The sequence below is a fragment of the Afipia clevelandensis ATCC 49720 genome (genome assembly GCF_000336555.1).
Taxonomy (GTDB): domain Bacteria; phylum Pseudomonadota; class Alphaproteobacteria; order Rhizobiales; family Xanthobacteraceae; genus Afipia; species Afipia clevelandensis.
Map to the genome: position 1 here is coordinate 3669436 of NZ_KB375281.1, position 57671 is coordinate 3727106.

Here is a 57671-nt window from a genome sequence, read left to right on the forward strand (position 1 = left end):
TCCTTCGGGTCGTTCCACTTGGTCGCGCCGGTGGCGACGAACAGTTGCGGGACCTTCTTGGAGTTCATGTATTTGTGGATGGCCGAATTGGACGGCGTGCCGAGCGAGTTGAAGATCAGCAGCACTTCATCGCTCTCGACCAGCTTGCGGGCCTGCTCCACGGCTTTCGGCGGCGAGTAGCCGTCGTCGTAGGAGATGAAGTTGATCTTGCGGCCGTTGATACCGCCTTCCGCGTTGATCTTGTTGAAGTAGGCCTGCTCCGTCTTGCCGATGACGCCGTACGCGGAGGCCGGTCCGCTGTAGGGCATGATGTTGCCGATCTTGATTTCGGTATCGGTGACGCCGGGGCCGTATTTCTTCTGGGCGAACGCGCCTGTACTGGTCGCCAGGACCATCGCCATCGCAGCCGAAGCAATGGCAAGTCGTGAGTGGATCGCAGTCTTTGTCATTGGAGTCTTCTCCTTGGTCGTGTGTGTGTCCTCTTCTTCTTGTTTTTCTGTCGGGGCTCTTGGCGGCCCACGGACATTCAATACCCGTTGACGGAACGGTTCAATGAAAAGCCCTCCGCGACAGGGTCGCGGAGGGCTGATTTAATGAGCAGTCCGGTCGAGTCATAACCTTTCCAAACTGTAATCTTTCGCAGGGCGAAAGATCAGCTTCCGCCCATGCCGCCGGTGATGATCGGTCCCTGCAGTTCGTACTTCTCACCCTTGAACTGCATGATCTGGAGTTGATCAATCGGATAGAAGTCGGTCGGGCTGGTGTTGATCTTCACGCCCGGCAGCAGGGTGTCGGGTACGAAGTCCTTCAGGCTCGCCGCCTGCTTCATGATGTTCTCGCGGGTCAGGTTGTCGCCTGCCTGCTTGAGCACCTGCACCATGGTCTGCGCCTGGCCGTAGCCATAGACGACCGAGCCGTCGGTCTTGTTCATGTCGGGCGCATACTTGGCGAGGAAGGCGTAAAACTTCTTCATGCCTTCATCGTTGTCCCACTGCGGGTCCGCGCCGTCCTTGGCATAGGCCGCCGAGAGGATGCCCTGCGCGTTCTCGAAACCGGCCGGCTTGAGCACGCTGCCGACGGAGGCGCCGACATTGCTCTGGATGTAGGTCGGCTTCCAGCCAAGCTCGGCGACCTTCTTGATTGCCTGGGCGGCGAACTTCGGCGTGGTGAAGCTGACGAACACGTCGGCGCCCGACGCCTTCAGCTTGATGATGTGCGAGTCGATGGTTGGCTCCGACACCTCATAGCTGTCTTCGGCGACGATCTGCGAAGCCTTCGCGCCGAGGCCGTCCTTCAGGCCCTTGAGCATGTCCTTGCCGAAGTCGTCGTTCTGATACATCACCGCGATCTTCGCATCCGGCTTGTTGGTCAGAAGATACTTCGCGTAGACGCGGCTTTCGCTCTGGTAGGCCGGCTGCCAGCCCATGGTCCACGGAAATTCCTTCGGCTCGCCGAACTTGGTGGCGCCGGTGGCGACGAACAGCTGCGGCACCTTCTTGGCGTTCAGGTACTTCTGGATCGCGGAATTGGACGGGGTGCCGAGCGGGCCGAACACCAGCAGGACTTCGTCGCTCTCGACCAGCTTGCGGGCCTGTTCGACGGCCTTCGGCGGGGAATAGCCGTCGTCATAGGTGATGAAGTTTATCTTGCGGCCGTTGATGCCGCCCTGCTCGTTGATCATCTTGAAGTAGGCTTCTTCCATCTTCCCGATGACGCCATACGCCGAGGCAGGGCCGCTATACGGCATGATGTTGCCGATCTTGATTTCGGTGTCGCTTGCGCCGGTGTCGTACTTCTTCTGCGCGAGCGCGTGGCCGCTCGTCATTGCGAGCGCAGCCATCGCCGTCACCGCAGTTACGTTGAGCCTGAATTTGGAAAGCATTCTGGTTTCTCCCTGATACCGCTTCGTGGAACCGGTTTCCGGAGACAAATCATGCCAGGAGGCAAAATCGTGGCAAAACGAAAGGGTCTGATTCAGACTGAATCAGACCCTCCGCGTGATCCGGAAACGGTCGTTCCGGAAATACCCTTCTCAAACAAACCGGACGGATACAAGCCCCGATCTGGTTGAAGGTTACCCGACTTTAAGGCTTACCCTTTTTGAACAGGTGTTCGACCATGTAGGCCACCTGCCGGGCGCCGTGGGGCAGCAGGAAGATGACGGCGAACAGGAACACGCCGAACACCGCGCCTGACAGGCCCTTGGAGATGTGTTCGGCCACGTTCGGCACGAACACGATGAACGCCGATCCGACCAGGGAACCCGGCAGCCAGCCGACCCCGCCGACCACCATGCCCACGAAAATCGCGATCGCGAGCTGGATGGTGAAGCTGTCGGGCGCGACGAACTGCACCACGATGGCCCCGAGCGCACCGGCGATGCCGGTGAAAGCGGCGGACACGCCGAATGCCAATGTTTTGTACAATGGCAGGTCGACGCCCATCGCCGAGGCGGCGATGGGATTGTCGCGGATCGCCATCAGTGCGCGTCCGGACCGGCTTCGCAGCAGGTTGACGGCCAGGAGGTAGATGACCCCCGAGATGAACAGCGTGAAGTAGTACAGCCACATGTCCTGCGACATCGGCAGGCCGAACGGCGCGTCCGGCTTGGTGATGACGAGGCCCTGCACGCCGCCGGTCCAGTGCTCGAACACGTTGAGCTTCAGGATTTGCGGCATCGCCACCGCAAGCGCGAAGGTCGCGAGCGCGAGGTAGACCCCCGACAGCCGCAGCGCCGGGAATCCGAACAGAAACCCGAAGATGAAGCAGACGATGCCGGCGGCCGGAATGGTCAGGGCGTAGTTGACGCCCAGATGTTCCATCATGATGCCGGCGGTGTAGGCGCCGACGGCATAGAACGCGCTCTGGCCGAGCGAGAACTGGCCGCTGCCCCCGGTGAGCAGGTTGAGCGCCAGGATGGCGATGGCGTAGATCAGCACCATGGTCATCTGAAAGATGACGAAGTTCTTCACGAACAGCGGTGTGACAATGAGTGCCGCAAGGACAATCAGCGTCGCAATGGAGCTGACTGTCATCGACTTCTTCGCCGGGGCGGAGACGGCTGCGGTCTGTGTAACGGAGTCCTGAACGGTGCTCATGATTAAACTCGCTGCACGATTTTGCGGCCGAACAGACCGGACGGTTTGATGACAAGCACGATGATGATCAGTGCCAGCGCGATGGGCAGTTTCAGCTCGTTGCCGACGCCCGGAATGTAGGTGCCGACCAGGTTCTCGAACACGCCGACCAGGAAGCCGCCGACCACCGCGCCGAACGGCGAGGTGAGGCCGCCGAGCACCGCTGCCGCGAAGCCGTACAGCAGGATGCCGCCCATCATGTTGGGCTCGAGGAACACCACCGGAGCGATCAGAAGACCGGCGATGGCGCCGATGGACGAGGCCATGCCCCAGCCGAGCGCGATCATCCAGCTCGTGTTGATGCCGACGAGGCGCGCCGATTCAGGCAGCGACGCCGCCGCCCGCATCGCCAGACCCACCCGCGTAAAGCGGAAGAAGATGTAGAGCAGCAGCAGCAGCACCAGCGTGACGCCAATCATGCCCGCCTGGTGGGTGGAGATGAGCTGGCTGCCGAGGAAGCCCGACGAGCCGAACGGCGAGGGGAACTGCTTGATGGTGAAGTCCCAGGTCAGGCCCGCGACGCTGTTGAGAATGGCGAACAGCGCGATGAAGCCGGCGACATGCACCAGCACCGGTGCATTGGTCAGCGGCTTGAACAGCGCGCGTTCGAGGATGATGCCGCCTGCGAACGAAATCACGAGCGTCAGCAGGAAGGCCGGCCAGAACGGCAGGCCCCACTGCATGAGCTGCCAGGCGATGAAGGTGGAGAACATCGCCATTTCGCCCTGGGCGAAGTTCAGATGGTCGATGGCCTGATAGATCATGACCACGGCCAGCGCCATGCAGGCGTAGATCGCGCCTGTGGCAATGCCAGCCAGGACTTGGTTGGTAAACAGTTCCATGGCTGTGTCCTCAGTATCCGAGATAGGATTTGCGGATGTCTTCGTTGTTCGCGATATCTTTCGCGGGTCCCGACATCACGATGCGTCCGGTTTCGATCACATAGGCCTGCTGCGCGATTTCGAGCGCGAGCTGGGCGTTCTGCTCGACCACCAGGATCGTCACCTTCTCTTCACGGTTGATCTTGCCAAGAATGCCGAACAGGTCACGCACAATCAGCGGCGCGAGGCCGAACGACGGTTCGTCCAGCAGCATCAGGCGGGGACGCAGCATCAGCGCGCGGGCGACCGCGAGCATCTGCTGTTCGCCGCCGGAGAGCGTTCCGGCCTGCTGGGTGTGACGCTGCTTGAGCACCGGGAAGTGCGCATACATGCGTTCGATGTCGTCCGGGATGTTTTTCACATCCTTGCGCGAGATCGCGCCGAGCTGCAGGTTTTCCTCCACCGTCATGTTGGTGAAGGTGCCGCGGCCCTGCGGAACGTGCGCGATGCCGAGCCGGACCACGTTTTCGGTGGACACGCCGGTCAGCGGCTTGCCTTCAAACTCGATGTTGCCGGTGGAGCGGATCATGTTGCAGATCGCGCGCAGCGTCGTGGTCTTGCCGGCGCCGTTGGCGCCGAGCAGCGTGGTGACGCTGCCCTCGTCGAGCGAGAATTCAAGCCCATGAAGGGCCTGGATCTGGCCGTAATAGGCGCGCAGATCCTTGATTGCCAGCATGGTGCTCATTGGTCCTTGCTCCCCAGATAGGCCTTGATGACGTCCGGGTCGGACTGCACCTGAGATGGCGTGCCTTCGGCGAGCTTCTTGCCGAAGTTCAGCGCGACGACGTGATCGGCGATCTTCATCACCAATCCCATGTGATGTTCGACGAGCAGAACCGTGATGTTGCGCTGGTCGCGGATGCGGCAGATCAGGTCGCCGAGAACGTAGACTTCCTCGTGGTTGAGGCCGCCCGCGGGCTCGTCGAGCAGCAGGATCTTCGGCTCGGCGGCAAGCGCCCGGCCAAGCTCGACGCGCTTCTGCGTGCCGAACGGCAGGCCCGCCACTTCACGATCGGCGACGTCGTGCAGATCGAGATAATCGAGGATTTCGTGGACCGTCGCGTCGAGCTTGCGCTCCTGTTCGCGGACCCACGGCAGCTTCAGCGCGTCGCTGACGAAGTCGCTTTTCGTGCGGCAGTGTCCGCCGATGCGGATGTTGTCCCGCACGGTGAGGCGGGGGAACAGCGCGACGTTCTGGAACGTGCGGCCGATGCCGACATCTGCGATCTTCTGCGGCTGATACTGGAGGATACTGGTGCCCTCCATCAGAATCTCGCCCTGGCTCGGCTGATAGAGCCGGCTCAGGCAGTTAAACAGCGTCGTCTTGCCGGCGCCGTTCGGTCCGATCAGGCCGAGAACCTGGCCCTTCTTCATATCGAACGACACGCCATTCAACGCAACGATGCCACCGAACACGACAGAAACGTCGCGCACGGTGAGCAAGGGGGCTTGCCCCTGCGCCTGTGCCTGCATCATACGCTGATGTTCCGGCAAGGCCGGGCCGCGCCCATACCCTGCATGATACCGCGGCAGCCGCGGTTATCTGTTCCCCTCATTGATACGTGCACCTTGTCCTCCTGGTGATTGCATTTTTTTCTGGTGGTCGTGTCTGTTTGCAGTTTCTTTGTTTTGCAGGCCGCGCGCAATGTGCGAGCGCATCCGGACTGCAACTTGTCAGAACTCTTCCATCGTCGCCGATGGCCACCCACTCATAGTTCTTTTATAGAACTATGAACGGATTTCGCGCAAGTGCGTCCGCAGCAGGAAGAAGATGCCTCTGCATGCAGTTCGGTGCGCTACCTGATGCCCTCTGCGACGCGCTGTGCCTTCCCCCCGTTTGTTTTGACCTTTTTGATAGCCGGATCTTTGCCCGGCATGCCACGTCCGATCGTGCCAGTCATGGCGACTTCGATGTTTCTCACCATCGCGACAAGGCGTGGACCGATATCGTTCTTTAAAAGAACTTCGCTGAACTTGAAGGCCGGAGCGCCACAATTGAAGGCATAGGGTCCGGTTCCGTCATTCAGTTTCAATGCGACGCCGACGGCGTGAATGTCGTTATGCCACTCGCCGGCCGACATGGCGAAGCCGTGTTTGGCGACGCATTCACCCGCGCGTTCGATGCCGTCGCGGATTTTCGGCCAGTTCGATCCGGAATGATCCTTGATCTCATGCATCAGTTCCGCGCGCTCGTCTTCGGGCAATGCCCACAGATAGGCGCGGCCCATCGCCGTTGTCGCAATCGGCACCTTGGAGCCGACATCGAGCAGCACGCCCACGGTCAGTTCGCTGCGGCTCTGTCCGAAATAGATCATGCTGAGACGGTCGCGCGCGCCGATCGCCACCGCGCCGCCGGTTTCGCGCATCAACTGGTCGCGATACGGATCGGAGAGATGACGAATGCCCATGTTGGCAAGCGCGGAATAACCCAGCGCCATCGCAGCCGGTGCAAGCTGGTATTTTTCAAACCGCGGAACGGGCGTTAGATAGCCGAGCTTGGTCAGCGTGTAGGTGAGACGCGAGATTGTCGGCTTGGGTAAATTGGTGCGCGCCGCGATTTCCTGATTCCCCAGAAGACCGTCGCTTGGACGAAATGCGCGCAAGACATCGAGACCACGCGAAAGCGCGATAACAAAACTGCGATCAGTCGCAGGTTTTTTCGGTGGCCGCTTCATTCGTAAAAAACCGCATATGTGGTCTTCGTTGACAAAGGACGTGCTTCAAAATATCCCTCCGTGTCAAGATGTGGAATATAATTCCGCACTGCGAAAATGCTTAAAAAATCAGCGCTGCAAGGAGAGTTGTGTGAGCGAAGTGGTCAAGGTGGAACGTCATGACGCAATTGCAATTGTCACGATCGACAGCCCCCCGGTGAATGCACTCAGTGCGGCTGTGCGCAAGGGCCTTGCCGAAGGCGTGAAGAGCGCCCAGGCCGATGACTCTGTGAAGGCTATCGTCATTGCATGCGCCGGACGCACCTTCGTCGCAGGCGCCGACATTACAGAGTTCGGCAAGCCGCCGCAGTCGCCGAGCCTCCATGAAGTGATCGAGGTTATCGAAAATTCCACCAAGCCGGTGGTCGCCGCGATTCACGGCACCGCCCTTGGCGGCGGCCTCGAGCTTGCGCTCGGCTGTCACTATCGCGTTGCCGTCAAGGACGCCAAGCTCGGCCTGCCCGAAGTGAAACTCGGCCTCCTGCCGGGCGGCGGCGGCACGCAGCGCCTGCCGCGTGCGGTCGGTCCGGAACTCGCTGTGAAGATGATTGTCGGCGGCGAGCCGATCAGCGCGCAGGACGCGCTGAAGAACGGCCTCATCGAGGAGATCGTCGATGCGCCTCCGGCCGTCGGCGGCGAGTCTTTCGCGCGCAAGATCGTTGCGGAGAAGCGTCCGCTGCGCCGCCTGCGCGATGACGATTCCAAGCTGGCTGCCGCAAAAGCAGACAGGTCGATCTTCACCAACGCGGCGGCTGCGGCAAATAAACGCAGTCGCGGTCTCGAAGCGCCGGTGACGGCGGCGGAGGCGGTCAGCCATTCCCTCGATCAGCCGTTCGATCAGGCGCTGAAGACCGAGCGCGAACTTTTCCTCAAGCTGATGAATGGCGATCAGTCCAAGGCGCAGCGTTATGCGTTCTTTGCCGAACGCGCGGCCGCCAAGATCGACGGCGTGCCGGATGGCACCAAGGGCCGCGAGGTCAAGCAGGTTGCCGTGATCGGCGCCGGCACCATGGGCGGCGGCATCGCAATGTCGTTTGCCAATGCCGGCATTCCGGTCACGATCATTGAAATGGCCGACGAGCCGCTGAAGCGCGGCCTCGGCATCATGCAGAAGAATTACGAAGCCACCGCGGCGCGCGGCGGCATTCCGGCGGACGCGCCGGCGAAGCGCATGGGCCTGATCAAGGGGGCCGTCGGTCTTGAAAACGTCAAGGATGCTGACCTCATCATCGAGGCGGTGTTCGAGACCATGGAGATCAAGAAGGAGGTCTTCACCAAACTCGACCAGTTCGCCAAGCCCGGTGCGGTGCTGGCGTCGAACACCTCCTATCTGGACATCAACAAGATCGCAGATGTCACCAAGCGTCCGCAGGACGTGCTCGGCATGCACTTCTTCTCGCCGGCCAACGTCATGAAGCTGTGCGAAATCGTGCGCGGCGCGAAGACTGCGCCGGACGCGCTGGTCACGGCGGTGAACATCGCCAAGAAAATCGCGAAGGTGCCGGTGGTGGTCGGTGTCTGCGACGGCTTCGTCGGCAACCGCATGCTCGCGGCCCGCTCCAAGCAGTCGGAGAAGTTCCTGTTCGAGGGCGCGCTGCCGCAGCAGGTCGACGCCGTCGTCACCAAGTTCGGCATGCCGATGGGTCCGTTCGCCATGGGCGACCTCGCGGGTCTCGATATCGGCTGGCGCTCGCGCAAGGATCGCGGCATCAAGTCGGAAATCGCCGACGCGCTGTGCGAGGCGGGCCGTTTCGGCCAGAAGACCGGCAAGGGCTACTACAAGTACGAGCAGGGTTCGCGCTCGCCGCTGCCCGATCCGGAGGTCGAGAAGCTGATCGACGAGACGCTCGCCAAGCTCGGTCTCAAGCGCCGCGAGATCTCCGACGAGGAAATTCTGGAGCGCATGGTGTACCCAATGATCAACGAGGGTGCGCGCATCCTTGAAGAGAAGATCGCGGCGCGCCCGAGTGACATCGACGTGGTCTGGCTCTATGGCTACGGCTGGCCGATCTATCGCGGCGGCCCGATGTTCTATGCCGATCAGGTCGGCCTCAAGAAGATCGCGGATCGCTTGTCGTTCTACGCCAAGCAGACCAACGATCCGTCGCTGGAGCCTGCACCGCTGCTCAAGCGTCTGGCTGACGAAGGCAAGACATTCGCGTCCCTCGCCAAGGGCTGATCGAGGGCTCGCGGATGACCCATCCGGGCGAACAGTACTATCCGCAGGGTGTGCGCTGGGATTCACCGATCCCGCGCGGCACCTTGCCGGATCTGTTGTCGAAGGCGGCGGCGGACTTCGGTCCGCGTCCCGCGATTGAATTCCGCGACCGCCCGATCAGTTTTGTCCAGTTGAAGGACATGGCGGACGTCGCGGCATCGGCGTTTCTTCGTGCCGGTTACGGCAAGGGATCGTCGATTGCGCTGTTTCTCGGGAATACACCGGATCATCCGGTGAATTTCTTCGGCGCGCTGAAGGCCGGCGCGCGTGTGGTGCATCTTTCGCCGCTCGATGGCGAGATCGCACTCACCCACAAGCTGAAAGACTCCGGCGCGCGCATTCTGGTCACCAGCAGCCTCGCGACCCTGCTGCCGACCGCGCTGAAATTCCTTGAAAAGGGTCTGCTCGACAAACTCATTGTCTGCGAGGACCAGACCTGGGGCGATGTCGGCAATCCGCAAACCGCGATCCCGTCCAACCCGGCGATCGTGACCTTCAAGGACTTCGCCCGCGGCGCGCAGCCGCCCGCGGCCTGGCCGCAGATCGACGCCGACGATATTGCACTCCTGCAATATACGGGCGGCACCACCGGATTGCCCAAGGGCGCGATGCTCACCCACGGCAATCTCACCTCGGCGGTCTCGATCTATGACGTGTGGGGCGCGAACCAGAAAGCGGCGCGCAACACCATCGAGCGCGTCATTCTCGTTCTGCCGCTGTTTCACATTTACGCGCTCACCGTCGTCCTGCTGCGCACGCTGAAGAACGGCGACCTGATCTCGCTGCATCAGCGGTTCGACCTCGACGCGGTGATGCGCGATATCGAGGTCAAGCGCGCCACAGCGTTCCCCGGCGTGCCGACCATGTGGATCGCCATCGCCAGCCTGCCCGATCTCGACAAGCGCGACCTGTCGTCACTGGCCTTCGCCGGTTCGGGTGGCGCGCCGCTGCCGGTCGAGGTCGCCAAGGTGTTCGAGCGCAAGACCAAGCTCGCCTTGAAGAGCGGCTGGGGCATGACCGAGACCTGTTCGCCCGGCACCGGCCATCCGCCGGAGGGCCCGGAGAAGCCGGGCTCCATCGGCCTGATGCTGCCCGGCATCGAGATGGATGTGGTGTCGCTGGACGATCCGAAGCAGGTGATGCCGGTCGGCGAGACCGGCGAAATCCGCATCCGCGGCCCGAACGTCACCAAAGGCTACTGGAATCGCGAGGCGGAAACTGCGGAGGCCTTTGTCGGCGACCGCTTCCTCACCGGCGATATCGGTTACATGGACAGCGACGGCTATTTCTATCTGGTCGACCGCAAGAAGGACATGATCATCTCCGGCGGCTTCAACGTCTATCCGCAGATGATCGAGCAGGCGATCTACACCCATCCGTCGGTGCAGGAAGTCATCGTCATCGGCATTCCGGATGATTATCGCGGCGAAGCCTCCAAGGCTTTCATCACGCTGCGCGCCGGAGCGGAGCCTTTCACCATCGAGGATTTACGCGCTTTCCTGACCGGAAAGCTCGGCAAGCACGAATTGCCAGTGGCGGTCGAGTTCCTTAAAGAATTGCCACGCACCAGCGTGGGCAAGCTGTCCCGCCACGAACTCCGCAACCAGCAACGTCAGAATACGCCACAACCCAAACTTGCAACAGGAGGTCGCTCATGACCGAAGCCGTTATCGTCTCCACCGCCCGCACGCCGATCGGCAAGGCCTATCGCGGCGCGCTCAACAACACCGAAGGCGCGACGCTGCTCGGCCACGCTATCGAGCAGGCGGTCAAGCGCGCCGGTGTCGATCCTGCGGAGATCGAGGATGTGGTGATGGGCGCTGCCATGCAGCAGGGCGCCACTGCCGGCAACATCGCCCGCAAGGCCGCGCTGCGCGCAGGGCTTCCGGTCACGGTCGGCGGCACTACCATTGACCGCCAGTGCGCCTCGGGCCTGCAGGCCATCGCGCTCGCCGCGCGTTCGGTGATTCATGACGGCGTTCAGATCGCGGTCGGCGGCGGCGGCGAGTCCATCAGCCTCGTGCAGAACGAGCACATGAACCTGTTCCACGCGGTCGATCCCGCGTTGAAGGCGATCAAGGGCGACGTCTACATGGCGATGCTCGACACCGCCGAAGTGGTGGCCAAGCGTTACGGCATTTCGCGCGAGAAGCAGGACGAGTACTCGCTGGAAAGCCAGCGCCGCACCGCAGCCGCGCAGCAGGGCGGCCGCTTCAAGGACGAAATCGCTCCGATCTCGACCAAGATGGCGGTTGTCGACAAGAACACCAAGGAAGTCTCCTACAAGGACATCACCCTGTCGCAGGATGAAGGTCCGCGTCCGGAGACCACCGCGGAAGGCCTCGCAAGCCTGAAGCCGGTGCGCGAAGGCGGCTCCATCACCGCGGGCAACGCCAGCCAGTTGTCGGACGGCGCCAGCGCCACCGTCATCATGAGCGACAAGGAAGCCGCCAAGCGTGGCCTCAAGCCGCTCGGCATCTTCCGCGGCTTCGTCGCCGCCGGTTGTGAGCCGGATGAAATGGGCATCGGTCCGGTGTTTGCGATTCCGCGTCTGCTTCAGCGTCATGGTCTCAAGATCGACGACATTGATATGTGGGAGTTGAACGAAGCGTTCGCCGTGCAAGTGCTCTATTGCCGCGACAAGCTCGGCATCGATCCCGAAAAGCTCAACGTCAGCGGCGGTTCGGTTGCGGTTGGCCATCCTTACGGCATGACCGGCGCGCGTCTCGCGGGTCATGTCCTCATCGAAGGCCGTCGCCGCAAGGCCAAGTACGGCGTGGTCACCATGTGCATCGGTGGTGGTCAGGGCGCTGCCGGCCTGTTTGAAATCCTGCAGTAAGCATCACGCAGCCGGTTGTCCTCTTTTCACCTGAGAAGCGGGCAACCGGCACCGCGCGTCCGGCGCGAAAGGCAGTCAAAATCCAACTGCCGAATTGCCTCCCGGTTCTGTCGGTCTACAATCGGCGAATAGAACAAGAGGCTGAAATCCCGGACTGTTATTTCCAGTCAGACTCCCAGGAGGACCCCCGTGGATCTCAATTTCACCCAGGAAGAAAATGCTTTCCGCGAAGAAGTGCGCAAGTTCTTCCGCGAAAACATCCCGCCCGCGTTGCACAAGAAGCTGATCGACGGCGGTCATCCGAGCAAGGACGACATCATCACCTGGACCCGCATCCTCAACAAGAAGGGATGGGGCGTTCCGCACTGGCCGAAGGAATACGGCGGCACCGGCTGGTCGCCGGCCAAGCAGCACATCTTCCTTGAAGAGCTGCAGGCCACTCCTGCGCCGTCACCGCTGGCGTTCGGCGTCAACATGGTCGGCCCGGTGATCTACACCTTCGGCAACGACGAGCAGAAGAAGTATTACCTGCCGCGCATCGCCAATCTCGACGACTGGTGGTGCCAGGGCTTCTCCGAGCCCGGCTCCGGCTCCGACCTCGCCTCGCTCAAGACCACCGCAAAGCGCAAGGGCGACGTCTACGTCATCAACGGCCAGAAGACCTGGACCACGCTCGGTCAGCACGCTGACTGGATCTTCTGCCTCTGCCGCACCAATCCGGATGCGAAGAAGCAGGAAGGCATTTCGTTCATCCTGATCGACATGAAGTCGCGCGGCATCACCGTGCGTCCGATCCAGACCATCGACGGCGGTCACGAAGTCAACGAAGTGTTCTTCGACGACGTCGAGGTGCCGGTCGCTAATCTGGTCGGTCAGGAAAACAAGGGCTGGGACTATGCGAAGTTCCTGCTCGGCAACGAACGCACCAACATCGCCCGCGTCGGCATGTCCAAGGAGCGCATCCGCCGCGTGCGTGAACTGGCCCAGACGGTCGAAGCCAACGGCAAGCCGCTGATCGAGGACGACCGTTTCCGCGAGAAGCTCGCCGCCACCGAGATCGAACTCAAGGCGCTCGAACTGTCGGTGATGCGCGTCATCGCCAACGAGACCAAGAACGGCAAGGGCAAGCCGGACCCGGCCTCCTCGATCCTCAAGATCAAGGGCTCGGAGATTCAGCAGACCATTTCCGAACTGCTGGTCGAGGTCGCGGGTCCCTTCGCGGTGCCGTACCTGCCGGAAGAAGGCATCGGCAACGAGGAAGCAGGCTGGGAGTCGCACACCGCTCCACACTACTTCAACTACCGCAAGGTCTCGATCTACGGCGGTTCCAACGAGATCCAGCGCGGCATCATCGCGAAGGCGGTGCTGGGACTTTAGTGACGCCCACTTCTCCCCGCGTTTGCGGGGAGGGGGCTTGCAACGCTCTCACGTTCCGTCATTGCGAGCGAAGCGAAGCAATCCATCTTTAGTTTATCCAAGCTGGATTGCTTCGTCGCTTCGCTCCTCGCAATGACGATGTTTTGGTTTATTCGAGGAACACACTATGGATTTCGATCTCTCCGAGGAGCAGCGGCTCCTGAAAGACAGCGTCGACGGGCTGCTGGCTGACTCGTATGACTTCGAGCAGCGCAAGAAGTATGCCGCGGAAAAGGACGGCTGGAGCCGTCAGGTCTGGGGCAAGCTGGCGGAGCAAGGCCTGCTCGGCCTGCCGTTCTCCGAGAACGACGGCGGCTTTGGCGCGGGCGCGGTGGAAACCGCTATCGTGATGGAATCGCTCGGCCGCTCGCTGGTGCTCGAGCCTTATCTGACCACGGTGGTGATCGGCGGCGGCTTCCTGCGCCACGGCGCATCCGACGAGCAGAAGGCCGCGCATATTCCCTCGATCATCGACGGCAGCAAGACGCTGGCCTTCGCGCAGCTCGAGAAGAACTCGCGCTACAATCTCGCGGATGTCTCCACCACCGCCAAGAAGAAGGGCGACGGCTGGGTCATCGATGGCGAGAAGTTCGTGGTTCTTCACGGCGACAGCGCCAACACGCTGATCGTGACCGCGCGCACCTCCGGCGGTCAGCGCGACCGTGACGGCATCGGCGTGTTCCTTGTGCCGGCCAACGCCAAGGGCGTGACCGTCAAGGGCTACGCCACGCAGGACAGCATGCGCGCCGCCGACATCCGGTTCGAGGGCGTCGAAGTCGGCAAGGACGCTCTGCTCGGCGATCCGGCCAAGGGCCTCGCGCTGGTCGAGCGTGTGGTGGACGAGGCTCGCATCGCGATGTGCTCCGAAGCCATCGGCGCGATGGAAGAGTCGCTCAAGATGACCGTCGAATACCTCAAGACCCGCAAGCAGTTCGGCGTGGCCATCGGCACCTTCCAGTCGCTGCAGCACCGCGCCGCCGAGATGTTCGTGAACCTGGAGCAGGCGCGCAGCATGGCGCTGTTCGCGGCGATGGCGACCGAATTGCCGGACGACGAGCGCGCGTCTGCGGTTGCGGCGTCCAAGGTTCAGGTCGGCAAGTCGTCGAAGTTCGTCGGCCAGCAGGCGATCCAGCTTCATGGCGGCATCGGCATGACCATGGAAGCGGCCATCGGCCACTACTTCAAGCGGCTGTCAGTGATCGAGAACACCTTCGGCGACACCGACTACCACCTGCGCCGCGTCGCTTCGGCCGGCTCGCTGGTCTGATTGTCTCTTACACCTCTCCCCATTTGCGGGGAGAGGTCGGATCGCTCTTGCGATCCGGGTGAGGGGCCTACTCTCCGATTGCGCAAGTTTCCGCCCCTCACCCCGACCCTCTCTCCGCTTGCGGGGAGAGGGAGGCTTTGCGTGACATCTTCCAAAACAACAAAAATCAAGGAACGCCATGCCAACTTCTCCCTTCGATCTCACCGGAAAAGTCGCTGTCGTCACCGGTTCGAGCCGCGGCATCGGCCGCGCCTCCGCGGAAATGCTGGCACAGTTGGGCGCGAAGGTGGTGATCTCCAGCCGCAAGGCCGATGCCTGCGAGGCTGTCGCGGAGGGCATCCGCAAGGCGGGTGGCGATGCCCATGTCATTCCCTGCAACATTTCCCGGCGCGAGGAAGTGGACGCGCTGATCGCCGGCACCATCAAGCATTACGGCAAAATCGACAGTCTCATTTGTAACGCAGCGGTGAATCCCTATTACGGCCCGCTGCTCGACATCACGGACGAAGCGTTCGACAAGATCATGGGCGCCAACATCAAGAGCAACATCTGGCTCTGCAAGCAGGCGATGCCGCACATGGCCGAGCGCGGCGGCGGCTCGGTGGTCATCATTTCCTCGATCGGCGGCTTGCGCGGATCGACCGTGATCGGCGCCTACGGCATTTCCAAAGCCGCCGACTTCTCGCTGGCGCGCAGCCTTGCCGGCGAGTGGGGTCCGAAGAATGTGCGGGTCAACTGCATCGCGCCGGGTTTGGTAAAAACCGATTTCGCCCGCGCGCTGTGGGAGGACCAGGAGAACCTGAAGCGCCGCACCGCGACCACGCCGCTGCGCCGGATCGGCGAGCCGCACGAGATCGCGGGCGCGGTGGTCTATCTTGCCTCCGACGCCTCGACCTTCATGACCGGCCAGACCATCGTCATCGACGGCGGCGTGACCACCGCGGCTGTGTGAGCCATCCAAAAGCGCTTCGTCTTCACCTCTCCCCGCCCGCGGAGAGAGGTCGGATCGCTTTTGCGATCCGGGTGAGGGCCTTTTTCTCGGTCGCAGCACTTTTGCCCCTCACCCCAACCCTCTCCCCGCGAGCGGGGAGAGGGAGCGCGTCATGCGGGTTGCTTGTTCGCACTTCTTGACGCCCGCCCGCGTAATCGCTTTGTTTGCGTTTCCATCATGAAACGAAAAGCATTCGAGGAAACGGCATGGCGTCCCACATTCTTGCGATCGACCAGGGCACGACATCGTCGCGCGCCATTGTGTTTCGATCCGATATTTCCATTGCGGCGCAGGCCCAGCAGGAATTCCAGCAGCATTTTCCGGCCTCCGGATGGGTCGAGCATGAGCCGGAGGACATCTGGACCTCGACGCTTGCGACCTGCCGCGAGGTCATGAGCAAGGCCGGCGTTCAGGCCGCCGACATCGCCGCCATCGGCATCACCAACCAGCGCGAGACCACGGTGGTGTGGGACCGCGCCACCGGGCGCGCCGTGCATCGCGCCATTGTCTGGCAGGACCGGCGCACGGCGGAGATTTGCGCCAAGCTGAAAGCCGACGGTCATGAGCCGCTGGTCACATCGCGCACCGGTTTGATCATCGACCCGTATTTCTCCGGCACCAAGGTGGCGTGGATCTTGGATCAGGTCCCGGGCGCGCGCGAACGCGCCGAGCGCGGCGAATTGATGTTCGGCACGGTGGATTCGTATCTGCTCTGGCGGCTGACCGGCGGCAAGGTCCACGCCACCGACGCCACCAATGCCTCGCGCACGCTGCTGTTCAATATCCACACCGGCCAATGGGACGACGATCTCCTGAAGCTGCTGCGCGTTCCGCGCTCGATGCTGCCGGACGTGCGCGATTCCTCCGCCAGCTACGGCACCACTGTGCCCGAACTGCTCGGCGGTTCGATCGCGGTGCGCGGCATCGCCGGCGATCAGCAGGCCGCGACCATCGGGCAGGCCTGCTTCACGCCGGGCATGATGAAGTCCACCTACGGCACCGGCTGCTTCGCGCTGCTCAACACCGGCACCACGGCTGTCTCGTCCACCAACAAGCTGCTCACCACGGTGGCCTATCAGTTGAACGGCCAGCGCACCTATGCGCTGGAAGGCTCGATCTTTGTCGCGGGCTCGGCCGTGCAATGGCTGCGCGACGGGCTTGGCCTGATCAAGCATGCGAGCGAGACGGGACCGCTGGCGGATGAAAACGACACCATGCAGTCGGTCTATCTGGTGCCGGCGTTTGTCGGCCTCGGCGCGCCATACTGGAATCCGCGGGTGCGCGGCGCGCTGTTCGGGCTGACGCGCAATACCGGCCCGGCGGAACTGGCCCATGCCGTGCTGGAAAGCGTCTGCTACCAGACCTACGACCTGTGGGCCGCGATGCGCGCCGACTGGCCCGAGGCGAAGCAGGCCAACACGGTCTTGCGTGTCGATGGCGGCATGACCGCGTCGGACTGGACCATGCAGCGGCTCGCCGATCTGCTCGACGCGCCGGTGGATCGCCCGATGATTCAGGAAACAACGGCGTTAGGAGCAGCCTATCTCGCGGGCCTTGGCGCTGGCATCTATCCCGAGCCCGCGCGTTTTGCGGACTCCTGGCGGCTGGAGCGGCGCTTCAAGCCGAACATGTCGGACGCCACCCGCACGCGCAAACTGAAAGGCTGGTCGCAGGCGGTGAAGGGCGTACTCGCATCCGATCCCGGCGAAGACTGAGTTCGGTTTTTGAAAGCAGAACATGCTTGCCAGCCGGGTGCGTTGCCGGGTGTAATCGCCGTGTCGTTCCGGAGATCATCCAATGAATCTGATCGGCCAGTATGATTCCCCTTTTGTGCGCCGTGTCGCGCTGGCGCTGCGTTTCTATGGCATTCCGTTCGAGCAGACGCCGTGGTCCACCTTTGGCGACGCCGAGAAAATCGCGCTCTACAATCCGCTGATGCGGGTGCCGACGCTGGTGCTCGACGACGGCGAGGTGCTGATCGAAAGCACGGCGATCCTCGATTATCTCGATGAATTGGCCGGTCCGTCACGGGCGCTGATCCCCGATTGCGGCCATGTGCGGCGCGAGGTTCTGCATGTCTGCGCACTGGCCACCGGCCTTGCCGACAAGTCGGTGAGCCTGCTCTATGAGCGGGTGCTGCGCGGCGAGGAATCGAAACGCTGGGTGGAGCGATGCCGGGCGCAGATCGCCGGTGTTCTTGCGGTTCTTGAAAGCGAGCGCAGCCAGATCAAGACCCGCTACTGGTTCGGCGATCAGCTCACCCACGCCGATATCGCGGTGGCCTGTGTCGTGCGCTTCACCCGCGAAGCCCATGCCGGCCTGTTCGAGGCGGCGCGCTATCCGGCGCTGGATCGGCATGCCGAAACGTGCGAGGCGCTGCCCCCGTTTCAGGAGATCGTGCAGCCGCTCGCGCCGCCGAACTGAACGCGCGCGGGAGCGGGCGCAAATAAAATGGCCGGAGCGAACCCCGGCCATTCCGATTCATCCGTATTGAAGCCTTACTGGCAAAGCTGCATCTGGCCGGCCTTGTTCTTGAACATCGTGCCTGGCTGACAGACAAATCCGTTCCGCGCCGCGTAATTCGGCGAGTAGGCGATCGCCACGCCGTCATAGTTGTAACCTGCGGCATATTCCGGCCCGCCATAGGCGTAGGTGTCACGATAGGCGTAGCCGTCACGATACGGTCCGCCGAACGGCGCGGTGGCGATGGCGCCTGCGGTATTCACAGCGCCCGTCGCAATCGCGCCCGCGGTGCCGATTGCGCCGCCGACCACATCGGCCGGCCAGAAGCCGCTGCTGCGATTGTCCCATCCGCGATTGTTCCAGTCACCGCGTCCGTTCCAGTTGGCGCGGTCGCCCCAGCCTTGGGAGGCGCTGCGCAGATAGGCCGCATCGCGATGACGATACATGCGCGAACTGGTCTTCATCCGCTTCATGTTGTGCTTGTAGCTTTTGACATGCGTCGTGGAGCGCGGCTCCATCGAATCCTTTGCAAATACCGGCGAGGCGGCAAGAGCGGTGACAGCCGCAGCGGCGGCGAAAAGGCTCACCTTTTTCATGTTGGCTCCTTTATGTGAGTTGGCGCCGCACCAACGTCTCATCCGGAGAGCAGTTCCGTGTTCCATCATGATTGATGTCACACGCGCGTGAAACGAAATCGCTGTGAGATGATGTGAGCTGCCACATATGTGGCATCGTCTTGGCACAGTCAGCGACGCCTTCTTGCACTCAACTCGGCATTAACGCGCAACCGCGTCCGCAACCGGCTTTCCGTTCATGCGCAGATGCATCGCGCAGGCGCAGCCCGGCGGATGTTTCGCCAGCGGCAGGTCCACCACATCCGGCTCGTCAGCGTCGGGCCGTGCGTCGCGCGAAGGAATGTAGTTGAGGATCGGCGCCAGCCAGCGCTCGATTTCCTCCGGGGTCATGCCCTTGCGCTCGGCATAGTCCTCAACCTGATCGCGCTCGATCTTGCCGACGCCGAAGTAGTAGCTTTCCGGATGGCTGAAATAGAGGCCCGAGACCGACGAGCCCGGCCACATCGCGAAACTCTCGGTCAGCGTCACGCCCGCGGTGCGCTCGGCATCGAGCAGCTTGAACAGCGTCGCCTTCTCGGTGTGATCGGGCTGCGCCGGATAGCCCGGCGCGGGGCGAATACCCTGATACTCTTCGCGGATCATCTCGTCCGAGGACAGATCTTCATCCGGCGCATAGCCCCAGAATTCCTTGCGCACGCGCTCGTGCATCCGCTCGGCGAAGGCTTCCGCCAGACGGTCCGCCAGCGCCTTCACGAGGATGGATGAATAGTCGTCGTTCGAGTTCTTGAAGCGGTCTGCGATCACGTCCTCTCCGATGCCCGCCGTCACCACAAACATGCCGATATAGTCCGGCACGCCGCTGGACACCGGCGCGATGAAGTCGGACAGCGCGGCGTTGTGACGGCCTTCGCGCTTTTCGAGTTGCTGGCGCAGCGTGTGCAGCGTGGTTATCGGCCTGGTGCGCGCTTCATCGCTGTAGAGCACGATGTCGTCGCCCTCGGCATTCGCGGGCCAGAAGCCGATGGTGGCGTTGGCCTTGAACCAGTTTTCTTCAATGATCCGGTCCAGCATCTTGCGCGCGTCGTCATAAAGCGCGCGCGCCGCTTCGCCGACCTTGGGATCGTCGAGGATGGCCGGGAAGCGTCCCGCCAGTTCCCATGTCTGGAAGAACGGCGTCCAGTCGATGTAATCGGCCAGTTCCTTCAGCGAATAATCGCTGAAGCTCTTGAGACCAATGAACGCGGGCTTTTTCGGCTGGGTCTTGCTCCAGTCGATTGTGTGCGCGTTGGCGCGCGCCGCCGCTAGCGACAGCCGGTTCTTGTTCTGCTGCGCCCTGAAATGCGCGGCTGAAATCTTCGCATAATCGGCGCGAACCTCGCGGGCATACTCCGCCTTCCTCTCGGGCGAGAGCAGCGAGGAGGCGACGCCGACGGCACGGCTGGCGTCGTTGACATGCACCACCGGGCCGCGCCGATAGGCCGGGTCGATCTTCACGGCGGTATGCACGCGGCTGGTGGTCGCGCCGCCGATCAGCAGCGGCAAATCGAGGCCCTGCCGCTCAAGCTCGGAGGCGAGGAACACCATCTCGTCCAGCGACGGCGTGATCAGGCCGGAGAGGCCGATGATGTCGGCGTTCTCGGCCTTCGCAGTCTCGATGATCTTGGAGGCAGGCACCATGACGCCGAGGTCGACCACCTCGAAGTTGTTGCACTGGAGCACAATGCCGACAATGTTCTTGCCGATGTCGTGGACATCGCCCTTCACCGTGGCGAGCACGATCTTGCCGGCGGAGTTGCGCCCGTCACCGGCAATGCCAGCGGCCTGATTGCGCGCTTTTTCCTCTTCCATGAATGGCATCAGATAGGCGACTGCCTGTTTCATCACGCGCGCGGACTTCACCACCTGCGGCAGGAACATCTTGCCGGCGCCGAACAGGTCGCCGACGATGTTCATGCCGTCCATCAGCGGACCTTCGATCACGTTGAGCGGGCGCTCGACGGTCAGGCGCGCAGCTTCGGTGTCGGCGTCGATATATTCGGTGATGCCGTTGACCAGCGCATGACTCAGGCGCTTTTCGACCGGCCATTCACGCCAAGCGAGATCCTGAACCTTTTCCTGCTTTTCCTGGCCGCGGAATTTTTCCGCAAGTTCAAGCAGCCGCTCGGACGCGCCGGGATCGCGGTTCAGAATTGTGTCTTCGCAGACCTGACGCAGTTCGGCGTCGATGTCGTCATAGATCACCATCTGCCCGGCGTTGACGATGCCCATGTCCATGCCCGCCTTGATGGCGTGATACAGGAACACCGAGTGCATCGCCTCGCGCACCGGTTCGTTGCCGCGGAACGAGAACGACAGGTTGGAGACGCCGCCGGAAATATGCGCATGGGGCAGGTTCTGGCGGATCCAGCGCGTGGCTTCGATGAAATCGACGCCGTAATTGTTATGCTCTTCAAGGCCAGTGGCGATGGCGAAGATGTTCGGATCGAAGATGATGTCCTGAGGCGGGAAGTCGAGCTTTTCGATCAGCAGGTCATAGGCGCGTTTGCAGATTTCGATTTTGCGCTCGAACGTATCGGCCTGTCCGACTTCGTCGAACGCCATGACCACCACAGCCGCGCCGTGACGGCGCGCGATGGCGGCTTCGTGCAGGAATTTTTCCTCGCCTTCCTTCATGGAAATCGAGTTGACGATAGGCTTACCCTGAACGCATTTCAGGCCGGCCTCGATCACGTCGAATTTCGACGAGTCAATCATCACCGGCACGCGGGCGATGTCCGGCTCGGAGGCGACAAGATTGAGATAGTCGATCATCGCCTGCTTGGAATCGAGCAGGCCCTCATCCATGTTGATGTCGATCACCTGCGCGCCGTTCTCGACCTGATCGCGGGCGACCTGCAGCGCGGCGGTGTAGTCGCCGTTCTTGATCAGCTTGCGGAAACGCGCCGAGCCGGTGACGTTGGTGCGCTCGCCGACGTTCACAAACGGAATGTCGGACGTCAGATTGAACGGCTCGAGGCCGGAGAGCCGCAGCAGCGGCGGAATTTCGGGAACGATGCGCGGCTCATGCGGCGCGCAGGCGTCCGCAATTGCCTTGATGTGCGCGGGCGTGGTGCCGCAGCAGCCGCCGACCACGTTGACCAGACCGGCCTGCGCGAATTCACCGACAAGGCGCGCCATATACTCTGGCGTCTCGTCATATTGGCCGAACTCGTTCGGCAAGCCCGCGTTTGGATAGGCGCACACAAGCGTGTCCGCGACACGGCCGATATCGGCGATATGCGCGCGCAGATCTTCCGCGCCGAGCGCGCAGTTAAAGCCGATGGTAATCGGATTGGCGTGCTGGACCGAATACCAGAACGCTTCCGGCAACTGGCCGGACAGCAGGCGGCCTGATTTGTCTGTGATGGTGCCCGACACCATGACCGGTACATGGATGCCGCGTGCCTCCGTGATCTCGGCAATGGCGTAAAGCGCCGCCTTGGCGTTCAGCGTATCGAAGATGGTTTCGACCAGCAGCAGATCCGCGCCGCCATCCAGCAGCCCGTTGATCTGTTCGCTATAGGAAATCCGCAGATCGTCGAACGTCACCGCGCGATAGCCGGGATTGGCGACGTCCGGCGAAATCGAAGCTGTGCGGTTGGTCGGGCCGAGCGCGCCGGCGACAAAGCGCGGCTTGCCGTCGTCGGCTTCCGCGCGCTTCGCTGCGTTGCGCGCAAGACGCGCGCCCTCGCGGTTCATCTCATAGGCGAGGTCCGACATGTCGTAGTCGGCCTGCGCGATGGAGGTGGAGGAGAAGGTGTTGGTCGCGACAATGTCGGCGCCCGCCTTCAGGTAGGCGTAGTGAATATCCTCGATGGCCTGCGCCTGCGTCAGGATCAGAAGATCGTTGTTGCCCTTGACGTCGCGATGAAAGTCGTTGAAGCGCTCGCCGCGAAACGCGGCTTCATCGAACTGCAGGCCCTGGATCATGGTGCCCATCGCGCCGTCGAGCACGAGGATTTTCTCGCGGGCAAGCGCGCGGAACTTTTCAGCGATGGGGGATATGGGGCGGGATGACATGAGCGGACTCGATATTACTCCCTCTCCCCGTCGGGGAGAGGGTTGGGGTGAGGGGGTACGGATGCGAATGGCGAAAGTGTTTGAAGAATTTCGCCGAGCACGCCTTCGATGTTGGTCAGAACGTGATTGTTCCAGAAGCGGAGAACGAGATAGCCCATCGCTTGCAGGATTTGCGTGCGCTCTGCGTCCTGAGTCGTTTGCACCGCATGCTGCCCACCATCGAGTTCGATAACTAGCTTTGCTTCGGCGCAGTAGAAATCGGCGATGAACTTGTCGATCTGTACCTGCCGTTTGAATTTCCAACCGTTCAGCCGCCGATCGCGGAGGCGCAGCCACAGGACGCGTTCGGCATCGGTTTGTTGCCGCCGCAGTCTTCGGGCAAGTGACGTGTTGTCGGTCATCGTTGTCTCGCGATGCTTCCGAACCCCCTCACCCCAACCCTCTCCCCCAAGGGGAGAGGGGGAAGAAACTGCGCAGCCTGACAACAAATCACGCCGCCTTCTGCGCGCCGGCCGGGCGAATGCCGAGCAGGTGGCTGATCGCGAACACGAGATCGGCGCGGTTCATTGTGTAGAAGTGGAAATTCTCGACGCCCTGCTTGGCCAGCTTCTGCACCTGACCGGCTGCGACGGTGGCAGCCACGAGGCGCCGCGTATCGGCGTCGTCATCGAGGCCCTCAAACTTGGCTTCCAGCCAGTCCGGAATGGTCGCGCCCGCACGGGTCGCGAAATTCTTCGCCAGCTTGAAGTTCTGCACCGGCAGGATGCCCGGCACGATGGGAATGGTGATGCCGGCCGCGCGCACGCGGTCGAGATAATGGTAGTAGAGATCGTTGTCGAAGAAGAACTGGGTGATGGCGCGCGTCGCGCCGGCATCGACCTTGGCCTTCAGCGCGTCGATATCGGCATCGAGGCTGGCGCTCTCCGGATGTTTTTCCGGATAGGCCGACACGCTGACTTCCATGTCGGGATGATTGCGCTTGATCGCGGCGACGAGATCGGACGACTGCTGATAGCCGTCGGGGTGCGCGGTATACTGCGTGCCGATGCCGCTGGTCGGATCGCCGCGCAGCGCGACGATGTGACGGACGCCGACATCGTGATAGCGCGCCACCACGTCATCAATGTCGGCCTTCGACGCGGCGACACAGGTGAGGTGCGCGGCTGGCGTCAGCTTGGTCTCGGCGAGAATGCGCGCGATGGTCGCGTGCGTGCGCTCGCGGGTCGATCCGCCCGCGCCATAGGTCACCGAGACGAAGTTAGGTGTCAGCGGCGCCAGCCGGTTGATGACCTCCCACAAGCCACGCTCCATGTCCTCGGTCTTCGGCGGAAAGAACTCGAACGAAATCGCCGGACGCTTGTGTCCGTGTGGTTCGGCAGGGGCGGCTGTGTCGCTCGTCACGCTTCGTGGCTCCAAATTTTTGTGGCGATGCGCGGGGCAGACCGGTTTGCCGCTTCGCGCCATGGTGCGCCTTCATTCGGCCTTATGGGCCGGACTTCGTCACCGTTTCGCCGTTCCGGACAAAATAAGCGAAAACGGGGACATCCGACAGCCCAACCTGTGCAAAATGGGGATGGGAAATTGCCCAATACAGCCAATTGATTTGGCTGCAGGGGGATGGAAGCATGGCGTTTCTGGCCCTAGTTTGCTCAAAAATTGTTGAAAATGGCGGTATTTCTTCGATTTTAGAGTGATTTTCCGCATTTTACGGTGGGCATAAACTGCCAATCACATTTACTATCTTGACTGTTTGCCCACACCAATCTGGCCATGCCTGGCTGAGGTGACATGCGCGCCAGCGGTTTGACCGCTGCCGGAGAGCCACTAGCTTGGCTGTCATGACCCCGCTTTCCGTTCTCGACCTTTCGGTCGTCACCACCGGCACCCCGCCTTCGCAATCGCTGCGCAACAGCATCGACCTCGCGCAACATGCCGACCGGCTTGGCTACACGCGCTACTGGCTGGCCGAGCATCACAGCCTCGCCTCGGTCGCATCGCCTGCGCCGGAAATCATGATCGGGCAGATCGCAGCGGCAACGCAGCGGATCCGCGTCGGCTCCGGCGGCGTGATGCTGCCGAACCATGCGCCGATCATGGTGGCCGAGCGGTTCAAGATGCTGGAAGCGCTGTTTCCCGGCCGCATCGATCTTGGCATCGGCCGCGCCCCTGGCACCGACCAGACCACGATGCACGCGCTGCGCCAGCGATTCGATCAGCGCGGCGGCGACGATTTCATCGAGCGGCTGATCGAACTGACCCTGTGGGAGACGCGCAACTTTCCCGAAGGTCATCCTTACAACAACGTCTTTGCGATGCCGGACGATGCGCCGCTGCCGCCGATCTGGCTGCTCGGGTCGAGCGACTACAGCGCGCAGCTTGCCGCCCAGGTCGGCATGGGTTTCGCGTTCGCGCATCACTTCGCCTCGCATGACGCCGCCGATTCGATGATTCACTATCGTGCGCATTTCAAGCCGTCACGCTGGCGCGAGACGCCTTACGCCATTCTGGCGATTGCGGTGATCATGGCCGAGACCGATGAGGAAGCGAACAGGATTGCGATGTCCGCCGATCTAAATCGTCTTCTGCGCGATCGTGGACAATATCGCCCGTTGCCGAGCATCGAGGAGGCGCAGACCTATCCGTATTCCGATGCGGATCGCGCCAGCATTGCGCGCAACCGCTCCCGGCTGTTCGTCGGCTCACCGCAAACGGTAATGGACAAGATCGCGCCGCTGATCGAGACCTGCAAGGCGGATGAGGTGATGGTGATCACGGCGACCTACGATCATGAGGCCCGCAAGCGTTCTTACACCTTGCTGGCCGATGCGTTCGGCCTCGGCAAGCAGGCGGCGGCGTAAGAGTCTCTTTATAAAAGCGCTGAACTTGAAGTTTGTCATTGCCGGGACAAGCCCGGCCATGACGAAAGGCTTGGGATCGTTCTACTCCGCCGCCTTTTCCGTAAACGCCACGCGGAACGGATGCGCCGGATAGACGCCGACAATGCGCAATTCCTTCGAGAAGAACTTCAGTTCTTCCAGCGCAAAGGCGAGATTGCGGTCGTCGGGATGGCCGTCGACATCGGCATAGAACTGCGTGGCGAAGAAGTTGCCTTCCACCATGTAGCTTTCCAGCTTGGTCATATTGACGCCGTTGGTGGCGAAGCCGCCGAGCGCCTTGTAGAGCGCGGCAGGGAGGTTGCGGACGCGGAAGACGAATGTCGTCACGAGCGCGCCCGAACCCTGTTCGGCCCAGAGCTGTTCGCGCGCTAAAATCACGAAGCGCGTGGTATTGTGAGCTTCATCCTCGATGTCTTCGGCGAGAATGTCGAGGCCGTAAATGTCCGCCGCGAGGCGCGAGGCGATGGCGGCGCAATGCTTGTCGCCGCGTTCTGCAATCAGGCGCGCGGCGCCTGCGGTGTCGCCGGCGACGATCGCCTTGATGCCGAGCTTGCGGATGATGTTGCGGCACTGGCCGATGGCGTGGACATGACTCTCCACCGTCTTGATATCGCCGAGCCTGGCGCCGCGCGGTCCCATCAACTGATGGCGGATCGGCAGAAACCATTCCCCGACAATGAAGAGGCCCGACTGCGGCAACAGGTGGTGGATGTCGGCGACGCGCCCGGCCAGCGAGTTCTCGATCGGGATCATGCCGAGCGCCGCTTCGCCGGACGAGATCGCCGCCAGCGCGTCCTCGAAGGTGGCGCAGGGCAGCGGGATCGCGTCAGGGAACGCTTCCTGGATCGCGATGTGCGAGTTGGCGCCGGGTTCGCCCTGGAAGGCGATTTTCATCGGTTGGGTCATCGTAACATCCGCCGTGCGGTCTCAAGGTCATGAGGCGTATCGACGCCCAGCGGCACCGTGTCAACCACGGTCACGTCGATCCGCATGCCGGCTTCCAGCGCGCGCAACTGTTCGAGCTTTTCGCGGAGCTCCAGCGGCGAGGGCGGCAAGGCCACGAACCGCGCCAGCGCGCTGCGCCGATAGGCATAGAGGCCGATATGATGATAGCGCGGGCCGTCACCGTAAGGCGCGGTTGCGCGGGTGAAATACAGCGCCCGCAGCCGGGTGACGCCGAGCGGCGATCCGACCACTTTCACCACATTGGGATTGGTCTGTTCCTCGTCCTTCGTGATGACGGCGGCGAGGGTGGCGATGTCGACCTGCGGATCGTCGAAGGGCGATAGCACGGCCCGGACCGCATCCGGGTCGATGGTGGGCAGATCGCCCTGCACATTGATGATGGTGTCGATCTCGCCAGCGCCGTCGAGGGTCTGAAGCGCCTCGAAAATCCGGTCGGAGCCGGACGGATGGTCGGCGCGGGTCATGACCGCTTCGCCGCCATGGCTGGTCACGGCAGCCGCGATGTCCGCCGAGTCGGTGGCCACCACCACCCGTCCGATTCGGGCTGCTTCCGCCCGGCGAACGACCTGGACGATCATCGGCAGACCGCCGATGTCCAGCAGCGGCTTGCCCGGCAGGCGCGTTGCGGCCATGCGGGCGGGAATCAGCACCAGAGCGCGGGTTTTTGTCATCGGAAGCAGGCGGCTCGGACAGCCAGATTTGTGAGGAAATAACGGGCGTTTTCAAAGGGTCGCGCGTTTATACGGGTTGCCAGAAGGCAGGCAAACCGTTATCTCGATCCCGCTGCCAGTATTGCGCCGCACGACGGCTGCCGGTAGTAAATTTCATGGCCATTTCCCGGCCGCAGACATCGACCCAACGGCCCCGGAGCCTGATCCAAAATGGACTCCTTCGAACTCAACAAGATCATGGGCGCAGTGCTTGGCACCTGCCTCGTTCTGCTGGCGACCAACATGGCCGCAAACGCGATTTTCTCGCCGAAGAAGCTGGAAAAGCCCGGCTTCGAGATCGCAGTGAAGGAAGCCGAAGGCACCGGTGGAGCGGCCGCAGCTGCCGCGCCGGCCGAGCCGATCGAAAAGCTGCTCCAGACCGCCTCGGTCGAAAAGGGCGCTGCTGCTTCCAAGAAGTGCGCCGCCTGTCACACCTTCGAGAAGAACGGCCCGAACAAGGTGGGTCCAAACCTCTATGGCGTGATCGAGGACGAGATCGGCCACGGCCGTAACGGCTTCAACTTCTCCGCCGCAATGAAGGGCAAGGGCGGCAAGTGGACCTATGAGGCCATCAACAAGTTCATCACCAGCCCGAAGGGCTTCATTCCCGGCACCGCGATGGGCTTCGCCGGTATCAGCAAGGACAGCGAGCGCGCCGACCTGATTGCCTACCTGCGTACGCTGGCAGACACCCCGGTGCCACTGCCGACCGCGAGCAAGTGAGCTGGCGGCCAGCGATCCGGTTGTGATGACCGAAATTTAATCCCGAAAACGGCCAGGCTTGCCTGGCCGTTTTGCGTTGCAATTGCTGTTCTTTTCGCGCCGGACATTTCGCCGCAAAGAAGCTGCGGCAACAGGCTGGCGTCATATCCAAAAACCGACATAATCGGCCAAGACGTTGCAAGGGCAGTCCTTTTCGCCCAGCCATAGGAACATTCGATTTGAGCATTTCCCGGCGCGGCCTTCTTCAAAGCGGTGCGTTTGTCGCCACGGTTCCGATGCTGAAGGCGACAGGGCTGGATGTCATTGCGTCCGCAGGCGCGCAGACACAAGCACCGGAATGGAAGCACGCGCTGTCGCTGTTCGGCGATATCAAATATCCCGCCGGCTTCAAGCATTTCGACTACGTCAATCCGGATGCGCCGAAGGGCGGCACCGCGCGGCAGATTTCCATCGGCACCTTCGACAACTTCAATTTCGCGGTTGCAGGCGTGAAGGGCAGCATCGCCCCGGCTGTCATGCTGATCTACGAACCCCTGATGACACAGTCGCTCGATGAGGCCAGCACCAAATACGGCCTGCTGGCCGAAGCGGCGATGCATCCCGATGATTTTTCGTGGGTCACCTATCGCCTGCGCAAGGAAGCACGCTGGCACGACGGCAAGCCGGTGACGCCGGAAGACGTGCTGTTCTCGCTGGAGGTGCTGAAGAAATACAGCCCGATGTATTCGTCCTACTACAAGCATGTGGTGAAGGCGGAAAAGACAGGTTCGCACGAGATCAAGTTCACCTTCGACGCGCCGGGCAATCGCGAACTACCGAGCATCGTGGGCGAACTCATCGTCCTGCCGAAGCACTGGTGGGAGGGCACCGACAGCGAAGGCCGCAAGCGTGACATCGGCGCGACCACGCTGGAGAAGCCGCTGGGCTCGGGGCCGTATGCGGTGAAGGATTTCGTCGCCGGCCGCTCCGTGACCATGGAGCGGGTGAAGAATTACTGGGGCGCGAACACGCCGGTACGTATCGGCCAGCAGAATTTCGACGAGATGCGGTTCGAGTTTTTCCGCGACACCACGGTGTCGCTCGAAGCGTTCAAGGCCGATCAGGCGGACTGGACTGTCGAGTCGTCGGCCAAGAGCTGGGCCACTGCCTACGACTTTCCCGCGGTGAAGGAAAAGCGTGTGGTGCTGGAGGAATTCCCGATCAACGACTCCGGCCGCATGCAGGGCTTCGCCTTCAACATCCGTCGCGAGTTGTTCGCCGACAAGCGCGTGCGCCGCGCGTTCAACTACGCGTTCGACTTCGAGGAGATGAACAAGCAACTTTTTTACGGCAAGTACAAGCGCATCAACAGCTACTTCGAGGGCACCGAACTCGCCAGCTCCGGCGTGCCGGTGCAGAGGGAATTCGAGATCCTGAAAGAAGTCTACGGCGACATCCCGCCGGAGGTAATCGCCAAGCCCTATGAGAATCCGGTCGGTGGCGATCCGGAGAAGGTGCGCGACAACCTTCGCAATGCGACGCGGCTTCTGCGCGAAGCGGGCTATGAAGTGCGCGAGGGCAAGCTGGTCAGGAAGGACGGCTCGCCGGTCGTAGTCGAATTCCTGCTCGACAATCCCTCGTTCGAGCGCATCGTGCTGTTCTACAAGCCGTCGCTGGAGCGGCTCGGCATCACTGTGAACGTGCGCACTGTGGACGATGCGCAGTATCAGAACCGGGTGCGCAATTTCGATTACGACATCATCTCGGATGTCTGGGGCCAGTCGCTCTCGCCCGGCAACGAGCAGCGCGATTTCTGGGGCTCGCAGGCGGCGGACATTCCCGGCTCGCGCAACACTATCGGCATCAAGAATCCGGTGATCGACAAGCTGATCGACAAGATCATCTATGCGGCCGATCGCGAGACGCTGGTCGCCGCGACCAAGGCGCTCGATCGCGTGCTGCTCTGGCACTATTACGTCGTGCCGCAGTTCACCTATGGCTTCATGCGTTACGCCCGGTGGGATCGCTTCAGCCACGCGCCGCTTCCGAAATACGGCCGTTCCGGTCTGCCATCGCTCTGGTGGTACGACAAGGAGAAGGCTGACAAGATCGGCAGGCGTTCTTGACCGGGCTCTCGCGGCGGCGCGTTCTCGTGCTTGGCGGCAGCGCCATGGCTGCGGCGTGGACGTCGCGCGGCGTCATGGCTCAATCGTCCGTCGACGGAGCGCCCGAATCCCACGGCATGTCGGCGTTCGGCGATCTGAAATATCCAGCCGACTTCAAGAATTTCGATTACGTCAATGTCAGCGCGCCGAAAGGCGGGGTGTTCTCCACCGTGCCCTCGCTGCGGTCCTACAACACCTCGTTCCAGACCTTCAATTCGCTGAACAGCTTCATTCTGAAGGGGGACGGCGCGTTCGGCATGGATCAGACGTTCGCGTCGCTGATGGTGCGTGCGGGCGATGAGCCGGATGCGATGTATGGCCTGGTCGCACGTTCGGTCCGGATATCGCCGGACAAGCTGACCTATCGCTTCACGCTGCGGCCGGAAGCAAAGTTTCACGACGGTACGAAGATCACCGCGAAGGATGTGGCGTTTTCGCTGTCCGTGCTCAAGGAAAAGGGCCATCCGATTATCCAGCAGCAGTTGCGTGACATGCTGAAGGCGGAAGCCGGCGACGACGCGGCGGTGACAGTGACCTTCGCGCCCAAGCGGGGCCGCGACGTGCCGCTCTATGTCGCCGGGCTGCCGATCTTTTCCAAAGCCTATTACGACAAGAAGCCATTCGAGGAATCGACTCTCGACATCCCGCTCGGCTCCGGGCCTTACAAGGTCGGCCGCTTCGAGGCCGGACGCTATATCGAATACGAGCGCGTCAAGGACTGGTGGGCGAAAGACCTGCCGGTGTCGCGCGGTGCCTTCAACTTCGACATCGTGCGCTACGAATTCTATCGTGACCGCGATGTGGCGTTCGAGGGTTTCACCGGCCGCAACTATCTCTACCGCGAGGAATTCACCGCGCGCATCTGGAATACGCGCTATGATTTTCCCGCGATCAAGGATGGCCGCGTCAAACAGGAGAAGCTGCCGGACGAGACGCCATCCGGCGCACAAGGCTGGTTTCTCAATATGCGCCGTGCGCAGTTCAAGGATCCGCGCGTGCGCGAGGCCTTGATCAACGCCTTCGATTTCGAGTGGACCAACAAGACCATCATGTACGGCGCCTATGCGCGCACCGTTTCGCCGTTCCAGAATTCCGACCTGATGGCCGAAGGCCCGCCGCCACCGGAAGAATTGAAGCTGCTGGAGCCGTTCCGCGGGCAGGTGCCGGATGAAGTGTTCGGCGCGCCGTTTGTGCCGCCGGTCACCGACGGATCGGGGCAGGACCGCGCGCTGCTGCGCAAGGCCTCGCAGTTACTGCTGGATGCGGGTTATCCGATCAAGGACGGCAAGCGGCGGCTGCCGAACGGCGAGGTCTTCCGCATCGAGTTCCTGCTGGACGAGCCTGCCTTCCAGGCGCATCACGCGCCCTACATCAAGAATCTCGGCGTGCTCGGGATCGAGGCCAGCGTGCGGCTGGTCGATCCGGTGCAGTTCCGCGCCCGTGTCGACGATTTCGATTTCGACACCGCGATCCAGCGCTTCAGCATGTCATCGACGCCGGGGGACGCGATGCGGACGTTCTTCTCGTCGCAGGTCGCGGATGTGAAAGGTTCGCAAAATCTGTCCGGCATCAAGAGCCCTGCCATAGACGCGCTGATCGAGCGGATCATCGCCGCGGAAAACCGCGATGAATTGCGTATCGCCTGCCGGGCGTTCGATCGTGTGTTCCGCGCGGGGCGCTATTGGGTGCCGCAATGGTATTCCGCCAGCCATCGCATTGCCTACTGGGATGTGTTCGGGCATCCGGCGAACATTCCGCGTTACGCCAGCGGCGTGGGTACGCCGGATCTGTGGTGGAGCGACGAGGTGAAAGCTAGGAAGCCGGAGCAGGCCGGGCATGGTGCAACGAAACCCGGGCAGGCGAAATAATCCATGACCGCGTATATCGCACGCCGCATCCTGCTGATGATTCCCACATTGCTGGGCATCCTGTTCGTGTCTTTCGTCGTGGTGCAGTTCGCGCCGGGCGGGCCCGTGGAGCGGGTGATCGCGCAATTGTCCGGCTCCGACACCGGCGCAAGCTCGCGCATTTCCGGCTCATCTGGCGGCGATTTCGCCTCGCGGCCGCAGGCGGGGGCATCTGCCGACGCCGTGTCTTCGAAGTATCGCGGCGCGCAGGGCCTCGATCCCGATTTCGTCAAGAGCCTTGAAAAGCAGTTCGGGTTCGACAAGCCCGCGCCGGAACGCTTCGCGCTGATGGTCTGGAATTTCGCGCGGTTCGATTTCGGCAAGAGCTATTTTCGCGATGTCAGCGTGATTCAGCTCATCAAGGAAAAGCTGCCGGTGTCGATGTCGCTCGGCATCTGGATGACGCTCTTGACCTATCTGATCTCGATTCCGCTCGGCATCCGCAAGGCGGTGCGTGACGGATCGAAGTTCGACACCTGGACATCGGGCATCATCATCATCGGGTTCGCAATTCCCGGCTTTCTGTTTGCGATCCTCCTCATCATCCTGTTCGCGGGCGGATCGTTCTTCGACATTTTCCCGCTGCGAGGCCTGACCTCGGACGGCTGGTCGCAGATGCCGTGGTATCAGAAGATCACCGATTACTTCTGGCATATCACCCTGCCGCTGGTCTCGATGGCGCTCGGTGCCTTCGCCACCATGACGCTGCTGACCAAGAACTCGTTCCTCGATGAAATCCGCAAGCAATATGTCATGACCGCCCGCGCCAAGGGGTGCAGCGAACCGCAGGTGCTTTACGGGCATATCTTTCGCAACGCCATGCTGATCGTGATTGCCGGTTTTCCGAGCGCGTTCATTCACGCCTTCTTTTCCGGTTCGCTCCTGATCGAAACCATTTTCTCGCTCGACGGTCTCGGTCTTCTTGGCTTTGAAAGCGTGCTCAACCGCGATTATCCGGTGGTGTTCGGCACGCTGTTCATCTTCTCGCTGGTCGGTCTTGTGGTGAACCTGATCTCGGATCTCGCCTATATGTGGATTGATCCGCGCATCGACTTTGAGGCGCGCGAGGTATGACTGCCGTGCCCGCCTCATCCGTTGAAGAAACAGTCCAGTCCCCGATCGGAGAGGCCGTGCCGCCTTCGCGTCACCCGCTCGGTGTCTCGCCGCTCAATCAGCGCCGCTGGCGCAATTTCAAGTCCAACCGGCGGGGCTACTGGTCGTTCTGGATTTTCGGCCTGCTGTTTTTCATTTCGCTGTTCGCCGAATTGATCGCCAACGACCGCCCGTTCCTGATCAAGTTCGACGGCAAGCTGTATTTCCCGGCCTTCGTGACCTATCCGGAAACCGCGTTCGGCGGCGACTTCGAGACAGCGGCGGACTACCGCGATCCCTATCTGCAGAAGCTGATCAAGGAGAAGAACGGGACGGTGCTCTGGCCGCTGATCCGTTATTCCTACGGCACGCACAATCTCGATCTGCCGACACCGGCGCCGTCGCCGCCGACATGGATGCTGACGGAGGCGCAGTGCAAGGCCGTCGTGGAGAAGAAAGGTCTGCGCGGCTGCCGCGACCTTGAATACAACTGGCTCGGCACCGACGATCAGGGCCGCGACGTGGTCGCGCGCCTGATCTATGGCTTCCGCATTTCCGTGCTGTTCGGGCTAGCGCTGACGATCGTGTCGTCGGTGATCGGCATCGCGGCCGGCGGAATCCAGGGCTATTTCGGCGGCTGGGTCGATCTTTTGTTCCAGCGCTTCATCGAGGTGTGGACCGCGATTCCCTCGCTCTATCTGCTGCTGATCCTGTCGTCGGTGCTGGTGCCCGGATTCTTCGTGCTGCTCGGCATCCTGCTATTGTTCTCGTGGGTGTCGCTGGTCGGCCTTGTCCGCGCGGAATTCCTGCGCGGGCGTAATTTTGAATACATTCAAGCGGCGCGTGCGCTCGGCGTCTCGAATGCCACCATCATGTTCCGGCATCTGCTGCCGAATGCGATGGTGGCGACCATGACGTTCCTGCCGTTCATCGTCTCGTCTTCGGTGATGACGTTGACGGCGCTGGATTTCCTCGGCTTCGGCCTGCCGCCGGGCTCGCCTTCGCTGGGCGAGTTGCTGTCGCAGGGCAAGGCCAATGTGCAGGCGCCGTGGCTCGGTTTCACCGGCTTCTTCGCGGTGGCGATCATGCTGTCGCTCCTGATTTTTATCGGCGAGGGCGTGCGCGATGCCTTCGATCCGCGCAAGACGTTCAGGTAAGAACATGTTGGACTCGATCAACCAGCCTTTGCTCGATGTGCGGGACCTTTCGGTGGCCTTCCGTCAGGGCGGGTCGGAAAACATCGCGGTTGACAAGATCTCGTTTTCGATTGAGCGCGGGCAGTGCGTCGCGCTGGTCGGCGAATCCGGCTCAGGAAAATCGGTCAGCGCGCTATCGGTGCTGAAGCTGTTGCCCTATCCGACGGCGCACCATCCAACCGGGAGCATCCGCTTCAAGGGGCAGGACCTGCTCGGCATGAGCGAGAACGAGATTCGCGGCATTCGCGGCAACGATATCTCGATCATCTTTCAGGAGCCGATGACCTCGCTCAATCCGCTGCACACCATCGAAGCGCAGATTGCCGAAGTGATCCAGCTTCATACCGGCGTGCGCGGCGCCAAGGCGCGCGAGCGGACGCTGGAATTGCTGACGCAGGTCGGGATTCCCGAACCCGAGACCCGGCTCGCCAGCTATCCGCACCAGTTATCCGGCGGCCAGCGCCAGCGCGTGATGATCGCCATGGCGCTGGCGAACGAGCCGGACCTTTTGATCGCGGATGAGCCGACCACGGCGCTGGACGTGACCGTGCAGGCACAGATTCTCAAGCTGCTCGCGGAAATCCGCGCGCGGCTCGGCATGAGCATGTTGTTCATCACCCACGATCTCGGCATCGTGCGGCGCATCGCCGACACCGTCTGTGTGATGAACAACGGCAAGATCGTCGAGCAGGGGCCCGTAGAGCAGGTGTTCACCGCAGCCAGGCACCCCTATACCAAGGCGCTGCTCGCGGCGGAGCCGAAGCCGGACCCCGCGCCGCCGCGGCCCGATGCGCCGGTGGTGATGTCTTCGGACGATCTCAAGGTCTGGTTTCCGATCAGGCGCGGGCTGCTGCGCAAGACTGTCGGCCACATCAAGGCAGTCGATGGCGTCAGCATCTCTGTCCGTCAGGGCGAAACCCTCGGCGTCGTCGGCGAGTCGGGCTCGGGCAAGACAACATTGGGCCTCGCTTTGCTGCGCCTGATTTCGTCGAACGGGCCGATTGTGTTTCTCGGCAAGGATATTCAGGGCCTGAAGTTCAAGGAGATGCGTCCGGTCCGCCGCGACATGCAGATCGTGTTTCAGGACCCGTTCGGCGCCCTCAGTCCGCGCATGTCGGTGGGTGACATCATCACCGAAGGTCTCGGTGTGCATCAGCCCTCGCTGAATGCCGATGAGCGCGAGGCGCGGGTGGTCAAGGCCCTGACCGACGTCGGTCTCGATCCGGCGACGCGCTTTCGCTATCCGCATGAATTTTCCGGCGGTCAGCGCCAGCGCATCAGCATCGCCCGCGCGGTCGTGCTGGAGCCGAGCTTTGTCGTGCTCGATGAGCCGACCAGCGCGCTCGACATGCTGTTTCAGGCGCAGATGGTCGATCTGTTGCGGGACCTGCAGCGCAAACGCGATCTGACCTACATGTTCATTTCGCACGATCTGCGGGTGGTGGCCTCGCTCGCCAGCAACCTGATCGTGATGCGCAATGGCAAGGTGGTGGAGCAGGGCGCGGCGGCGGACCTGTTCAAGAATCCGAAGACCGATTACACGCGGGCCCTGTTCGCGGCGGCCTTCAACATCGAGGCCGCACCGACCATCGCACCGGAGATGTAGTTTTTCTACTCTTTCCTCGTCATTGCGAGGAGCGGAGCGACGAAGCGATCCATCTTGTCGTGAGTTGCAAAGAGTGGATTGCTTCGCTTCGCTCGCAATGACGTCGGAGCCATCTCTCAGGACGACATTGTCAGCCGCTTCACGCTCGTCAACTCGCTTCCCGCCGCCCTGATCCGTGCGATGGCCACCTGTATCGGCTCGATGGCGGTGGCCATATGATGCGCATTGGCGTGGACAATGGTGCTCGCGTCGCGCGCGATCGCCACATGTCCCTTCCAGAAAATCAGGTCGCCGCGCTTGAGATCATGCCATTGCGATGGCGGGAGCGCTGTCCCCAAGGCAGCTTCCTGCATGTCGCTGTCGCGGGGAGCCTTGATGCCGGTGGCCGCGAGCGACGTCTGAACGAGACCGGAGCAATCAATCCCGAGACTTGTGCGGCCTCCCCACAGATAGGGCGTGCCGATAAAGCGTTCCGCGACCGCAACAAAGTCCGGTTCGCGGGTGCCGAGCGGCGCGACATGCTGCGCGGGCAGATAGTGCCGCTGGCTGGTGATAGCGAACGCGCCGTCGATTTTCACGATCTCGATCTGCGCGCCAAGCGGCAAAATCTCTGTTGGAGGCAGCTTGATCGACGGTCCTGGAAACGCAAATGTGCGAAGCGCGGTGACCTTGTGCGTTGGAATTGTGCGTGGCTGTACCAGCGCGATGTCGGGAAGCCACCCGACATAGCCGTCGGACTTGAGCTGGCCCCAGGCCCATCCTTCCGCGTCCCGTTCATAGATCATGACCCGCTCGCCCTTCAGCGCTTCGGTGTCGAGCGCGGCCGCGTGTGACGGCGCGCGGCGGACCGGCGCGACGGGGTCGAAAATCTCGAACTCGATGCCGTCGGCAAACCGTGCGGCGGTCACCTTGCCTTCAAGATGTTTTGCGGCGAGATCGGGCCGCGCCGGCGTCAGCCGTGGATCCAGACTGGGATCGAAAGCCGTATCAGCCATAGCGCTCGCTCAGGAGTTTGTAGATTGCACGCGCGGCCTGACATTCACCGCCTTCGGGCCGCGCGGGCTTCGCGCTCGGCGTCCAGCCATAGATATCGACATGAAGCCAGCTTTTGGCACTCTCGACAAAGCGCTTGAGGAACAGCGCGCAGGTGATCGAGCCTGCGAATGTGCCGCCGGGCGCGTTGTTGAGATTCGCGGTCTTGGAATCCAGCCAGGAATCATAGGGCATCCACAGCGGCATTCGCCACAATGGATCGTTCTCGTCGCGTGCGTGGCGCGCGACGTCGGCGGCGAGTGTCTCGTCGTTGGTGTAATAGGGCGGCAGATCCGGTCCCAGCGCCACGCGCGCAGCACCGGTCAGTGTGCCGAGATCAATCAGCAGATCGGGCTTCTCCTCATCTGCCAGGGCCAGTGCGTCGGCCAGCACGAGACGGCCTTCAGCGTCAGTGTTGCCGATCTCGACATTGACGCCCTTGCGCGAGGGAAAAATGTCGAGCGGCCGGAAGGCGTTGCCCGCGACCGAATTTTCCACGGCCGGGATCAGCACGCGCAACCGCACCTTGAGCTTCGCATCCATAATCATCTGCGCCAGCGCGAGCACATTCGCTGCGCCGCCCATGTCCTTCTTCATGATCAGCATGCCGCTCGATGGCTTCAGATCGAGGCCGCCGGTATCGAAGCAGACGCCCTTGCCGACCAGCGTGATTTTCGGATGCGATGCATCGCCCCAGATGATATCGATCAAGCGCGGCGCGCGGGTAGATGCCATGCCGACGGCGTGGATCAGCGGAAAGTTCTGCTTCAGCAGGTCGTCGCCGACGATGGCGCTATATTTGGCGCCGAACTTTTCTGCGAGCGTCTGCGCGGCCTGCGCCAATTCATCCGGGCCCATGTCGTTCGCGGGCGTATTGATTAAATCGCGCGCCATTGCTGCCGCTTCCGCCATGCGGGTGATCTCGGCCATGTCCAGGCCTTCAGGCGGAACGAGTTTCGCGCCGGGCGCGTCGTTCTTGCGATAGCGATTGAACCGATAACTTCCGAGCGCGAAGGCCAGTGTGGCGAGCCGCGTGTCATGCGGCGCATTGGCAAAGCTGTAGGTGCCCGCCGGCAGCAGACCGGGCAATTGGCCGGGCCTGAACAGATCGCGCCATTCACTGGCCTGATCCTCGATCCCGAACAGGACATGTGCAAGCGATCCGTCATCCGCAGGCAGCGCCAGATACTGGCCGGGCTTGGCTGCGAAAGCATTGGCCGTCGCGAACCGCTGGGCACCTGCCGGAAGGGTGGCGCGGATCGAATCCCAGGTGGACTTGGCGGCAAAGGTAATCGGAACGGGGCGGGTATCGGGGGAACTCGTGAAAGCAGTGTGCATGATCGTCCTGGGGAGCGGGAAGGCGGTGAGCGGCACTATAGCAGCGCCGCGATGCCGTGCAGCGGGGCCGAAGCCATGTTTTGACGTGAGATTTCGGTGAGTTCTCGGACCGGATGGGGCAGGGAAAGGCTACAGGTTAACCATGCATTAGGGTTAACGCTCTATTGCTGCGATATCCGGCTTCGCCTCCCCTCGATAGCGAGTCCATGCGTCATGCGTAATCCGTCTCCGTTTGCCCGGTTTCTCGGCTCCGCTGCCGTCGCGGCGCTGCTCGTCACGGGGCTGGCAGGTTGCCAGACCGCACGTTCGCCGGAGGTCACCGGATCGCTCAATGCGCGGGCAGAAGCCGTTCCCGGTCAAGCGTCGGCTGACGCGATCCACGTTCTTGGCGAGCGCTACCGCGCCAATCCGCGCGACGCCGATGCAGCGCTTCAATACGGGCAGGCCCTGCGTCAGAACGGCCAACGTCAGCAGGCCGTCGCCGTTATGGAACAGGCCACCATCGCCAATCCCGGAAACAAGGCGTTGCTCGCCGCCTATGGACGTGCGCTGGCCGACAATGGAAACTTCAAGCAGGCCTTCGATACGCTTGGCAGTGCGCACTCGCCTGCCAATCCTGACTGGCGCATCCTTTCGGTGCAGGGCACCACGCTCGATCAGATGGGCAAGCACGAGGAAGCCCGCCGCTACTATGCGAGCGCACTGAAGATCGCTCCCGAGGAGCCGTCGGTGCTGTCCAATCTCGGGCTGTCCTACGTTCTGTCCAAGGATCTGCCGAAGGCCGAGTCGGTCCTGCGCCGGGCCTATAACCGCGGCTCGACAGACAGCCGAGTGCGTCAGAACCTCGCGCTGGTGGTCGGCCTGCAGGGCCGCTTCGCCGAAGCCGAGTCCATCGTGAAGGCTGATTTGCCCGCCGCCGAGGCGGAAGCCAATGTCGCCTATCTACGGCAGATGCTCAGTCGCGACGGGCGGCAGCAGAAAACCGCTGCGTTCAATTCCGATCGCTGATAAAGCGAAGAAAACCGAATCGTAGAAGCAAGCAAGCCAGCGGCGGCGCACCGCCGCCGCGCTACTTCATGTATTCGGAGACCTTGATGCCGGTGGGCCCGAGAATGACCACGAACAGCACCGGCAGGAAAAACACGATCATCGGCACCGTGAGCTTCGGGGGCAGCGCGGCGGCCTTCTTTTCGGCCTCGTTCATGCGCATGTCGCGGTTTTCCTGCGCCATCACGCGCAGCGTCTGGCCGAGCGGCGTACCGTAGCGTTCCGACTGCTGCAGGGCCAGACAGACCGACTTCACGCCTTCGGTGCCGGTGCGCTTGGCAAGGTTCTCGTAGGCCATCTTGCGGTCCTGCAGATAGGACAGTTCCGCCGTGGTTAGCGAGAATTCTTCCGCCAGCGGGATCGATTGGCTGCCGATTTCCTGGCCGACCCGGCGGAACGCGGCCTCGATCGACATGCCGGATTCGATGCAGATCAGCAGAAGGTCGAGTGCATCCGGAAACGCGCGCTTGATCGAAAGTTGCCGCTTGGTGATGGCATTCTTCAGGAACAGCATCGGAGCCTGCATGCCGAGCCATGTTGCGCCCAGACACATACCGATCTTCATCGGAGTCGGCTGCTGCATGTTCGACAGCACGAACACATAGAGGACCGCGCCGACCAGGAATACAATCGGCATCACCAGCCGGAAGAACAGGAATGTGATATAGGGCGCCTGGCCGCGATAACCGGCCATGACAAGTTTCTCGCGTGCTTCTTCCTGGGCCACCCATTTGCCGAGATTGAAATCATCGACAACCCTCTGCACCAGTTGCTTGGGAGCCTGGCGCAGCGAGACCTTCTCGTTGCGGTTGAGCCGCTCGCGCTCGCGCTGACGCATGCGCTCGCGCTCGCTGGCGACCGCCTTCATGCGCTTGTTGAGGCCTTCGCCGGCGAACATCGGGGACACCAGCGCATAGGCGGTTGCCGCGGCGGCGATCGCCGACAGCAGCATGGTCATGAACCGGATGTCGTGAAATTTCTCGATGAGAAGATCGACCAGCATGGTGCCTCGTCAGAAGTCGAAGTTGATCATTTTCTTCATGACCAGAATGCCCATTCCCATCCACATCGCGCAGCCGGCCAGCATCAGCCGTCCGGTCGGATGAGTCCAAAGCAGCGAGATGTATTCTGGCACCATGATGTAGACCATGATCATCACGATGGGCGGAAGCGCGCCGATGATGCCCGCGGAGGCCTTTGCTTCCATCGACATTGCCTGAATTTTCGCAGCCATCTTCCGGCGGTCGCGCAGCACCTTCGAGAGATTGCCGAGCGCTTCGGAAAGATTGCCGCCCGACTTGCTCTGGATCGCGATCACAATGCCGAAGAAATTGGCTTCCGGCAGCGGCATGCGCTCGTAAAGACGCTGACAGGCCTCGCCGAGCGGCATGCCGATGGTCTGGGTTTCGATGATGGCGTTGAATTCGCTCCGCAGCGGTTCCGGCGAATCCGCCGCGACGACCTTGAGCGATTCAAACAGCGGCAGGCCGGCCTTGATGCCGCGAACGATCACGTCGACAGCATCGGGCAGGGCATCGAGAAACTTCGCCTCGCGGCGCTTCTTGAGGAAGCCGAGCAACCATCGCGGCAATCCGAAAGCCGCCGCGAACGCGAAGCCGAACGCGGGCAGCAGCGGCACGCCTCCGAAGAAGGACACGGCCATGATCACCGCGCCGAAAACGCCGGAGCCGATCATGAACTGTTGCTTGGTCCATGCGAGGCCGGCTTGCGAGATCCGGGCTTCGATCGTCAGCTTCTGGGACTGCGCCAGCCGCTGCTCCATCTCCTTCATGGATTCCTCGACCTGAACGCGGCGCGCGCGCACGCGGTCGTCGACGCGGAGCGCTGGCTGGGCCTGCGCGAACGAGGCGCGGCGTTTCTCGGCTTTCTTTTCTCCGGACAGCAACGGGTAAATGAAAACCCACGCGAGCCCGCCCACCGTCACCATGGTGAGGAACGCCAGTGCCAGCGTCTGTATGTTCATGGCCGCGCCTTTACACGCTGGCCACTTCGGCGGCATCGAGCGAGGCAGCCAGCCGCTTCTCCTCGCCGTAATAACGTGCGCGTTCCCAGAATCGCGGACGGCCGATGCCGGTCGAGCGATGGCGGCCGAGGATGTTTCCGTTCAGATCCTCGCCCATCATGTCATAGAGGAAGATGTCCTGCGTGATGATCGTATCGCCTTCCATCCCCATGATTTCGGTGATGTGGGTGATGCGGCGGGAGCCGTCGCGAAGACGCGCGGCCTGAACAATCACGTCGATGGACGCGCAGATCATCTCGCGAATGGTCCGCGATGGCAGCGAGTAGCCGCCCATGGTGATCATGGACTCCACGCGGGACAGCGCTTCGCGGGGATTGTTGGCGTGGAGCGTGCCCATCGAGCCGTCGTGACCCGTGTTCATCGCCTGCAGCAGGTCGAATGCCTCGGGTCCGCGGACTTCGCCGACGATGATGCGTTCAGGGCGCATACGCAGGCAGTTCTTCACCAGATCGCGCATGGTGATCTGGCCTTCGCCTTCGATGTTGGGCGGGCGTGTTTCGAGACGGACCACATGCGGCTGCTGCAGTTGAAGTTCTGCGGCGTCTTCACAGGTGATGATGCGTTCGTCCTCGTCGATATAGTTGGTCATGCAATTTAGCAGCGTGGTTTTGCCCGAGCCGGTACCGCCCGAAATCAGCACGTTGCAGCGGACACGACCGATGATCTGCAGGATCTGCGCGCCCTCAGGCGAGATCGCGCCGAACTTGACGAGCTGATCGAGAGTCAGCTTGTCCTTCTTGAATTTGCGGATGGTCAGCGCGGGCCCGTCGATCGCCAGCGGCGGCACGATGGCGTTGACGCGGGAGCCGTCGGCGAGGCGCGCGTCGCAGATCGGCGAGGATTCGTCGACGCGGCGTCCGACCTGGCTGACGATACGCTGGCAGATGTTGAGCAATTGCTGGTTGTCGCGAAACCGGATGCCGGTCTTCTGAATCTTGCCGCCGACTTCGATAAAGACGGTGCCGGCGCCATTGACCATGATGTCGGCGATATCGTCGCGCGCCAGCAGCGGCTCCAGCGGGCCATAGCCGAGAACGTCGTTGCAGATGTCGTCGAGCAGTTCTTCCTGCTCGGCGATCGACATCACGATGTTCTTGATCGCGATGATCTCGTTGACGATGTCGCGGATTTCCTCGCGCGCCGATTCGACGTCGAGCTTGGAGAGCTGGGCGAGGTCGATGGCCTCGATCAGGGCGCCGAAGATGGTCGCCTTGGTCTGATAGTAGGAATCCGAACGCCGGGCTTCCACCGGCGCCGGGACCGGAGCCCGCGCAGGCGCGAGCGGAGGCGAGGCGACATTTGCCGGCGCTGCGCGCGCAGCCGCAGGCGCCGTCTCCTGCACACGATCCGGGATCGGTGCGGTCCGGACATCGGCTTCTGATCCGCTACGCTTACCAAACACGACGACAACTCCACACGATCAATTATTTGGCCCGCAACTTTCCGAGCAATGGCGCCAGAAACGAATTGCGCGGCTTTTTGGCTTCGCCGCGGCCGGTCAGGCGCTGCGCAATCTGCAGGAACATTTCAGTGGTGCGGTGGTTGGCCGCGATTTCAGCGATCATCTGACCATTGTTCGCCGCCGCGCCGAAAATCTGCGGCTCGAACGGAATGGTCACGATCGGCTGGCTTTCGATGGCTTTCGCGAATTCGCTGGTCGAGATTTCGGGACGCTTTGGAATGCCCGCCTGATTGATGCAGTAGAGCGGCGGGCGATCGTTGGGGCGCGCAGCCTTTAGCGTATCGAACATGTTCTTGGTGTTGCGCAGATTCGCAAGGTCGGGGTTTGCGACGATCAGGATATCGTCGGCGCCCACCAGTGCGCGCTTGGTCCATCCGGACCATTGATGCGGAACGTCCAGCACAATGCAGGGCATGGTCGTGCGCAGCGTATCGAAAATCGAATCGAAGGCCTCCGAGCCGAAGTCGTAGACGCGATCCAGCGTCGCCGGGGCGGCGAGCAGGCTGAGATGGTCGGTGCACTTGGACAACAGGCGATCGACGAAGGCGGTATCAATGCGATCCGGAGAGAACACGGCATCCGCGATACCCTGCGGAGGGTCCTGATTGTAGTCGAGGCCTGCCGTTCCAAAGGCGAGGTCGAGATCGGCGACCACCGAATCCAGCGCGAGATCGCGAGCGATCGCCCAGGCCACATTATGGGCCACGGTGGACGCGCCGACGCCGCCCTTGGCGCCGACAATCGCGATGATCCGCCCGACCGCCTTGGCCTCGGGCACCGAAAACAGGCCGCACACCGCGCGGACGATGTCGAGCGGCGCGACCGGCGCGATCAGATAGTCGCTGATGCCGCGCCGGACGAGTTCGCGGTACAGCACGACGTCGTTGACGCGCCCGACGACGATCACACGGGTTCCTGCGTCGCAGACCGTGGCAAGCTGGTCGAGGCCGGAGAGAACGTCGTTGCGTCCCTCGGTTTCAAGCAGGATGACGTTCGGCGTGGGCGCAGTCCGGTAGGCTTCGATGGCCGCCGTCATGCCGCCCATCTGAATCTTGAGATGCGCCTTGTCGAGCCGGCGATCCTCGCCCGCGGACTGGACGGCCGCGGCCGTTTCGACCGTTTCGCAGAAGGCCTGAACGGACACGCGCGGCGCCGGAGCGATATGCTCCTCGGCGGCGGTGGAGGCCGTTCCGTCTTCCTGATCTTGACGCGCGTAACTGATCATTTGCCCACTTCGCTCAGTTTGGCCTTGTCGGCTTCAGGATAGGTCGTGGTCGTGGTGTTGCCCTTGCGATATTTGTCGAAGGCGACGTTGCGGCGTGGCGTATAGGCCGGTGTTTCGGCGCGCGGCTGCACAAGGTCGGACGGATTGTCGACCATCGCCGCGAGATTGCGCTGGCTGGCGCAGCCGAGATTGTAGTAGGGCCGGTTCTCCAGATAGCCCTTGTTCTTGATGGATGGGCCGAGATCTTCCGGCCATACGCCGCAGGGGCCGGCATCCGCCGTGATTCGCGGATAGTTGACGCGGATGGTTGCGAACTGGCGCGGATCGGTCGGCCGGTAATTCCTGATGGTGACACCGTGCGGCGGAACGCCTGCCGCAGCCAGAATGCCGCGAATCTCGCGCAGCGAGTCCGCCGCGACGCGTGCATTCGGCGTATTCACGGGCATGTCGATAATGATCCCGCCGGTACCTTCGCGCAGCCATGTCTCCGCAAGCCCCGCGATGTCTGAGCGCTGCGCGGCCGTGAGGCCGCCGCGGCCCGTGCCGACGAAGACTTCCGTGGTGCGGTTGGCTTCCTGCACCACGATCGGATGACGCAGGCGATAGTCGTTCGGAATACTGCCCGTGACAGTGTCCTGATCGGTATGGGTGCAGGCCCCTAACGCGGCAGACGCCCCGAGAAGGGCGGCTGCGATGCGCAGGGTGCGCTTGAGATTGGGTCCTCGCGTCGTCATTGCTGTCGTCCTTGTCCCATCTCAATCGGTGATGAAGCCGTAGGTGCCGCGATATTTGCGGCCCGGCTCGACACGCCCGGGAACGCCATAGATGCGGTTGATATTGCCGAGCAGGTCCGACTGCGGATCAGCCGCATCGGCGAAGCCATCGTCAGGGCGCGACAGGTCCTTCTGCGCGACCGCGCGGACGATGTAAGGCGTCACAAGAACCATGAGCTCGGTGTTGCGGTTAACGTAGTCGCGGCTGCGGAACAGCGTTCCGAGCACTGGCAACTGCGACAGACCGGGCAGTCCGTTGATGGATTGCTTGGTCTGTTCCTGAATGAGGCCAGCCATCGCCATCGAGCCGCCCGACGGAATTTCCAGCGTGGTTTCGGCGCGGCGGGTCTTGACCGACGGAATGGTCAGGGTGCTTCCGTTCTGGTCGAGGGTGATGGCATTGTCCGGCGACAGTTCGGACACTTCGGTCAGCACGCGCAGGCTGATGCGGCCTTCGGCGAGCACGATGGGCGTAAAGTTCAGGGTGATACCGAACTTCTTGAAGTCGATCTGGGTGGTACAGGCGCGGGAGACCGGGTCGCAGGTGTAGCCCTTGGGTAGCGGAAACTCGCCGCCGGCGACGAAGGTCGCGGATTCACCGGAAATCGCCGTCAGGTTCGGCTCCGCCAGGGTGCGGACGACACCGGCGCTTTCCATCGCACGCATTGTCGCCGTCACGGCAGGCACGCCGCCGGTCGAGCCGAACGAGCCCGCGAGGCTGTTGCCGGCGACCAGCGGACGGCCGAAGGCGGTGAACGGGTTGGTGTTGTTGAAGTTCACGACCGCGGTGCCGTAGTTCAGCTTCGCGCTGAGATCGATGCCGAGCTGCTTGATGATGTCGCGCTGAACTTCGGCGACGGTCACCTTCAGCATCACCTGATCCCGGCCGCGTACCGCGATGCTGTTCACGACCTTGTCGGGGCTTCCCGCCAGGCGAGACGCCATTTCCTGCGCCTGCTGGGCTTCAGCGGGATTTGCCGCCCAGCCGGACAGCATGACGCCGTCGCCGACGCCTTCAATGCGGATATCGGACATCGGGAAGGCCTGTTTCAGCGCCGCGCGGACTCCGTTGAGATCGCGCGTAACCGCGATATCGTAGGCAGCGATCTGCTGGCCCGATGAATCGAAGAAGATGATGTTGGTCTGGCCGACAGCGGCGCCGATGATGTAGGCGCGCTGCGCCGAACGGACGACGGCATTGGCGATCTTCGGATCGGCCACCAGCACGTCCTTCACATCGCGCGGCAGGTCGATGACGACGGATTTGCCGATGCCGAGCGGCAGGAAGCGTGCGTTGAGCTGGCCGCCGGCCGATGCCGCGGCTGCGCGATAGTCGCTTGCGATCGCGGGCGCCAGGACCGGATTCAGCGTCAGTGCGCAGATGGCCGCATACGACAGGGCACGCACCATGAAGGTCCGTACAGGTGCCTGATGTCCCTCTGGCCTCATCGTCTCGGTCCTCTCGATCACTTCCGTGTCGTCATGGTTGTGGGAACGCCGTAGCGAACGACGTTGACGCTGTCGCGCTTCATGCTGTCGTCGGTAGCCACATCATGGTTGTTGGCGTCGACAAGGCTGCGCAGCGCGAGCGACAGCGTTCCCGCCTGCCGTGCGCGCGCCAGCGACTCTGCCTGATCCGGCTTCAATTCGAGTGTCGCGGTCTTGCCGACCACGACCTTCTGTCCGTCCTTGTCGCCGACTGTCTGGTCGATGGCGAGAACGCGGACATTGGTGAGAATGGTTTCGGAGTTGATGGCGTCGGCGCCGCCGGGCCGGTCGGCATTCTTGTCCCGCTTGGTCAGGATAACGTCGACCTTGTCGTTCGGCAGGATGAAGCCGCCCGCGCCGGTTTCCGGGGAAATTTCGGTTGAGATCGCGCGCATGCCGGTGGGCAGGATCGCGGCCATGAAGCCGGAGCCGTTGGCCTTCACCAGCTTGGTTTCGCGGATCGGTTCACCGGCAAGGAAGGGCGAGCGCGCAATGGAACCGACGATCTGGCTCATGGCCTCGGCGCGTTCGGTCTTGCGGATCAGACTTGAGCTTGTCGCGGATGAGGGCCAGGACTGCCACTGGATATCGTCCGGCGTGACCGTCTGGCCCAGCGCGATATCCGAACGGGCGACGAGAACGTCGGTCGTGTCCATCATCACGGGAGCTGCTGTTTCCACCGGCTTGGGGCCGGAACCGCTCGCAAGGTAGGCGGCGGCGCCACCGGCGCAGACAGCAATGGTCAGGACGACAATCCGCGCGGTATTCATACGCTTCACTTTCCACATCACGCCGCGACGGACGGACCCGTCGCTGTGGTCGGATTTGACCAGCTAAACGTCAAAGCATGGTTAATGAGGCGTATCTAAATCGCGTTAATGAGAGGTTGCGATCGTTCAGTGACCGATGAAGCGCGTGAGGTCGACCGCCTTCATCCATTCGGTTTCGGGATAGATCATGAGCGCGCCGAGGGCGAGCGCGATGCCGTAGGGAATGCCGCTGTCCTTGTGGTGCAGCCGCTGCAGCCATTCCTGGGAAACCAGCGCGTAGGGCAGCGGCCACCGACGGAACTGAAGCATCAGGAGGGTCAGCGCGCCGCCGAACAGCGAAGCATAGACCAGGTAGCTGGCGAGCGGAGGAAAGCCGAACCAGAGTCCCGCGGCCGCGGCCACCTTGGCGTCGCCGCCGCCGATCCACCCAAAGGCAAAGCAGGTGAAAGCGATTACCAGCACAGTCAGGCCGGCGCCCACATGCATGCCGATACTGGCCAGCGGCATGCCGCCGAGGCCGGCGAGCACGAAGAATCCCGCCACCAGCAACAGCGAGACGCGGTTGGGAATGGTCATCGTGAAGAGATCGCTTGCCGCGGCGAAGGCCATCAGGGCCGGAAACAGGAAAACGCGCGCGAGGTCGAGGATCATGGGCTTGCCAAGGTCTTGCCAAGATAAAGAACGTTAACGGATCGACGCCGCAGGCTAACCGGCAGAAGTGAACAATCCTCGAATGGCGGCTACCAGATGCTGACGATCCGGAACAGGACAGCGAGCAGAGCGAGCGAGAGTGCCGCGCAGACAAGCCGGACAGGCTCGGGGCCAGACAGCGATGCGAACAGCGACGCCGCAGGCTTCGGATTCTGGCGAGGGTCGGCGGGAAATGGCTTCATGACGCGGTACGCTCAGCCGGAAAAACAAAAAAGGCTTCGGTTTCCCGAAGCCTTTTTTAAACGAGCCGAAATGGCTCAGTGAATCTGCGAGCTGATAGTGCCGAACTTGGTGTTCAGGGTGCCGCCGAGGCCGTTCACCGCAGCGATGATGGCGAGCGAAATGCCGGCGGCGATCAGGCCGTATTCAATCGCGGTGGCGCCGGATTCGTCCTTGACGAAGCGAGCAACGAGCTTGGACATCTGTAACTCCATTTGTGTACACGTGGCTGTAGAACTCTGGCCGTTGCGGGGGCGGAAACCACCGTGACCATGCCGTGAACCTACGCAGGAGGAATTGCAGCGCAGTTAATTCGATTGCAGAAATGCCGGGGTATCGTGCTGTTCTTGCTGACGGTAAATGCTGCTTTAACGCGCTTGAACACGGAAGCCTGCCGGGTTCCACCGTGACGTCTATGGTCGTGAAGGTTGTGGCTGTGGTTCTCCGGTTGTGCTGTCCGCGAATGTACGGGAGCGCGGCAAGGAGTGATGCCGAAGGAAAAAGTAAAAGGCTCCGGTTTCCCGGAGCCTTGCACACGGTCAAGATCGCCCGTTGCGTCAGTTGATCTGCGAACTGATGGTGCCGAATTTGGTATTGAGGGTGCCGCCGAGGCCGTTCACCGCAGCGATGATGGCCAGCGCGATGCCGGCGGCGATCAGGCCGTACTCAATCGCGGTAGCGCCGGATTCGTCCTTGACGAAGCGAGCAACGAGTTTGGTCATCTAAGTTCTCCGTTTGCGCACATGCTGTGGGTCCAGGGTCTTCGCGGAATGAGTTCCGTGACCGGCTAGGAACCTAGGAATGAATGACCCAAAAGAAGTTAACGCGATCACCGAAAGCCGGAACCGGGCTCGAAGCCTTTCAAATCGGTAAGTTCCCTGCTAACGCGACGCCGCAAATTTTCGGAATTCCTGACGGGATGCCAAGCGGACGGGGTGAAGCCGCCTCGAGAGTTTCGGTCCGTTTGCAGTTCATTCATCAATTAACGGCAGATTTGCCATGTCGGGCGCCGGCACCGCTGCGTATCGCTTTTGCCGGCTTGTACACGCCCCGGAGTAGAGTATGTCGATCCAGATTTTGCGTCGCCGCGCCAAACGATTGGCCGCGCTGCGGATTGTTGTTGCCGGTTTCCTGATGGGCCCGATGGTGGCGGTCGCAGGCACCGACGACATGGTCGCCGTCATTGTCGACCAGGCGAAAGTGATCAAACTCCCCGAGAAAGTCGCGACGATTGTGGTCGGCAACCCGCTGATCGCGGATGTCAGCCTGCAGTCCGGCGGAATGGTCGTGGTGACGGGCAAGGGCTATGGCTCCACGAACATGATCGCCATGGACCGGAGCGGGGCCGTTCTGGCGAACCGTCCGATCCAGGTGGAGGGTCCGATGGACAAGAGGGTGACGGTCTATCGCGGGCTGGAACGGGAATCCTACAGTTGCACGCCGGTCTGCGAGCGCCGCGTCACACTTGGCGATGCCCGGGCCTATTTCGACGCGACCCTCGGCCAGACCAACGTCCTCAACGCCCAGGCGAGCGCCGCCGGCGCGAAACAGTGAGGCCGGTTCGCAAAACCCGCGGCGGTTAACAATCGGTTAACGCCGCGCCGGATGTTGTCGCGAACCCTCGCAAGCATTCGACAATCTCTGTCGTCTATTCTTGGCGGTAGTTACTTCCGCCGAGGACCCTCCGATGCGTGCGCCTGCGCCATCCCTGAACACCATCAACAAGGCCCTGCGCCGCTTCCGGCGCAACCGGCGCGGCTCCGCGGCCATTGAATTCGCGTTGATAGCTCCGCTGTTTTTCATGCTGCTTTTCGCCATCATGGAAACGGCACTGGTATTTTTCGCAGCGCAGGTTCTGGAGACCGGGACGAATGATTCCGCGCGCCTGCTGTACACAAATCAGGCGCTCAACAACAACATGACGCAGGCTCAGTTCGCGACCGACGTCTGCAACCGGGTGAAAGTGCTGTTCAGTTGCGGGACCAACAATGCAAACCTGACGGTCGTCGTAAAAACCTACGCACCCGGCGTGACGATCCCGTCGTCCGATCTGGCTACGCCGATTACGGGCGGCGCGTTCACCGGCCAGCCTGCATACACGCTGCCTCAATCGGGCGACACCGTTCTGGTTCGCGTCTTCTATGAGTGGCCGCTGATCGTCACCGGACTCGGCTATAACATCGCCAATCTTTTCAGTTCCGGCAGCACGAACAACAAGCGGTTGCTGGCAGCGTCGGCCGCGTTCCGTGTCGAACCGAATGGCTCCTGATCAATGGCTTCCGATATGACCATCGTCTTAAAAATCGTGGACCGCAGCCGGCGCATGATGATCCGCTTCTCGCGGGACAATCGCGGTCTGGCCGCCGTCGAGTTCGCATTCATCGTGCCGTTAATGCTGGTTTTGCTGTTCGGCATGATCGACACATCGAGCGGCGTTGCCGTCGATCGCAAGGTGACATTGACCGCGCGCTCGCTGTCGGACCTTGTTTCGCAGGGAACAAACGTGTCGCAGACCGACCTGAAAAATTTCTTCGGTCTGGGCGGCGCCATCATGGCGCCTTACAGCGTCACAGCGGCGACAATGACGCAGAAAGTGACGCAACTCGCCGTCGATGGATCGAAGAATGTCAAGGTCGCCTGGAGCTACAGCGCAACCGTCACCAACAACACAGCCACGGTCACGCAGGGTTATAACAAGAATGCGGTCATCACGACCGTCCCGGCCAATCTTCTTGTCCCGAATACCTACCTGATCTGGAGCGAGGTGAGCTACAAGTATACGCCGATCACCGGCTATCTGATGGGAACCGCCATTATTCCGCTGTCTGACGAAACCTACACGCGGCCACGCCAGTCGGACTGTGTTTATTACGCCTCCTCCACGACCTGCACGCCGTGATCGCAGCGTCCTCGGCGGCAACAACACGCGCCGCACCGGTCTCGCCAATCCATCGCTCAACAAAAAAGGCCGCGTGATGTGCGCGGCCTTTTCCGTATTCATGTCCTTGAAATGTCCCGCAGCGTGAGCTGCGAAAATTTCAGTTAGCCGGCGGCGCGAAGATTGTCGGCCGACGACTTGCCCGAACGGCGATCGGCAACGATCTCGTAGGAGATCTTCTGGCCTTCACGCAGCGTTCCGAGGCCAGCGCGTTCGACAGCGCTGATGTGAACGAACACGTCGTTTCCGCCGTCATCCGGCTGAATGAAACCGTAGCCCTTAGTCGCGTTGAACCACTTCACAGTTCCCATGCTCACGCAGGTAGTCCTTCTCAAGATAGATATTTCATGGCCCACGAGTGAGCCGGTGAGATCGAAATTTGGATGAGGTCGTCAGCGTCTAAACCGGCTGTACCGGTGGATAGCTAGGTCGTCCGGCCGAAGATCGATCATCGGACTGTAGGTGAAAATGGGCCTTAAAACAATCCTGACGTGCGCGGATTCTGATACCCGCGCGACGTGCCTGGATTATGCGAGATCGCGCAGGGCGTGCGCGATCCTGTTTTGGGCTGACCGGACGAGGGCTTACCGGCGGCGAAACTGTCCGCCGCGCGGCGGTGCGCCGCGGGGAGGGCCGCCGGCGCCAGCCGGACGTTCGTCCTTGTGCCGGAAAATCAGGCGGCCCTTTTCCAGGTCGTAGGGTGACATCTCAATGGTCACCCGGTCGCCTGCCAGTGTCTTGATCCGGTTCTTCTTCATCTTGCCTGCGGTGTAGGCAACGATCTCGTGTCCGGCATCGAGCTGGACGCGATAGCGCGCATCGGGAAGGATTTCGGTCACCAGTCCTTCAAACTGGATCAGTTCTTCTTTCGCCATAAGGTCTCCAGATTTCTAAATTGAGTTGTCCATCAAAAGCTACGAACGCTGCGGGCGCTGATGAGGCTTGTGGCCTTGCGCCTTCGCAGGCCGGCTTTCCCGGTGAAGAAATGCGACGCCCTGAATACCATCGCCACCGTTGCCATGAGAAGTCCGTGGCTGCTCATTGCGCGTATTCTGGCGGGTATTTTCGTGACGTCCGCTCTCGTGACGGTTGGTCTGGACCATGCCGTTACCGCCACCGGGACGCCTGCGGCGGCGAGGACCCTTCGAGCCGGGGGCGCCTTCGTTGGCGCGGGCACCCTGGCCGTTATGGCCATGGCCGTGAGATGACCGCCCTTGCCGCTGCTGGGCGGCCGGAGCCGGGCGCTGCTGATGCTGTCCGGGGGTGCGGCGGTCTTCCTTCGGCAGGGTGACCTTGATCAGCCGCTCGATGTCGCGCAGGTAGCCAAGTTCCTCTGCGCCTGCCACAAGCGAAATCGCGGTGCCGTCCGCTCCTGCGCGGGCCGTGCGGCCGATGCGGTGGACATAGGTTTCCGGCACGTTGGTCAGGTCGAAGTTGATGACATGGCTGATGCCGTCGACGTCAATGCCGCGCGCGGCAATGTCGGTGGCCACCAGGGTGCGGATATCGCCGGTCCGGAATGCCGCCAGCACGCGCTCGCGGTGGTTCTGGGACTTGTTGCCGTGGATCGCTTCAGCCGGAATCCCCGCTTTAACAAGGCCTTTCACGACCTTGTCGGCGCCATGCTTGGTGCGGGTAAACACCAGCGCGCGGTTGACCGGTTCGTTCTTGAGAAGCTGGGCCAGAATGGCGGGCTTGGCCGAATGATCGACCTGCAGCACCTTCTGGGTGATGCGCTCGACCGTCGAGGACACCGGCGTCACGGCGACACGCGCCGGATCGTTCAGCATCTGGTCGGCGAGATCGGCGATGTCCTTCGGCATGGTGGCCGAGAAGAACAGGGTCTGGCGCTTGATCGGCAGCTTGGCGACGATTTTGCGGATGTCGTTGATAAAGCCCATGTCGAGCATGCGGTCGGCTTCGTCGAGGACGAGGAATTCGACCTGATTGAGCTTGAGCGCGTTGCCCTGAACCATGTCGAGCAGACGGCCCGGCGTCGCCACCATGACTTCGACGCCCTGCATGACGGAGCGGACCTGACGGCCCATCGGCACGCCGCCGATGGCCAGCGCCGAGGTCAGGCGCATATGCCGGCCATAGGCGTTGAAGCTGTCGAGGATCTGGCCGGACAATTCGCGGGTCGGGCTGAGGACCAGCACGCGGCAGGTCTTCGGCTGCGGCTTGATGCGATTCTCGAGCAGGCGATGCAGGATCGGCAGCGCGAAGGACGCGGTCTTGCCGGTACCGGTCTGGGCGATACCAATGACGTCGCGACCGGTGATCGCGATGGGAATGGTCTGGGTCTGGATTGGGGTGGGCGTGACGTAATTTTCTTCTTTAAGCGCACGCGAGATGGGATCGGCGAGGCCGAAATCCTGAAACGAGGTCAAAAGGGTATCTTTCTATGAGTCGCAACGCACGCCCGGCAGGATGCCGGGTGCGGGCGGGTGTCGGAGACACCCGCGTGTCTGGGGCGTCGGCTCTGTTAGCTGAAGGGGCAAGCCAGAAACCGTTTTACGGAATCCGTACACGCGGCTCGCAAGGACCCGATGATTCTCAAGGTCGTGGCGCTGATATGGAGCAGGAACACGGCGCTTTCAAGGTAAATCGGCCCCCGTTGCTGCCGGAGCGGCTCTTTTCGTCGTCGGGACACGCGCGGTATGGGCCACAGCTGCTCGATTTTTATACAGATGCGAAGAATTGATCATTATTTATGCAAATGGCGAATGCGACATCATCGCGATTGCCCACGAATAAGGCAGCAAAAATACACTTTGGGCGACTGGAGAAATTACCATAGATAAATCAGATAATTAGGCAAATTCCCTCCATGGCATAGTTCTTGCGATTCCCTTAACGCCGCCGGCCGGTGAGCCGGCGCGAAGCGTTTCACGTCTGCGTCAGGGAGATGACATCGCATGACTAGGCATTTCAACACCACTGCAGTTGCACCCTTCAGCCGCCGTAAATGGCTGGCCGCAACTGCGGGTCTTTTTTTGGGCCTCGCCTCGATCGGCGGGGCGAAGGCGCAGGACACCATCAAGGTCGGCGTCCTTCATTCGCTTTCCGGAACCATGGCCATCAGCGAAACCACGCTGAAGGATACGATCCTCTTTCTCATTGATGAGCAGAACAAGAAGGGTGGCGTTCTCGGGAAGAAGCTTGAGGCCGTCGTCGTCGATCCGGCGTCGAACTGGCCGCTGTTCGCCGAGAAGGCGCGCGAGCTGATCACCAAGGACAAGGTGTCCGTGGTGTTCGGCTGCTGGACCTCAGTCTCGCGCAAGTCGGTGCTGCCGGTGTTCAAGGAACTGAACTCGATCCTGTTCTATCCGGTGCAGTACGAAGGCGAGGAGAGCGAGCGTAACGTGTTCTACACGGGTGCGGCGCCAAACCAGCAGGCGATTCCTGCCGTCGACTATCTGATGAAGGAAGAAAAGGTGAAGCGCTGGGTGCTGGCCGGCACCGACTACGTCTATCCGCGCACCACCAACAAGATTCTGGAAGCCTACTTGAAGTCGAAGGGCGTCAAGCAGGAAGACATCATGATCAACTACACGCCGTTCGGTCACTCTGATTGGCAGACGATCGTCGCCGACATCAAGAAGTTCGGCTCGGCGGGCAAGAAGACGGCGGTGGTTTCGACCATCAACGGCGACGCCAACGTGCCGTTCTACAAGGAGCTCGGCAACCAGGGCATCAAGGCGACCGACATTCCGGTCGTTGCGTTCTCGGTCGGCGAAGAAGAACTTGCCGGCATCGACACCAAGCCGCTGGTCGGCCATCTCGCCGCCTGGAACTACTTCGAGTCGATCAAGACTCCGGAGAACGAGGCTTTCATCAAGTCCTGGCAGGCCTACACCAAGAATCCGAAGCGCGTGACCAACGATCCGATGGAAGCGCATGTGATCGGCTTCAACATGTGGGTGAAGGCTGTCGAGAAGGCCAAGTCGGTCGATCCTGACAAGGTGATCGACGCGCTTCCGGGCACCAAGACCGCGAACCTCACGGGCGGTGTCTCGGAAATGCTGCCGAACCACCACATCACCAAGCCGGTGTTCATCGGTGAGATCAAGGCCGACGGCCAGTTCGACGTGGTGTGGAAGACCCCGGGCCTTGTTGCAGGCGATGCATGGTCGAAGGAGCTCGAAGGCTCCAAGGACCTGATCGGTGACTGGGTTGGCAAGAAGTGCGGCAACTTCAACACCAAGACCAACAAGTGCGGCGGTCAGGGCTCCTGATCTGTCCTGCGTCTTGACTTGAACAATCGGAAGGCGGCGGCAGTCGCCGCCTTCCTCCCACCTCTGCCGGGGTTGTCACGTGTTTTCTTCATTCCTTCATCGCTGCCGCGCGGCAGTCATTGCGCTGATGCTTGTGGCCGCTTCAAGCCTGCCGGTTCTCGCCGGGCCCTTTGAAGATGCGGTTGCGCAATTGGCCAACGATTCATTTTCCGATACCGAAGCGGCCGTCGGTGTGCTCGCGACCAGCGGCAATCCGCTCGCGCTTCCGATCATCGACGCGCTTTCGGATGGCCGGCTGCTGGCCGACCCGCAGAGCAAGAAAGTTTTCTATACCGACAAGAGCGGCAAGACCTTCAATGCCGCGACTGGCGAAGCGGCGGCTGCGCCGTCCGGCGCGGTGGCTGTTCGTCTTAACAACCGGCTGCGCAGGGGCGTCGAGGCCGCGCTCGGCGGGCTGACGCTGCTGTCGCCCGATCCGGGAAAGCGCATCCAGGCCGCGCAATCCGTCTTTAAGAGCCATGACGCCGCTTTCCTGCCGGTGATCGACTCGGCGCTGCAGAAGGAAACCAATAGCGGCGCACGGCGCGCCTTCGCCGAAGCCAGGGCTGCGATCATTCTGTTCGACCCGAAAGAATCCGAAGCCGCCAAGCTCGATGCCGTGCAAGTGATCCGCGACCGCGGCGATCAGGAGGCGCTGGCGATGCTGACCGGCCTGTCGTTCGATCCGTCGTCGGCGCTGGGACGCGGAACCGCCGCGGCCATCAGTTCGATCCAGAGCAAGCTGGCGATCTGGGCAGCCGCGCAGAACGCATGGTACGGCCTCTCGCTCGGCTCGGTGCTGCTGCTTGCGGCCATCGGTCTTGCCATCACCTTCGGCGTGATGGGCGTCATCAACATGGCGCATGGCGAAATGGTCATGATTGGCGCTTACGTGACTTTCATGGTGCAGGAGGTGATCCGCACCCGCTATCCCGGCCTGTTCGACTACTCGCTGCTGATCGCGGTGCCGCTCGCATTCCTGGTCGCGGGTCTGATCGGAGTCATCATCGAGCGCAGCATCATCCGCTTCCTTTACGGCCGTCCGCTGGAAACCCTGCTCGCGACCTGGGGCCTGTCGCTGGTGTTGCAGCAGGCGGTGCGCACCATGTTCGGCCCGACCAATCGCGAGGTCGGCAATCCGTCCTGGATGAGCGGCGCATTCGAGATCGGCCAGATGACCATCACCTACAACCGACTCTGGATCGTGGTCTTCACGATGGTGGTGTTCTTCCTGCTGCTCGGCATGCTGCGCTTCACCGCGCTGGGGTTAGAAATGCGCGCGGTGACCCAGAACCGGCGCATGGCCGCGTCCATGGGCATCGCCACCTCGCGCGTCGACGCGCTGACCTTCGGTCTCGGCTCCGGCATCGCGGGCATCGCAGGCGTGGCGCTGTCGCAGATCGACAATGTCAGCCCCAATCTCGGCCAGAGCTACATCATAGACAGTTTCATGGTCGTGGTGTTCGGCGGCGTCGGCAATCTGTGGGGCACGCTGGTCGGCGCCATGACGCTTGGCATCGCCAACAAATTCCTTGAACCTGTGGCCGGCGCGGTCCTCGGCAAGATCGCGATCCTCGTGCTGATCATCCTCTTCATTCAGAAGCGGCCGCGCGGCCTGTTCGCGCTCAAGGGCCGGTCGGTGGAAGCATGACTCCGCACATTCTCACCCGTTCACTGAACAAGGGCGCGACTGCCTTTCTTCTGATCGTCGTCGCGGTCGGCATTCTCGTGCCGTTGTCGAACCTGTTACTGCCTGAATCGTCGCCGCTTCAGGTGCCGACCTACCTGATGGCGCTGTTCGGCAAGTATCTCTGCTACGCCATTCTAGCGCTTTCGATCGACCTGATCTGGGGCTATTGCGGAATCCTCTCGCTCGGTCACGGCGCTTTCTTCGCGCTCGGCGGTTATGCGATGGGCATGTACCTGATGCGCCAGATCGGCGCGCGGGGTGTCTATGGCAACCCGGTGCTGCCGGACTTCATGGTGTTCCTGAACTACAAGGCGCTGCCATGGTATTGGTACGGCTTCGACATGTTCTGGTTTGCGGCGCTGATGGTGCTGCTGGTGCCGGGTCTGCTGGCCTTCTGCTTCGGCTGGCTCGCCTTCCGGTCGCGCGTGACCGGCGTCTATCTGTCGATCATCACTCAGGCGATGACTTATGCGCTGCTGCTGGCGTTCTTCCGCAATGACTTTGGCTTTGGCGGCAACAACGGCCTGACCGATTTCAAGGACATCCTCGGCTTCAACGTGCAGGCGCAGGGCACGCGCGCCGCTTTGTTCGTGCTGTCATGTCTGGCGCTCGCTGTGGCGTTCCTGATCTGCCGCGCCATCGTGACCTCGAAGCTCGGCAAGGTGCTGATCGCGATCCGCGACGCGGAATCGCGCACACGCTTCCTCGGCTATCGTGTCGAGAACTACAAACTGTTCGTGTTCACCCTGTCGGCCTGCATGGCCGGGGTCGCCGGTGCGCTGTATGTGCCGCAGGTCGGCATCATCAATCCGGGCGAGTTCGCGCCGGGTAACTCGATTGAAGCCGTGATCTGGGT

General features: G+C 62.0%; 51 protein-coding genes (1 of these 51 running past the window's edge). 22 read left to right on the forward strand and 29 right to left on the reverse strand.

The features are described 5' to 3' along the window. From HMPREF9696_RS17565 to HMPREF9696_RS17595, 7 genes are all read right to left on the reverse strand, one after another. Window positions 1-449 (reverse strand): ABC transporter substrate-binding protein (locus tag HMPREF9696_RS17565; protein WP_002714387.1); only part of this gene is annotated, 449 nt, incomplete at its 3' end. Window positions 450-652: 203 nt separating this feature from the next. Beyond that, complete coding sequence (locus HMPREF9696_RS17570) at window positions 653-1882, reverse strand: ABC transporter substrate-binding protein (protein WP_002714388.1); 1230 nt, start codon at window positions 1880-1882, stop codon at window positions 653-655. 202 nt (window positions 1883-2084) lie between these two features. Continuing rightward, on the reverse strand, window positions 2085-3098 hold the full coding sequence (locus HMPREF9696_RS17575) for a branched-chain amino acid ABC transporter permease (RefSeq protein WP_002714389.1): 1014 nt from the start codon (window positions 3096-3098) through the stop codon (window positions 2085-2087). A gap of 2 nt (window positions 3099-3100) precedes the next feature. Continuing rightward, window positions 3101-3979: a branched-chain amino acid ABC transporter permease gene (locus HMPREF9696_RS17580; protein WP_002714390.1), complete on the reverse strand. Its 879-nt coding sequence runs from the start codon at window positions 3977-3979 to the stop codon at window positions 3101-3103. Between the two features lie 10 nt (window positions 3980-3989). Beyond that, window positions 3990-4703: an ABC transporter ATP-binding protein gene (locus tag HMPREF9696_RS17585; RefSeq protein WP_002714391.1), complete on the reverse strand. Its 714-nt coding sequence runs from the start codon at window positions 4701-4703 to the stop codon at window positions 3990-3992. Continuing rightward, window positions 4700-5494, reverse strand: coding sequence for an ABC transporter ATP-binding protein (locus HMPREF9696_RS17590; RefSeq protein ID WP_002714392.1), 795 nt, complete (start codon window positions 5492-5494; stop codon window positions 4700-4702). Before HMPREF9696_RS17590 ends, HMPREF9696_RS17585 begins: the two co-directional genes overlap by 4 nt. A gap of 320 nt (window positions 5495-5814) precedes the next feature. Next, window positions 5815-6693, reverse strand: a complete 879-nt coding sequence (locus HMPREF9696_RS17595; protein WP_002714393.1) for an IclR family transcriptional regulator — start codon at window positions 6691-6693, stop codon at window positions 5815-5817. Between the two features lie 130 nt (window positions 6694-6823). Here HMPREF9696_RS17595 and HMPREF9696_RS17600 point away from each other — a divergent pair, with 130 nt between their 5' ends. From HMPREF9696_RS17600 to HMPREF9696_RS17635, 8 genes are all read left to right on the forward strand, one after another. Further along, entirely contained in the window at window positions 6824-8911 is a 2088-nt protein-coding gene (locus HMPREF9696_RS17600; RefSeq protein WP_002714394.1) for a 3-hydroxyacyl-CoA dehydrogenase NAD-binding domain-containing protein, read from the forward strand. A 14-nt stretch (window positions 8912-8925) separates the two neighbouring features. Beyond that, entirely contained in the window at window positions 8926-10608 is a 1683-nt protein-coding gene (gene pimA / locus HMPREF9696_RS17605) for a dicarboxylate--CoA ligase PimA (RefSeq protein WP_002714395.1), read from the forward strand. After that, a complete protein-coding gene (locus tag HMPREF9696_RS17610; RefSeq protein WP_002714396.1) occupies window positions 10605-11789 on the forward strand; it encodes an acetyl-CoA C-acyltransferase in 1185 nt (394 codons plus the stop codon). Before pimA ends, HMPREF9696_RS17610 begins: the two co-directional genes overlap by 4 nt. A 189-nt stretch (window positions 11790-11978) precedes the next feature. Continuing rightward, window positions 11979-13166, forward strand: a complete 1188-nt coding sequence (gene pimC, locus HMPREF9696_RS17615; protein WP_002714397.1) for a pimeloyl-CoA dehydrogenase large subunit — start codon at window positions 11979-11981, stop codon at window positions 13164-13166. A gap of 166 nt (window positions 13167-13332) precedes the next feature. Next, a complete protein-coding gene (gene pimD / locus HMPREF9696_RS17620) occupies window positions 13333-14472 on the forward strand; it encodes a pimeloyl-CoA dehydrogenase small subunit (RefSeq protein WP_002714398.1) in 1140 nt (379 codons plus the stop codon). 178 nt (window positions 14473-14650) lie between these two features. Continuing rightward, window positions 14651-15424: an SDR family NAD(P)-dependent oxidoreductase gene (locus HMPREF9696_RS17625; protein WP_002714399.1), complete on the forward strand. Its 774-nt coding sequence runs from the start codon at window positions 14651-14653 to the stop codon at window positions 15422-15424. A 245-nt stretch (window positions 15425-15669) separates the two neighbouring features. After that, window positions 15670-17178, forward strand: coding sequence for a glycerol kinase GlpK (glpK, locus tag HMPREF9696_RS17630; RefSeq protein WP_002714400.1), 1509 nt, complete (start codon window positions 15670-15672; stop codon window positions 17176-17178). A gap of 82 nt (window positions 17179-17260) precedes the next feature. After that, a complete protein-coding gene (locus tag HMPREF9696_RS17635) occupies window positions 17261-17887 on the forward strand; it encodes a glutathione S-transferase family protein (RefSeq protein ID WP_002714401.1) in 627 nt (208 codons plus the stop codon). Window positions 17888-17961: 74 nt separating this feature from the next. Here the strand turns inward: HMPREF9696_RS17635 and HMPREF9696_RS17640 are convergent, their stop codons facing one another. The 4 genes from HMPREF9696_RS17640 to metF all read right to left on the reverse strand — a co-directional run bounded on the left by HMPREF9696_RS17640 (window position 17962) and on the right by metF (window position 23961). Further along, window positions 17962-18522 carry a hypothetical protein gene (locus tag HMPREF9696_RS17640; protein WP_002714402.1) on the reverse strand — a complete coding sequence of 187 codons (561 nt, stop codon included), beginning with the start codon at window positions 18520-18522 and terminating at the stop codon, window positions 17962-17964. 180 nt (window positions 18523-18702) lie between these two features. Continuing rightward, window positions 18703-22560: a methionine synthase gene (metH, locus tag HMPREF9696_RS17645; protein ID WP_002714403.1), complete on the reverse strand. Its 3858-nt coding sequence runs from the start codon at window positions 22558-22560 to the stop codon at window positions 18703-18705. A gap of 14 nt (window positions 22561-22574) precedes the next feature. Then, the gene (locus tag HMPREF9696_RS17650) at window positions 22575-22961 is read right to left on the reverse strand and encodes an endonuclease domain-containing protein (protein ID WP_002714404.1); all 387 of its coding nucleotides are present in this window, start codon (window positions 22959-22961) and stop codon (window positions 22575-22577) included. An 88-nt stretch (window positions 22962-23049) separates the two neighbouring features. Then, complete coding sequence (metF, locus tag HMPREF9696_RS17655; RefSeq protein ID WP_002714405.1) at window positions 23050-23961, reverse strand: methylenetetrahydrofolate reductase [NAD(P)H]; 912 nt, start codon at window positions 23959-23961, stop codon at window positions 23050-23052. Between the two features lie 437 nt (window positions 23962-24398). On the opposite strand from metF, the gene HMPREF9696_RS17660 reads away from it, so the two are divergent. Further along, window positions 24399-25418 carry an LLM class flavin-dependent oxidoreductase gene (locus tag HMPREF9696_RS17660; RefSeq protein ID WP_040301578.1) on the forward strand — a complete coding sequence of 340 codons (1020 nt, stop codon included), beginning with the start codon at window positions 24399-24401 and terminating at the stop codon, window positions 25416-25418. An 81-nt stretch (window positions 25419-25499) separates the two neighbouring features. Here HMPREF9696_RS17660 and HMPREF9696_RS17665 read toward each other — a convergent pair whose 3' ends face one another. After that, complete coding sequence (locus HMPREF9696_RS17665) at window positions 25500-26363, reverse strand: prephenate dehydratase (protein WP_002714408.1); 864 nt, start codon at window positions 26361-26363, stop codon at window positions 25500-25502. Next, window positions 26360-27094: a 3-deoxy-manno-octulosonate cytidylyltransferase gene (locus HMPREF9696_RS17670; RefSeq protein ID WP_002714409.1), complete on the reverse strand. Its 735-nt coding sequence runs from the start codon at window positions 27092-27094 to the stop codon at window positions 26360-26362. Before HMPREF9696_RS17670 ends, HMPREF9696_RS17665 begins: the two co-directional genes overlap by 4 nt. Window positions 27095-27304: 210 nt before the next feature. On the opposite strand from HMPREF9696_RS17670, the gene HMPREF9696_RS17675 reads away from it, so the two are divergent. The 6 genes from HMPREF9696_RS17675 (at window position 27305) to HMPREF9696_RS17700 (ending at window position 35801) form a co-directional block, all read left to right on the forward strand. Then, on the forward strand, window positions 27305-27856 hold the full coding sequence (locus HMPREF9696_RS17675) for a c-type cytochrome (protein WP_002714410.1): 552 nt from the start codon (window positions 27305-27307) through the stop codon (window positions 27854-27856). A 218-nt stretch (window positions 27857-28074) separates the two neighbouring features. Further along, window positions 28075-29961: an extracellular solute-binding protein gene (locus tag HMPREF9696_RS17680; RefSeq protein ID WP_002714411.1), complete on the forward strand. Its 1887-nt coding sequence runs from the start codon at window positions 28075-28077 to the stop codon at window positions 29959-29961. After that, a complete protein-coding gene (locus tag HMPREF9696_RS17685) occupies window positions 29958-31868 on the forward strand; it encodes an extracellular solute-binding protein (protein WP_002714412.1) in 1911 nt (636 codons plus the stop codon). The genes HMPREF9696_RS17680 and HMPREF9696_RS17685 overlap by 4 nt, the downstream gene beginning before the upstream one ends. Before the next feature lie 3 nt (window positions 31869-31871). Then, window positions 31872-32981 (forward strand): microcin C ABC transporter permease YejB, encoded by a 1110-nt coding sequence (locus HMPREF9696_RS17690; RefSeq protein ID WP_002714413.1) that lies wholly within the window; start codon window positions 31872-31874, stop codon window positions 32979-32981. Beyond that, window positions 32978-34156: an ABC transporter permease gene (locus tag HMPREF9696_RS17695; protein WP_002714414.1), complete on the forward strand. Its 1179-nt coding sequence runs from the start codon at window positions 32978-32980 to the stop codon at window positions 34154-34156. The genes HMPREF9696_RS17690 and HMPREF9696_RS17695 overlap by 4 nt, the downstream gene beginning before the upstream one ends. Before the next feature lie 7 nt (window positions 34157-34163). Then, window positions 34164-35801: an ABC transporter ATP-binding protein gene (locus HMPREF9696_RS17700; RefSeq protein ID WP_174309501.1), complete on the forward strand. Its 1638-nt coding sequence runs from the start codon at window positions 34164-34166 to the stop codon at window positions 35799-35801. A 116-nt stretch (window positions 35802-35917) separates the two neighbouring features. On the opposite strand, the gene HMPREF9696_RS17705 is transcribed toward HMPREF9696_RS17700, so the two are convergent. Continuing rightward, window positions 35918-36796, reverse strand: coding sequence for a C40 family peptidase (locus tag HMPREF9696_RS17705; protein WP_002714416.1), 879 nt, complete (start codon window positions 36794-36796; stop codon window positions 35918-35920). Beyond that, a complete protein-coding gene (locus HMPREF9696_RS17710) occupies window positions 36789-38171 on the reverse strand; it encodes a leucyl aminopeptidase family protein (RefSeq protein ID WP_002714417.1) in 1383 nt (460 codons plus the stop codon). Before HMPREF9696_RS17710 ends, HMPREF9696_RS17705 begins: the two co-directional genes overlap by 8 nt. A 213-nt stretch (window positions 38172-38384) precedes the next feature. On the opposite strand from HMPREF9696_RS17710, the gene HMPREF9696_RS17715 reads away from it, so the two are divergent. Beyond that, a complete protein-coding gene (locus HMPREF9696_RS17715) occupies window positions 38385-39179 on the forward strand; it encodes a tetratricopeptide repeat protein (RefSeq protein ID WP_002714418.1) in 795 nt (264 codons plus the stop codon). A gap of 61 nt (window positions 39180-39240) precedes the next feature. On the opposite strand, the gene HMPREF9696_RS17720 is transcribed toward HMPREF9696_RS17715, so the two are convergent. From HMPREF9696_RS17720 to HMPREF9696_RS17765, 11 genes are all read right to left on the reverse strand, one after another. Then, entirely contained in the window at window positions 39241-40218 is a 978-nt protein-coding gene (locus HMPREF9696_RS17720; RefSeq protein WP_040302148.1) for a type II secretion system F family protein, read from the reverse strand. Window positions 40219-40230: 12 nt separating this feature from the next. Beyond that, window positions 40231-41202 (reverse strand): type II secretion system F family protein, encoded by a 972-nt coding sequence (locus tag HMPREF9696_RS17725; RefSeq protein WP_002714420.1) that lies wholly within the window; start codon window positions 41200-41202, stop codon window positions 40231-40233. Between the two features lie 10 nt (window positions 41203-41212). After that, window positions 41213-42664, reverse strand: coding sequence for a TadA family conjugal transfer-associated ATPase (locus HMPREF9696_RS17730; RefSeq protein ID WP_002714421.1), 1452 nt, complete (start codon window positions 42662-42664; stop codon window positions 41213-41215). 22 nt (window positions 42665-42686) lie between these two features. Further along, window positions 42687-43949: a CpaE/TadZ family protein gene (locus HMPREF9696_RS17735; RefSeq protein WP_002714422.1), complete on the reverse strand. Its 1263-nt coding sequence runs from the start codon at window positions 43947-43949 to the stop codon at window positions 42687-42689. After that, window positions 43946-44683 (reverse strand): CpaD family pilus assembly protein, encoded by a 738-nt coding sequence (locus tag HMPREF9696_RS17740; protein WP_002714423.1) that lies wholly within the window; start codon window positions 44681-44683, stop codon window positions 43946-43948. The genes HMPREF9696_RS17735 and HMPREF9696_RS17740 overlap by 4 nt, the downstream gene beginning before the upstream one ends. Before the next feature lie 21 nt (window positions 44684-44704). Beyond that, a complete protein-coding gene (locus HMPREF9696_RS17745; RefSeq protein ID WP_174309459.1) occupies window positions 44705-46171 on the reverse strand; it encodes a type II and III secretion system protein family protein in 1467 nt (488 codons plus the stop codon). A gap of 17 nt (window positions 46172-46188) precedes the next feature. Then, window positions 46189-46980 carry a Flp pilus assembly protein CpaB gene (gene cpaB, locus HMPREF9696_RS17750; protein WP_009735124.1) on the reverse strand — a complete coding sequence of 264 codons (792 nt, stop codon included), beginning with the start codon at window positions 46978-46980 and terminating at the stop codon, window positions 46189-46191. A gap of 126 nt (window positions 46981-47106) precedes the next feature. Further along, a complete protein-coding gene (locus HMPREF9696_RS17755; protein ID WP_002714426.1) occupies window positions 47107-47631 on the reverse strand; it encodes an A24 family peptidase in 525 nt (174 codons plus the stop codon). A gap of 89 nt (window positions 47632-47720) precedes the next feature. Then, window positions 47721-47873 (reverse strand): hypothetical protein, encoded by a 153-nt coding sequence (locus HMPREF9696_RS21850; RefSeq protein WP_002714427.1) that lies wholly within the window; start codon window positions 47871-47873, stop codon window positions 47721-47723. A 75-nt stretch (window positions 47874-47948) separates the two neighbouring features. After that, complete coding sequence (locus HMPREF9696_RS17760) at window positions 47949-48113, reverse strand: Flp family type IVb pilin (protein WP_002714428.1); 165 nt, start codon at window positions 48111-48113, stop codon at window positions 47949-47951. Window positions 48114-48467: 354 nt separating this feature from the next. Further along, window positions 48468-48632, reverse strand: coding sequence for a Flp family type IVb pilin (locus HMPREF9696_RS17765; RefSeq protein WP_002714429.1), 165 nt, complete (start codon window positions 48630-48632; stop codon window positions 48468-48470). Between the two features lie 340 nt (window positions 48633-48972). Here HMPREF9696_RS17765 and HMPREF9696_RS17770 point away from each other — a divergent pair, with 340 nt between their 5' ends. The 3 genes from HMPREF9696_RS17770 to HMPREF9696_RS17780 all read left to right on the forward strand — a co-directional run bounded on the left by HMPREF9696_RS17770 (window position 48973) and on the right by HMPREF9696_RS17780 (window position 50809). Continuing rightward, complete coding sequence (locus HMPREF9696_RS17770; RefSeq protein ID WP_002714430.1) at window positions 48973-49464, forward strand: pilus assembly protein N-terminal domain-containing protein; 492 nt, start codon at window positions 48973-48975, stop codon at window positions 49462-49464. A gap of 133 nt (window positions 49465-49597) precedes the next feature. Further along, entirely contained in the window at window positions 49598-50179 is a 582-nt protein-coding gene (locus tag HMPREF9696_RS17775) for a TadE family protein (RefSeq protein WP_002714431.1), read from the forward strand. 3 nt (window positions 50180-50182) lie between these two features. Further along, complete coding sequence (locus HMPREF9696_RS17780) at window positions 50183-50809, forward strand: TadE/TadG family type IV pilus assembly protein (RefSeq protein WP_002714432.1); 627 nt, start codon at window positions 50183-50185, stop codon at window positions 50807-50809. Window positions 50810-50952: 143 nt separating this feature from the next. Here HMPREF9696_RS17780 and HMPREF9696_RS17785 read toward each other — a convergent pair whose 3' ends face one another. The 3 genes from HMPREF9696_RS17785 to HMPREF9696_RS17795 all read right to left on the reverse strand — a co-directional run bounded on the left by HMPREF9696_RS17785 (window position 50953) and on the right by HMPREF9696_RS17795 (window position 53238). Next, window positions 50953-51165, reverse strand: a complete 213-nt coding sequence (locus tag HMPREF9696_RS17785) for a cold-shock protein (RefSeq protein WP_002714433.1) — start codon at window positions 51163-51165, stop codon at window positions 50953-50955. A 267-nt stretch (window positions 51166-51432) separates the two neighbouring features. Next, window positions 51433-51723, reverse strand: a complete 291-nt coding sequence (infA, locus tag HMPREF9696_RS17790; protein ID WP_002714434.1) for a translation initiation factor IF-1 — start codon at window positions 51721-51723, stop codon at window positions 51433-51435. A 39-nt stretch (window positions 51724-51762) separates the two neighbouring features. Next, complete coding sequence (locus HMPREF9696_RS17795) at window positions 51763-53238, reverse strand: DEAD/DEAH box helicase (protein WP_002714435.1); 1476 nt, start codon at window positions 53236-53238, stop codon at window positions 51763-51765. 528 nt (window positions 53239-53766) lie between these two features. Between HMPREF9696_RS17795 and urtA the strand changes: the two genes are divergently transcribed. The 3 genes from urtA to urtC form a co-directional block, all read left to right on the forward strand. Next, window positions 53767-55086, forward strand: a complete 1320-nt coding sequence (urtA, locus tag HMPREF9696_RS17800; RefSeq protein WP_002714436.1) for an urea ABC transporter substrate-binding protein — start codon at window positions 53767-53769, stop codon at window positions 55084-55086. A gap of 127 nt (window positions 55087-55213) precedes the next feature. Continuing rightward, on the forward strand, window positions 55214-56776 hold the full coding sequence (gene urtB, locus HMPREF9696_RS17805; protein WP_002714437.1) for an urea ABC transporter permease subunit UrtB: 1563 nt from the start codon (window positions 55214-55216) through the stop codon (window positions 56774-56776). Continuing rightward, a protein-coding gene (gene urtC, locus HMPREF9696_RS17810) for an urea ABC transporter permease subunit UrtC (RefSeq protein WP_002714438.1) crosses the window boundary here: on the forward strand, window positions 56773-57671 show its 5' portion. It continues 280 nt past the right edge of the window; only the first 899 of its 1179 coding nucleotides appear in the window; the start codon lies at window positions 56773-56775; its stop codon lies off the right edge, out of view. The genes urtB and urtC overlap by 4 nt, the downstream gene beginning before the upstream one ends.

Coding starts and splice junctions, on each gene's coding strand:
- glpK (WP_002714400.1), top strand. CDS start 15,670: ATGGCGTCCCACATTCTTGCGATCGACCAGGGCACGACATCGTCGCGC.
- HMPREF9696_RS17590 (WP_002714392.1), bottom strand. CDS start 5,494: ATGATGCAGGCACAGGCGCAGGGGCAAGCCCCCTTGCTCACCGTGCGC.
- HMPREF9696_RS17610 (WP_002714396.1), top strand. CDS start 10,605: ATGACCGAAGCCGTTATCGTCTCCACCGCCCGCACGCCGATCGGCAAG.
- HMPREF9696_RS17625 (WP_002714399.1), top strand. CDS start 14,651: ATGCCAACTTCTCCCTTCGATCTCACCGGAAAAGTCGCTGTCGTCACC.
- HMPREF9696_RS17760 (WP_002714428.1), bottom strand. CDS start 48,113: ATGTCCAAGCTCGTTGCTCGCTTCGTCAAGGACGAATCCGGCGCCACC.
- cpaB (WP_009735124.1), bottom strand. CDS start 46,980: ATGAATACCGCGCGGATTGTCGTCCTGACCATTGCTGTCTGCGCCGGT.
- HMPREF9696_RS17585 (WP_002714391.1), bottom strand. CDS start 4,703: ATGAGCACCATGCTGGCAATCAAGGATCTGCGCGCCTATTACGGCCAG.
- HMPREF9696_RS17580 (WP_002714390.1), bottom strand. CDS start 3,979: ATGGAACTGTTTACCAACCAAGTCCTGGCTGGCATTGCCACAGGCGCG.
- HMPREF9696_RS17670 (WP_002714409.1), bottom strand. CDS start 27,094: ATGACAAAAACCCGCGCTCTGGTGCTGATTCCCGCCCGCATGGCCGCA.
- HMPREF9696_RS17595 (WP_002714393.1), bottom strand. CDS start 6,693: ATGAAGCGGCCACCGAAAAAACCTGCGACTGATCGCAGTTTTGTTATC.
- metH (WP_002714403.1), bottom strand. CDS start 22,560: ATGTCATCCCGCCCCATATCCCCCATCGCTGAAAAGTTCCGCGCGCTT.
- HMPREF9696_RS17640 (WP_002714402.1), bottom strand. CDS start 18,522: ATGAAAAAGGTGAGCCTTTTCGCCGCCGCTGCGGCTGTCACCGCTCTT.
- HMPREF9696_RS17635 (WP_002714401.1), top strand. CDS start 17,261: ATGAATCTGATCGGCCAGTATGATTCCCCTTTTGTGCGCCGTGTCGCG.
- urtB (WP_002714437.1), top strand. CDS start 55,214: ATGCTTGTGGCCGCTTCAAGCCTGCCGGTTCTCGCCGGGCCCTTTGAA.
- HMPREF9696_RS17765 (WP_002714429.1), bottom strand. CDS start 48,632: ATGACCAAACTCGTTGCTCGCTTCGTCAAGGACGAATCCGGCGCTACC.
- pimD (WP_002714398.1), top strand. CDS start 13,333: ATGGATTTCGATCTCTCCGAGGAGCAGCGGCTCCTGAAAGACAGCGTC.
- HMPREF9696_RS17710 (WP_002714417.1), bottom strand. CDS start 38,171: ATGCACACTGCTTTCACGAGTTCCCCCGATACCCGCCCCGTTCCGATT.
- HMPREF9696_RS17770 (WP_002714430.1), top strand. CDS start 48,973: ATGTCGATCCAGATTTTGCGTCGCCGCGCCAAACGATTGGCCGCGCTG.
- HMPREF9696_RS17690 (WP_002714413.1), top strand. CDS start 31,872: ATGACCGCGTATATCGCACGCCGCATCCTGCTGATGATTCCCACATTG.
- HMPREF9696_RS17740 (WP_002714423.1), bottom strand. CDS start 44,683: ATGACGACGCGAGGACCCAATCTCAAGCGCACCCTGCGCATCGCAGCC.
- HMPREF9696_RS17675 (WP_002714410.1), top strand. CDS start 27,305: ATGGACTCCTTCGAACTCAACAAGATCATGGGCGCAGTGCTTGGCACC.
- HMPREF9696_RS17650 (WP_002714404.1), bottom strand. CDS start 22,961: ATGACCGACAACACGTCACTTGCCCGAAGACTGCGGCGGCAACAAACC.
- HMPREF9696_RS17695 (WP_002714414.1), top strand. CDS start 32,978: ATGACTGCCGTGCCCGCCTCATCCGTTGAAGAAACAGTCCAGTCCCCG.
- HMPREF9696_RS17755 (WP_002714426.1), bottom strand. CDS start 47,631: ATGATCCTCGACCTCGCGCGCGTTTTCCTGTTTCCGGCCCTGATGGCC.
- urtA (WP_002714436.1), top strand. CDS start 53,767: ATGACTAGGCATTTCAACACCACTGCAGTTGCACCCTTCAGCCGCCGT.
- HMPREF9696_RS17775 (WP_002714431.1), top strand. CDS start 49,598: ATGCGTGCGCCTGCGCCATCCCTGAACACCATCAACAAGGCCCTGCGC.
- HMPREF9696_RS17780 (WP_002714432.1), top strand. CDS start 50,183: ATGGCTTCCGATATGACCATCGTCTTAAAAATCGTGGACCGCAGCCGG.
- pimA (WP_002714395.1), top strand. CDS start 8,926: ATGACCCATCCGGGCGAACAGTACTATCCGCAGGGTGTGCGCTGGGAT.
- HMPREF9696_RS17735 (WP_002714422.1), bottom strand. CDS start 43,949: ATGATCAGTTACGCGCGTCAAGATCAGGAAGACGGAACGGCCTCCACC.
- HMPREF9696_RS17705 (WP_002714416.1), bottom strand. CDS start 36,796: ATGGCTGATACGGCTTTCGATCCCAGTCTGGATCCACGGCTGACGCCG.
- HMPREF9696_RS17665 (WP_002714408.1), bottom strand. CDS start 26,363: ATGACCCAACCGATGAAAATCGCCTTCCAGGGCGAACCCGGCGCCAAC.
- infA (WP_002714434.1), bottom strand. CDS start 51,723: ATGGCGAAAGAAGAACTGATCCAGTTTGAAGGACTGGTGACCGAAATC.
- HMPREF9696_RS21850 (WP_002714427.1), bottom strand. CDS start 47,873: ATGAAGCCATTTCCCGCCGACCCTCGCCAGAATCCGAAGCCTGCGGCG.
- HMPREF9696_RS17715 (WP_002714418.1), top strand. CDS start 38,385: ATGCGTAATCCGTCTCCGTTTGCCCGGTTTCTCGGCTCCGCTGCCGTC.
- HMPREF9696_RS17575 (WP_002714389.1), bottom strand. CDS start 3,098: ATGAGCACCGTTCAGGACTCCGTTACACAGACCGCAGCCGTCTCCGCC.
- HMPREF9696_RS17570 (WP_002714388.1), bottom strand. CDS start 1,882: ATGCTTTCCAAATTCAGGCTCAACGTAACTGCGGTGACGGCGATGGCT.
- HMPREF9696_RS17745 (WP_174309459.1), bottom strand. CDS start 46,171: ATGAGGCCAGAGGGACATCAGGCACCTGTACGGACCTTCATGGTGCGT.
- HMPREF9696_RS17725 (WP_002714420.1), bottom strand. CDS start 41,202: ATGAACATACAGACGCTGGCACTGGCGTTCCTCACCATGGTGACGGTG.
- HMPREF9696_RS17660 (WP_040301578.1), top strand. CDS start 24,399: ATGACCCCGCTTTCCGTTCTCGACCTTTCGGTCGTCACCACCGGCACC.